The sequence below is a fragment of the Halomonas sp. DP8Y7-3 genome (assembly GCF_019801675.1).
GTDB lineage: Bacteria > Pseudomonadota > Gammaproteobacteria > Pseudomonadales > Halomonadaceae > Halomonas > Halomonas litopenaei_A.
In genome coordinates this window covers 340,674-398,344 of sequence record NZ_JAHVIO010000014.1, presented here as the reverse complement: position 1 = coordinate 398,344, position 57,671 = coordinate 340,674, and the positions used below count along the sequence as shown (strand labels likewise).

Annotated in this window: 48 protein-coding genes and 1 pseudogene (1 of these 49 only partly in view); 37 read left to right on the top strand and 12 right to left on the bottom strand. The window is 62.0% G+C overall.

Annotated elements, in window-relative coordinates; translation table 11 throughout:
- Window positions 1–86 precede the first annotated feature (86 nt).
- Window positions 87–329, top strand: a pseudogene (locus tag KUV86_RS20160) (DUF6538 domain-containing protein); the annotation flags it as partial.
- On the opposite strand, the gene KUV86_RS16315 reads toward KUV86_RS20160, so the two are convergent.
- A complete protein-coding gene (locus KUV86_RS16315; RefSeq protein WP_206936943.1) occupies window positions 286–1,248 on the bottom strand; it encodes a hypothetical protein in 963 nt (320 codons plus the stop codon). The pseudogene KUV86_RS20160 and the gene KUV86_RS16315 overlap by 44 nt on opposite strands.
- A 226-nt stretch (window positions 1,249–1,474) precedes the next feature.
- On the opposite strand from KUV86_RS16315, the gene KUV86_RS16310 reads away from it, so the two are divergent.
- From KUV86_RS16310 to KUV86_RS16295, 4 genes are all read left to right on the top strand, one after another.
- Window positions 1,475–2,485: an aldo/keto reductase gene (locus KUV86_RS16310; RefSeq protein ID WP_222485605.1), complete on the top strand. Its 1,011-nt coding sequence runs from the start codon at window positions 1,475–1,477 to the stop codon at window positions 2,483–2,485.
- 291 nt (window positions 2,486–2,776) lie between these two features.
- On the top strand, window positions 2,777–4,147 hold the full coding sequence (locus KUV86_RS16305; RefSeq protein ID WP_222238099.1) for an NAD-dependent succinate-semialdehyde dehydrogenase: 1,371 nt from the start codon (window positions 2,777–2,779) through the stop codon (window positions 4,145–4,147).
- Between the two features lie 408 nt (window positions 4,148–4,555).
- Window positions 4,556–5,281: a tellurite resistance TerB family protein gene (locus KUV86_RS16300; protein ID WP_222485603.1), complete on the top strand. Its 726-nt coding sequence runs from the start codon at window positions 4,556–4,558 to the stop codon at window positions 5,279–5,281.
- A 173-nt stretch (window positions 5,282–5,454) separates the two neighbouring features.
- Window positions 5,455–6,486 (top strand): histone deacetylase family protein, encoded by a 1,032-nt coding sequence (locus tag KUV86_RS16295; protein ID WP_222485601.1) that lies wholly within the window; start codon window positions 5,455–5,457, stop codon window positions 6,484–6,486.
- A gap of 92 nt (window positions 6,487–6,578) precedes the next feature.
- On the opposite strand, the gene gltS (KUV86_RS16290) is transcribed toward KUV86_RS16295, so the two are convergent.
- The 4 genes from gltS (KUV86_RS16290) to KUV86_RS16275 form a co-directional block, all read right to left on the bottom strand.
- The gene (gene gltS, locus KUV86_RS16290; RefSeq protein WP_222485599.1) at window positions 6,579–7,766 is read right to left on the bottom strand and encodes a sodium/glutamate symporter; all 1,188 of its coding nucleotides are present in this window, start codon (window positions 7,764–7,766) and stop codon (window positions 6,579–6,581) included.
- A gap of 136 nt (window positions 7,767–7,902) precedes the next feature.
- Entirely contained in the window at window positions 7,903–8,574 is a 672-nt protein-coding gene (locus KUV86_RS16285; RefSeq protein ID WP_222485597.1) for an RraA family protein, read from the bottom strand.
- A gap of 27 nt (window positions 8,575–8,601) precedes the next feature.
- Complete coding sequence (gltS, locus tag KUV86_RS16280) at window positions 8,602–9,789, bottom strand: sodium/glutamate symporter (RefSeq protein ID WP_222485595.1); 1,188 nt, start codon at window positions 9,787–9,789, stop codon at window positions 8,602–8,604.
- A gap of 654 nt (window positions 9,790–10,443) precedes the next feature.
- A complete protein-coding gene (locus KUV86_RS16275; RefSeq protein WP_222485593.1) occupies window positions 10,444–11,688 on the bottom strand; it encodes a hypothetical protein in 1,245 nt (414 codons plus the stop codon).
- Between the two features lie 255 nt (window positions 11,689–11,943).
- Here KUV86_RS16275 and dnaX point away from each other — a divergent pair, with 255 nt between their 5' ends.
- The 6 genes from dnaX (at window position 11,944) to KUV86_RS16245 (ending at window position 17,401) form a co-directional block, all read left to right on the top strand.
- A complete protein-coding gene (dnaX, locus tag KUV86_RS16270; protein WP_222485591.1) occupies window positions 11,944–14,166 on the top strand; it encodes a DNA polymerase III subunit gamma/tau in 2,223 nt (740 codons plus the stop codon).
- Window positions 14,167–14,287: 121 nt separating this feature from the next.
- Window positions 14,288–14,614, top strand: coding sequence for a YbaB/EbfC family nucleoid-associated protein (locus KUV86_RS16265; protein WP_045993209.1), 327 nt, complete (start codon window positions 14,288–14,290; stop codon window positions 14,612–14,614).
- 95 nt (window positions 14,615–14,709) lie between these two features.
- Window positions 14,710–15,315, top strand: a complete 606-nt coding sequence (recR, locus tag KUV86_RS16260; RefSeq protein WP_222162961.1) for a recombination mediator RecR — start codon at window positions 14,710–14,712, stop codon at window positions 15,313–15,315.
- A 36-nt stretch (window positions 15,316–15,351) separates the two neighbouring features.
- Window positions 15,352–16,485, top strand: coding sequence for a ribonuclease D (rnd, locus tag KUV86_RS16255; RefSeq protein WP_222485589.1), 1,134 nt, complete (start codon window positions 15,352–15,354; stop codon window positions 16,483–16,485).
- Window positions 16,486–16,600: 115 nt separating this feature from the next.
- Complete coding sequence (locus KUV86_RS16250; RefSeq protein ID WP_261397674.1) at window positions 16,601–16,903, top strand: YcgL domain-containing protein; 303 nt, start codon at window positions 16,601–16,603, stop codon at window positions 16,901–16,903.
- 36 nt (window positions 16,904–16,939) lie between these two features.
- Complete coding sequence (locus KUV86_RS16245; RefSeq protein ID WP_222485587.1) at window positions 16,940–17,401, top strand: YcgN family cysteine cluster protein; 462 nt, start codon at window positions 16,940–16,942, stop codon at window positions 17,399–17,401.
- A 24-nt stretch (window positions 17,402–17,425) separates the two neighbouring features.
- On the opposite strand, the gene KUV86_RS16240 is transcribed toward KUV86_RS16245, so the two are convergent.
- A complete protein-coding gene (locus KUV86_RS16240; protein ID WP_222485585.1) occupies window positions 17,426–18,226 on the bottom strand; it encodes a hypothetical protein in 801 nt (266 codons plus the stop codon).
- A gap of 76 nt (window positions 18,227–18,302) precedes the next feature.
- Entirely contained in the window at window positions 18,303–20,438 is a 2,136-nt protein-coding gene (locus tag KUV86_RS16235; RefSeq protein WP_222485583.1) for a S9 family peptidase, read from the bottom strand.
- Window positions 20,439–20,654: 216 nt separating this feature from the next.
- Between KUV86_RS16235 and KUV86_RS16230 the strand changes: the two genes are divergently transcribed.
- The 9 genes from KUV86_RS16230 to KUV86_RS16190 all read left to right on the top strand — a co-directional run bounded on the left by KUV86_RS16230 (window position 20,655) and on the right by KUV86_RS16190 (window position 33,937).
- Entirely contained in the window at window positions 20,655–21,092 is a 438-nt protein-coding gene (locus tag KUV86_RS16230; RefSeq protein ID WP_206936964.1) for a hypothetical protein, read from the top strand.
- 94 nt (window positions 21,093–21,186) lie between these two features.
- Window positions 21,187–23,040 (top strand): VWA domain-containing protein, encoded by a 1,854-nt coding sequence (locus tag KUV86_RS16225; protein ID WP_222485581.1) that lies wholly within the window; start codon window positions 21,187–21,189, stop codon window positions 23,038–23,040.
- Window positions 23,033–23,836, top strand: a complete 804-nt coding sequence (locus KUV86_RS16220) for a class II glutamine amidotransferase (RefSeq protein ID WP_222162973.1) — start codon at window positions 23,033–23,035, stop codon at window positions 23,834–23,836. Before KUV86_RS16225 ends, KUV86_RS16220 begins: the two co-directional genes overlap by 8 nt.
- A gap of 158 nt (window positions 23,837–23,994) precedes the next feature.
- Window positions 23,995–25,671, top strand: coding sequence for an AMP-binding protein (locus KUV86_RS16215; protein ID WP_222238110.1), 1,677 nt, complete (start codon window positions 23,995–23,997; stop codon window positions 25,669–25,671).
- 162 nt (window positions 25,672–25,833) lie between these two features.
- Entirely contained in the window at window positions 25,834–29,856 is a 4,023-nt protein-coding gene (gene hrpA, locus KUV86_RS16210; RefSeq protein WP_315900998.1) for an ATP-dependent RNA helicase HrpA, read from the top strand.
- Window positions 29,857–30,012: 156 nt separating this feature from the next.
- Window positions 30,013–31,140, top strand: a complete 1,128-nt coding sequence (locus tag KUV86_RS16205; protein ID WP_222485579.1) for a beta-ketoacyl-ACP synthase III — start codon at window positions 30,013–30,015, stop codon at window positions 31,138–31,140.
- A 324-nt stretch (window positions 31,141–31,464) separates the two neighbouring features.
- The gene (locus tag KUV86_RS16200) at window positions 31,465–32,235 is read left to right on the top strand and encodes a VacJ family lipoprotein (RefSeq protein ID WP_206937108.1); all 771 of its coding nucleotides are present in this window, start codon (window positions 31,465–31,467) and stop codon (window positions 32,233–32,235) included.
- A 12-nt stretch (window positions 32,236–32,247) separates the two neighbouring features.
- Window positions 32,248–33,441: a PP2C family protein-serine/threonine phosphatase gene (locus KUV86_RS16195; protein WP_222162976.1), complete on the top strand. Its 1,194-nt coding sequence runs from the start codon at window positions 32,248–32,250 to the stop codon at window positions 33,439–33,441.
- The gene (locus tag KUV86_RS16190) at window positions 33,428–33,937 is read left to right on the top strand and encodes an STAS domain-containing protein (RefSeq protein ID WP_206937113.1); all 510 of its coding nucleotides are present in this window, start codon (window positions 33,428–33,430) and stop codon (window positions 33,935–33,937) included. The genes KUV86_RS16195 and KUV86_RS16190 overlap by 14 nt, the downstream gene beginning before the upstream one ends.
- 264 nt (window positions 33,938–34,201) lie before the next feature.
- Here the strand turns inward: KUV86_RS16190 and tal are convergent, their stop codons facing one another.
- The gene (gene tal, locus KUV86_RS16185; RefSeq protein ID WP_206937116.1) at window positions 34,202–35,140 is read right to left on the bottom strand and encodes a transaldolase; all 939 of its coding nucleotides are present in this window, start codon (window positions 35,138–35,140) and stop codon (window positions 34,202–34,204) included.
- Between the two features lie 242 nt (window positions 35,141–35,382).
- On the opposite strand from tal, the gene KUV86_RS16180 reads away from it, so the two are divergent.
- The 6 genes from KUV86_RS16180 (at window position 35,383) to pstB (ending at window position 42,029) form a co-directional block, all read left to right on the top strand.
- Window positions 35,383–36,582, top strand: coding sequence for a Bcr/CflA family multidrug efflux MFS transporter (locus KUV86_RS16180; RefSeq protein ID WP_206937119.1), 1,200 nt, complete (start codon window positions 35,383–35,385; stop codon window positions 36,580–36,582).
- The gene (locus tag KUV86_RS16175) at window positions 36,579–37,337 is read left to right on the top strand and encodes a sulfite exporter TauE/SafE family protein (RefSeq protein ID WP_315899959.1); all 759 of its coding nucleotides are present in this window, start codon (window positions 36,579–36,581) and stop codon (window positions 37,335–37,337) included. Before KUV86_RS16180 ends, KUV86_RS16175 begins: the two co-directional genes overlap by 4 nt.
- 257 nt (window positions 37,338–37,594) lie before the next feature.
- On the top strand, window positions 37,595–38,608 hold the full coding sequence (locus KUV86_RS16170) for a PstS family phosphate ABC transporter substrate-binding protein (RefSeq protein WP_206937121.1): 1,014 nt from the start codon (window positions 37,595–37,597) through the stop codon (window positions 38,606–38,608).
- Between the two features lie 107 nt (window positions 38,609–38,715).
- Entirely contained in the window at window positions 38,716–39,972 is a 1,257-nt protein-coding gene (gene pstC, locus KUV86_RS16165) for a phosphate ABC transporter permease subunit PstC (RefSeq protein ID WP_206937123.1), read from the top strand.
- Window positions 39,973–39,989: 17 nt separating this feature from the next.
- Window positions 39,990–41,156: a phosphate ABC transporter permease PstA gene (gene pstA, locus KUV86_RS16160; protein ID WP_206937125.1), complete on the top strand. Its 1,167-nt coding sequence runs from the start codon at window positions 39,990–39,992 to the stop codon at window positions 41,154–41,156.
- Window positions 41,157–41,219: 63 nt separating this feature from the next.
- Entirely contained in the window at window positions 41,220–42,029 is an 810-nt protein-coding gene (pstB, locus tag KUV86_RS16155; protein ID WP_206939114.1) for a phosphate ABC transporter ATP-binding protein PstB, read from the top strand.
- Between the two features lie 314 nt (window positions 42,030–42,343).
- Here pstB and KUV86_RS16150 read toward each other — a convergent pair whose 3' ends face one another.
- Window positions 42,344–43,513, bottom strand: coding sequence for an MFS transporter (locus KUV86_RS16150; protein ID WP_206937128.1), 1,170 nt, complete (start codon window positions 43,511–43,513; stop codon window positions 42,344–42,346).
- A gap of 125 nt (window positions 43,514–43,638) precedes the next feature.
- Window positions 43,639–44,823 (bottom strand): acetyl-CoA C-acyltransferase, encoded by a 1,185-nt coding sequence (locus KUV86_RS16145; RefSeq protein WP_222238116.1) that lies wholly within the window; start codon window positions 44,821–44,823, stop codon window positions 43,639–43,641.
- Window positions 44,824–45,058: 235 nt separating this feature from the next.
- Between KUV86_RS16145 and KUV86_RS16140 the strand changes: the two genes are divergently transcribed.
- The 9 genes from KUV86_RS16140 to KUV86_RS16100 all read left to right on the top strand — a co-directional run bounded on the left by KUV86_RS16140 (window position 45,059) and on the right by KUV86_RS16100 (window position 55,324).
- Window positions 45,059–45,625 (top strand): TetR/AcrR family transcriptional regulator, encoded by a 567-nt coding sequence (locus tag KUV86_RS16140; protein ID WP_222485577.1) that lies wholly within the window; start codon window positions 45,059–45,061, stop codon window positions 45,623–45,625.
- Between the two features lie 403 nt (window positions 45,626–46,028).
- Complete coding sequence (locus KUV86_RS16135; protein WP_222485575.1) at window positions 46,029–47,681, top strand: AMP-binding protein; 1,653 nt, start codon at window positions 46,029–46,031, stop codon at window positions 47,679–47,681.
- An 84-nt stretch (window positions 47,682–47,765) separates the two neighbouring features.
- A complete protein-coding gene (locus tag KUV86_RS16130; RefSeq protein ID WP_222485573.1) occupies window positions 47,766–48,533 on the top strand; it encodes an SDR family NAD(P)-dependent oxidoreductase in 768 nt (255 codons plus the stop codon).
- Window positions 48,534–48,842: 309 nt separating this feature from the next.
- Complete coding sequence (locus tag KUV86_RS16125; RefSeq protein WP_222485571.1) at window positions 48,843–50,654, top strand: acyl-CoA dehydrogenase C-terminal domain-containing protein; 1,812 nt, start codon at window positions 48,843–48,845, stop codon at window positions 50,652–50,654.
- A gap of 311 nt (window positions 50,655–50,965) precedes the next feature.
- Entirely contained in the window at window positions 50,966–53,026 is a 2,061-nt protein-coding gene (gene siaA / locus KUV86_RS16120; protein ID WP_222485569.1) for a biofilm regulation protein phosphatase SiaA, read from the top strand.
- Window positions 53,014–53,544 (top strand): biofilm regulation protein kinase SiaB, encoded by a 531-nt coding sequence (gene siaB, locus KUV86_RS16115; protein WP_222162987.1) that lies wholly within the window; start codon window positions 53,014–53,016, stop codon window positions 53,542–53,544. Before siaA ends, siaB begins: the two co-directional genes overlap by 13 nt.
- 15 nt (window positions 53,545–53,559) lie before the next feature.
- Window positions 53,560–53,952 carry a biofilm regulation phosphoprotein SiaC gene (gene siaC, locus KUV86_RS16110; protein WP_261317430.1) on the top strand — a complete coding sequence of 131 codons (393 nt, stop codon included), beginning with the start codon at window positions 53,560–53,562 and terminating at the stop codon, window positions 53,950–53,952.
- A complete protein-coding gene (locus KUV86_RS16105) occupies window positions 53,949–54,734 on the top strand; it encodes a diguanylate cyclase (protein ID WP_222238121.1) in 786 nt (261 codons plus the stop codon). The genes siaC and KUV86_RS16105 overlap by 4 nt, the downstream gene beginning before the upstream one ends.
- Window positions 54,731–55,324, top strand: a complete 594-nt coding sequence (locus tag KUV86_RS16100; protein WP_222485567.1) for a GNAT family N-acetyltransferase — start codon at window positions 54,731–54,733, stop codon at window positions 55,322–55,324. The genes KUV86_RS16105 and KUV86_RS16100 overlap by 4 nt, the downstream gene beginning before the upstream one ends.
- Window positions 55,325–55,381: 57 nt before the next feature.
- Here KUV86_RS16100 and KUV86_RS16095 read toward each other — a convergent pair whose 3' ends face one another.
- Together KUV86_RS16095 and KUV86_RS16090 are read right to left on the bottom strand one after the other, a co-directional pair.
- A complete protein-coding gene (locus tag KUV86_RS16095) occupies window positions 55,382–56,287 on the bottom strand; it encodes a cation diffusion facilitator family transporter (protein ID WP_222162989.1) in 906 nt (301 codons plus the stop codon).
- A gap of 81 nt (window positions 56,288–56,368) precedes the next feature.
- Entirely contained in the window at window positions 56,369–56,674 is a 306-nt protein-coding gene (locus tag KUV86_RS16090; protein ID WP_206937177.1) for a helix-turn-helix domain-containing protein, read from the bottom strand.
- A gap of 201 nt (window positions 56,675–56,875) precedes the next feature.
- On the opposite strand from KUV86_RS16090, the gene KUV86_RS16085 reads away from it, so the two are divergent.
- Window positions 56,876–57,415 carry an iron transporter gene (locus KUV86_RS16085; RefSeq protein WP_222485565.1) on the top strand — a complete coding sequence of 180 codons (540 nt, stop codon included), beginning with the start codon at window positions 56,876–56,878 and terminating at the stop codon, window positions 57,413–57,415.
- Between the two features lie 16 nt (window positions 57,416–57,431).
- Window positions 57,432–57,671: the 5' portion of a cupredoxin domain-containing protein gene (locus KUV86_RS16080; RefSeq protein WP_224852041.1), read on the top strand. Its footprint extends 159 nt past the window's final position; only the first 240 of its 399 coding nucleotides appear in the window; its start codon is at window positions 57,432–57,434; the stop codon falls past the right edge of the window.

Genomic DNA, 57,671 nt, shown 5'->3' with positions numbered 1-57,671 from the left:
GCCCTGCCCATCAAAGCCTCGGCCATTTTCTCGGTAGCGCAAGAGCCCCAGCATGCTCTACCTGTTTAGATCCCCGTCATGGGGGCTGGTACTGTCGCGTTGTTGTGCCTCTACGGGCAAGGGCGGCCATCGGCAAGACCGAGATTCGACGTTCGCTGAGGACTACTGGCCAATGCTCATGCTCAGCGGTATGCATGGGGGCAAAGGCACCCCTCCTGACGCTGGCGATAGCCGGCGAGGCTCAGAAGGGGGCATGTCAGGTATGGCCCTGGTGGGGCGGGAGAATCAGCGAATCTCGCGGTCGAGGGCGAAGTAGTCGTCTGACTTGAGCTTTTGAATTTCTGCCGAGAGGGTAGTGCCCTCGTTACGGGCCAGCAGCACACTCGCCACGGCACTCAGCGAGCACAGGACTTCCTTGCACTCGGTACGAGTCCGCTGGATCGACTGACGCGCCAACAGCAGGCACATGGCCTGTGGTCGGGCGGGGTGTTTCAGCAAGCTCCCGTAGAGGTTGCCGATGACCTGGCCGCTTAGCTCGCGATCCTGAATTTCCCGATTGTCGTACTCCCGGTAAAAGGCCTCTTCCTGACCATCGGGAATAAAGTAGTGGGTGAAGTCCTTGTAGTCTGGGTCGTAGGCGATGCTACTGACGGCGTTGACCAGCTTTTTCTTGATCTCGGGGTGCTGAGCGTCGTCCTCATCGGTGGCCTGCAGCTCTGCCGCCAGGGCCACGGCGGTCTCGAGTTCACGCATCAGGTGAGCGTAGCCGGAGTTGATCTCGTCGTGGCAGCGGGCGATGTCATCAAAGTCCCGCTTGACGCTGGCTACCATCTCGTCTCCTTCGGGTAAGCTTCCGAGCACAGGAAACAGCAGATACTTGTGAACGTGGCAGCTCTCGTAGTAGCGAGACACCTCGCCCTTGAAGTCCTGGAGGTCGCTGCTGACATCCTGCAGGTAGCTGTCATTGTTCTCGATATGCCGTTGCACGGCATCGACGCCATCCTGCTTCCACAGCCGATTCAATCGACGCTCGATCTTGCCGGCGATGGTGATCATGCTGTTGAAGTCTTTTGACAGCTGAATGGTGGTTTCCTGAACCTTGGTGACCGCGATGGCGCGTGCCTGGTCATTGATGCCGACCTCTCTGGCCATGCGACGTTGGCGATGGTTATCCAGGGTCCAGGAGACAAAGGCACCGAGAATCGCCAGGCTGGTGGCGATGTCCACGCCGATCGAGAAGTTTTCCACTGCGTTGCTATCCTTTGGTGGGGGTTCGTTTTTTTTCTGATGGAGGCGCGCTATCTTCGTCGGGCACAGGACGTTGCCGATGCTTCGCTGGTCCTGGGGGCCTTGGGACGAGTCTGTTGCGCGACAGCTATATGGTAGGGGCGAAATGATTCGCCTAGAAGGATTAATATCAGCATCGTACGATGAGTGTTCTGTTACCTTTTCATGACCAATCCATGGAGCCGACATGTCTTACGTGGTTCAGCGCCTTGCCCGCTTGAGTGCACCAGCGATCGGTCTGGGCTGTATGAACGTCTCCCATGCCTACGGCAGTCCCTTGCCGGAGGCCCGTGCGGTAGGGGTGATTCGTGAGGCATTCGACGCCGGATATCGGCACTTCGATACCGCCACGCTTTACGGCAAGACACGCAATGAGCAGGTCGTGGGGCAGGCGCTGAAAGGACTGCGAGAGGAGGTCTTTCTTGCCAGCAAATGCGGCATGGCCTTCGATGCATCGATTGGCGCCAAGCGCATCGACGGACGTCCCGAGACTCTGCGACGCCAGTGCGAGCAGAGCCTCGCACGACTCGGTACTGATCATCTGGATCTCTACTACCTCCATCGGCTGGATCGCCAGGTGCCGGTGGAGGAGAGTGTCGGGGAGCTGGGGCGGCTTGAGCAGGAAGGCAAGATTGGCGGGGTAGGCTTGTCCGAGGTATCTGCCACGACGCTTCGGCGTGCCCAGGCGGAGCACCCGGTGGCGGCGGTCCAGTCCGAGTACTCGCTGTGGACGCGAAACCCCGAGATTGCACTGCTCGACGCCTGTCGCGAGGCTGGCACGGTGCTGGTGGCCTTCAGTCCGCTGGGACGTGCCTTTCTTACCGGTCGCCTACGCCACCCTGAGGACCTGGAAGAGGGCGATATGCGGCGTGGCATACCGCGCTTCTCCAGCGCCAACTATGCGCACAACCTGTCGCTGCTGGCGTCTTTTGAAGATATCGCCATGCAGCAGGGCTGCACTCCGGCGCAGCTTGCGCTGGCATGGTTGCGAGGGCAGGGGGCGGATGTCATCCCGATCCCGGGTTCCCGTGACCCGTCGCATCAGCGAGAAAATCTGGCCGCCGAGGCGCTGAGCCTGGATGCAGGCGTGCTCGCCTTGCTCAACGCCATGCTGACCCCCGACCAGGTAGCAGGGCGACGCTACAGTGACGTCCAGCAGGCCGATATCGATACTGAGGAATTCGATCCTGCCGGCTGACCCGAGCGTCATGATGGTGAAGGCCGGTGCCAGGTTCACAAGGTTCATGCCAGGTTCAGAAGGTCTATGCCAGGTTCAGAGGGTTTATACCAAGTTCAAGAGTATTGTCTGGCGGCGGCGTCGAACTCTGGTGGATTCGACCTGTCAACGCCACAAGGCCCCGGCTATGCTGTTGGGTTCTGATATCACCAGAGCGCTTCTGGTCTAGCGTCGGATAGCTCGGTTCACGGTTAACACAGATCTCTTTTACCCCAAGTCATTACAAACACCACGTTGAAAGGAGAAGCCTCAATGAGTCACTACAAGGTCACCAACCCCGCCACGGGAGAGGTAGAGGCGACCTATCCGGATGCCAGCGACGCCCAGATTGCTGAGGCTGTCGAACTGGCCCAGCAAGCCTATCTGGCATGGCGTGGCGTCACCCCGGCTGAGCGTGCAGCCCTGCTGCACCGTGTGGCTGACCTGCATGAGGAACGTCGTGATGCGCTGGCGGACATTATCGTGCGTGAGATGGGCAAGCCGAAGTCCCAGGCGTTGGGAGAGATGTCGGTCGTAGTCGATATCTACCGTTACTACGCCGACAACGGTCCAGCCTGGCTCGAGCCAGAGCCCATCGTGACGGCAGGCGCCAAGGCCGAAGTGCGCAAGCAGGGTCTGGGCGTGCTGTTGGGCATCATGCCCTGGAACTTCCCGTACTATCAGGTGGCGCGGTTTGCCGCTCCTAACGTGCTCAATGGCAATACCATCCTGCTGAAACATGCGCCCCAGTGCCCCGAGTCGGCCAAGGCCATCGAAGACATTTTCCACGAAGCCGGGGCGCCGAAAGGTCTCTACACCAATCTGTATGCCAGCAACGAGCAGGTTGGCGAGCTGATCGCGGACAGTCGCGTGCAGGGCGTGTCGCTGACCGGTTCGGAGCGAGCGGGTGCCGCAGTGGCCGAGCAAGCCGGTCGGCAGCTCAAGAAGGTCGTGCTGGAGCTAGGTGGCTCCGATCCCTTCCTGGTACTGCCCGATGCGGACCTGGATCAGGCGGTCAAGCAGGCGGTGCAGGGACGTTTCGGTAACTGCGGCCAGGCCTGCAACGCGGCCAAGCGGATCATCGTCGATGCCTCGGTGCATGACGAGTTTCTGGCGGCCTTCCGTCAGGCGGTCGAGAACATCAAGGTCGGTGATCCGATGGCGGATGACACCGTGATGGGACCGATGTCCTCCCAGCAGGCGCTGGAGAACCTTGATGCCCAGGTGCAGGATGCCGTCAGCCAAGGCGCCACCTTGGTGACCGGTGGCAAGCGCCTGGACAAGGCGGGCGCCTGGTACGCGCCCACCCTGCTGACCGGGGTGACCCGGGACATGCGTATCTTCCAGGAAGAGCTGTTCGGACCGGTCGCCGTGGTCTATCGCGCTGCTGACCTGGAAGAGGCCATCGACCTGGCCAACGACACGCCCTACGGACTGGGCGCGGTGATCCAGACCACCAATCCCGAGGCGGCGCTGGACCTGGCCAACCGCCTGGAAGTGGGCATGGTGCACATCAACGAGCCGCCCGGCAGCGAGGCTGAGCTTCCGTTCGGTGGGGTCAAGCGCTCTGGCTTCGGGCGTGAGCTTGGCAAGGATGGCATGGACGAGTTCGTCAACCGCCAGATGGTGAAGATGGCGCGTTGAGCGTTCTGTCCTGAACCATCCTGCGCTGTCACGCGCGAAGGAGCGTGAGGCAGCGTGAGGCAGCCGCCTCTCAGGCCCCGTCGAGCTAACTGGCTCGACGGGGCCTGTTTACTAAGAGCCTGCTGACAGGGGGCTGCTGACAGGGGGCTGCTGACAGGGACTGTTGATAAGGAGCGCATGTGCAGGATGTGTCGCTGGGGTGACGGGTGTAGGGTGCAAGGAAGGACCCGAGCTCCCCCTTGGTGCCAAGAGTGGGGCGCAGCGGTTGCCGGAGGCGGTTAGGGTGAACCTGGCAGCACCGGAGATTCAGGCTCCAGTGATGAGCCCGTTCACGCAGCTTGCGGGGAACCTCATCGCGCTGGAGTATTCCAACGAAGACACGGTTGTCTCACGACCAAGGAGAGCGTCATGAATGCCAAGTTCCTGCTGGACCAGCTGATGAAACAGGCGGGCGGAGGATCCTCATCGTCTGGGTCTTCGCGCGGTGGCTTCGATGTACAGGGGTTGATCAATAGCGTGTCGTCCCAGCTGTCGGTCGGATCGTCCTCCCGCGGGGGGATGGACATGAAAAGCCTGTTGGGGGGTGGTGCGCTGGGCATGCTGATGGGCTCCAAGCGGGGACGCAGCATGGGTGGCAAGGCGATCAAGTACGGTGCCATTGCAGGAGTCGGCATGCTGGCATGGAAGGCGTGGCAGGCATCCCGTTCCGGAAGTACCGATGCGACTCACACAGCGTCGGCTCAGGAAGGCGCCCCACTGGAGGAGCTCAATGGGGCGGCTCAAGAACAGCGTAGTCTCGAGGTGTTGCAGGCCGTGATCATGGCGGCGCGCGCCGATGGCCATATTGACGCCCAGGAGCGCGCCCTGATCAGCGAACAGATGCAGCAGCTAGGGGCGGATGACGAGCTGCATGCCTGGGTCGAGCAGCAGCTCACGGCTCCGCTGGATGCCGAGGCACTGGCTCGCCAGGCAGATTCTCCGCAGGCTGCCAGAGAAATGTACCTGGCCAGCGCCGCCGTGATCGATGAGCAGAATGCCATGGAGCGGGCCTGGCTGGAGGAGTTGGGTACGGCTCTGGGGCTGGACGAGTCGATGCGGCGTGAGCTGGAGCGGCAGCTGGAAAGCCTGAACTGACGGCCTGACCTGCTTCTGCGATCAGCGATTCGCGTTTGCTATCAGCGCCCGACCGCTTGCCACTGCAACGGGTCGGGCGTTGCTTTACCCTCCGATGTCTTGCCTTCCACGGTGTGCACTGGGCTCACACCGCAGAACAGTGAGCTCACCCGATCATAAGGATAAGGTTTTCCATGCAGGTGTTTCACAGCGAAGCGACCAAATTGCGTCGCGCCAAGACCGAGCTTCACGACGGTCAATTGATGACGCCGTTCGAGTGCCCCGAGCGGGTAGACCTGGTGCTGGAGCAAATACGTCAGCACGAGGTAGGGCAGGTGAGTGAGCCGCAAGCCTTCGGTCGCGATCCCGTTGATGCCGTTCACGACGCCGCCTATGTGGACTTTGTGGCCAACTGCTGGGATGACTGGCAGGCAGCGGGCTATCAGGGCGAGGCGATACCGACCACCTGGCCTACGCGAACCATGCGCGATGACCGTATCCCTGGCCATATTGGTGGCAAGCTTGGCTACTATGCACTCGGTGGGGACACCTCGATTTCCCAGGGCAGCTTCGAGGCGGCGATGGCGAGCAAGGACGTGGCGCTTGCTGCCTACCGGCACACGGCTGCCAGTGGCGAGCCCAGCTTTGGCCTGTGTCGGCCGCCTGGCCACCACGCCGCCACGGATCAGTTCGGCGGCTACTGCTTCTTCAACAATGCGGCCATCGTGGCACAGCATGCCTTGAGTGACGGCCATGGCCGGGTGGCGATCCTCGATGTGGACTTCCACCACGGCAACGGTACGCAGCAGATCTTCTACGCCCGTGACGACGTCCTGACCCAGTCGATCCACGGTGACCCGGACCAGTGCTTCCCCTACTTCCTTGGGCATGCCGACGAGCGAGGTGAGGGTCGGGGTCTCGGCTTCAACGTCAACTATCCCTTGCCGCCAGGCACCGACTACACCGCCTGGTGTGAGCAGCTGGAGCTGGCGCTGGGCGAGATTCGCCGTCACCAGGCTTCACTGCTGGTGGTGTCCCTGGGGGTCGACACCTTCGAAGGCGACCCGATCTCCAGCTTCCGCCTGAAGAGTGACGATTTCCACGATATGGGGCGGCGCCTGGCCAGCCTGGAGCTGCCCACCGTCATCCTGTTGGAGGGCGGTTACGCGGTGAAGGAGATCGGTATCAACGTGGTCAAGGTGCTGAAGGGCTTCGAGCAGCGCTGATGCGACACAATGATGCCCGCCACACCTCTTGCTCGGAGTGGCGGGCATCATCGTGTCTTGGATAGTGAAAGCTCGTTGTCAGGGCGCTGTCGTCACTTGAACAGATTGATGAACAGGGTGATGACGAGTGGGTTGAAGATGCTGATGAAGACGACGGTGATGATCGGCAGTACGAACCAGGCACGCGGGGCCGGTCCTCTCTCGCTGATGACGGCCGACATATTGGCTAGCGCATTGGGTGTCTGGCCCAGGCCAATACCACAGTGCCCTGCCGCCATGACGGCTGCATCGTAGTCCTTGCCCATGACGCGGAAGGTCACCAGGTAGGCGTAGGCCATCATGATGCACATCTGGGCCACGAGGATGGCCATCATGGGCAGCGCGAGATCGATGAGGGCACTGATATTGAGTGACATCAGCGTGATCGAGAGAAACAGATTGAGGGAAATCCCGCTGATGATGCCTAATTCGTTGTGGCGCAGCGTAAGGTGCCCCGAGTCGGACAGGTTTCTCAGCAGTGTGCCACCGAACAGGCAGCCGACGTAGTAGGGGAAGTTGATGCCGGTCGTATGCAGCAGGAGTGTAATCAGCGTGCCGATGGCGGCTGCGATCAACACCATCAGCGTCGAACCCAGCATGGAGCTGTTGGAAATAGCAGCAGCTGCGCTCCCCGCGTCGGCGGTTTGTGCAGTGTCGACGGTAGCGCTCGAGCTCAAGCGGTGACGGTCGATCAGCCGGCGAGCGACGGGGCCGCCAATCAGGCTACCCATCATCAGGCCGAAGGTCGCCGCGGCAATCCCGATGGCGCTGGCACCGGTGGCTCCCAGCTCTTCAAGCGTCGGCCCGAAGGCGGCAGCAGAGCCAACGCCACCGGACATCGAGATGGAGCCCATGGCAACGCCCAGCAACTCATTGATGCCAAGCAAGTGACTGATCGATACCCCGACCAGGTTCTGTACGACCAGAAAACTGACGGCGACCACCGCGAGTATCGCGCCCTGGCGGCCGCTTGATTTGATCAGCTTGCCGCTGACGGTGAAGCCAACGCAGGTGAAAAAGAGATTCATGAAGAAGGCCATCAGCGTTCGGTCAAAGCTGATGGAGACGATGTCAGCCTGGTGCAGTGCAAAGATGGCGAGGCTGACGATGATGCCGCCGACCACCGGGGCTGGGAAGAAGAACTGCTGAAGGAAGCTTGAGCGGCTCTTGATGAACTGGCCAAGCATGAAGACGGCACCTGCAATGCCCGCCGTCTGGATCAGATCGAAGTGAATGTCCATGGCACGTCCTGAAGTGAGGGTAGCCAAGACAAGTGGGGAAGCCGATATGGGCGCTGATATCCCACAGCCGTCAGCCCCTCATTGTCTTGTGCTGGCAGACGCTCGCCGCCAGCGGCGCCGAGCGTCCAGGGGGGAATCACTGCTGCTTCAGCGTTCCGTACTCGATGCCTTGAGCCAGCAATACAGCGTTCAGCCAACGCTGATGGTGCTCTCCGGTGGCGATTTCCTGCTTGATGGTCTCCTCCTTCTGCGCGCTTAGTCGGGCTGCGCGGACCAGCGGCTCCAGCTGTTCCGGGGCAAAACTCACCACCCCGTCTTCATCACCGACCAGGATGTCGCCAGGATGAATGACCTGGCCGCCCACGCTGACAGGCACATTGACCTCTCCTGGCCCATGTTTGTATGGGCCGCGATGGATATGGCTGCGCGCATAGCAGGGGAAGTCATGCTCCTTGAAGGCCGTGATATCGCGAATCGCTCCGTCGATCACAAAGCCCGCGCAGCCCCTTTGCTGTGCGTAGAGCATGATCAGCTCACCCACCAGGGCATTGTCCTCATGCCCGGCGCCGTCAACGACCAGGACCTGACCGGGTTCCAGCATGGTCAGTGCCTGATAGATGTAGAGGTTGTCCCCGGGGCGACAGCGCACTGTCAGGGCGGTGCCGATAAGTTTGCGATGGCGATGATAGTGGCGTAGCCCCTTTATGCCGGAAAGACGATCCAGATTATCGCTGAGATGAGGTGTGACGATGCTGTCGAGCGTACTGCGCTGTTGATCCGTAAGGCGAAACGATGTCGCTGTGCTCATGGATGTTGCTCCTTGAAATAACACCTATCACTGAAACAGGTTGATAAAGAAGGTAATGATCAGCGGGTTGAATATGTTGATGAAGACGACGGTGATGACCGGGAGGATGAACCACGCTTTAGGGGATGGCCCCTTTTCATTTATAACGGCCGACATGTTGGCCAAGGCGTTCGGTGTCTGTCCTAGTCCAACGCCACAGTGGCCGGCCGCCATGACCGCCGCATCGTAGTCCTTTCCCATCAGGCGAAAGGTGACAAAGTAGGCGTAGGTCATCATGGTCACCATCTGGGTGAGCAGGATGACCATCATGGGTAATGCCAGGTCGATAAGCGCCGATATGTTCAGCGACATCAGGCTGATAGAGAGGAATAGATTCAGCGAGGTTGTGCTCACCATATCGACTTCATCATGACAAAGATCAATGACGCCGTAGTCCGCAATGTTGCGCACCAGTGCGCCGCCGAAAAGGCATCCCACGTAATAGGGGAACTTGATGCCTGATAGGGTGAGAATCAGGGAAATCAGGGTGCCGATGGCCGCCGCTATAAGCACGAGGAGAGTGCTTCGCAAGAGCGTTGAGCTAGTGGTCGCTGCTGTAGCAGACGTTGGGCTGTCGTCTGCGCCATCAGTGGTGGCACCTGTCGGAGCCAGGCGGTGTCGATCAATCAGGCGCTTGGCAACAGGTCCGCCAATCAGACTTCCCATCATCAGGCCGAAGGTGGCGGCTGCGATGCCGATCGCGGTAGCGCCCTGAGCCCCCAGAGATTCCAGCGTTGGGCCGAAGGCTGCCCCCGAGCCTACGCCCCCAGACATCGAGATGGAGCCCATGGCGATGCCAAGCAGCTCGTCAATGCCCAGAAGGCGGCTCAGGCTGACGCCAATCACATTCTGGATGATCAAGAAGGTGACGGCGATAACGGCCAGAACAGCTCCCTGACGCCCACTGGATCGAATCAGCTTGGCACTGACGGTGAATCCGACACAGGTGAAGAAGATGTTCATGAAGAAGGACATCAGGGTCTTGTCGAAACTGATGTTCACGACGCCTGATTGATGAAGGAAGAAAACGAGCAGGCTGACAATGATTCCTCCGATGACAGGAGCAGGGAAGAAGAACTTTTGCAGGAAGGAAGATCGCGCTTTTATCCATTTACCCAGAAGGAAAACCCCTCCCGCCATACCCGCGGTCTGAATGATGTCAAAGTGAATATCCATCAGTAATATCCTGGTGAAGATGCATGGAGTTTTGGTGGAAAGATGTGTTGGTGAATCATACCTATGTGGTGGTGTTCGGGAATTCCTTTGGAGGTAGGATCGGTCGTGGTTTTGACGTGAAGCAGGATCGTCTTTCGCTCTGTGCAAGCGCCTGAAAGTGTCAATGATGGAAGTCAGCGAGCCGTGGTGGCGAAGATGACGGATATCACGGGGCGAAGCAGAGCAAAGATGGAGAAGGTGGGGGAGAGGTGGAGGTCAGACGTCCAGACGGGATGCCTGAGATGGAGTGCCGATAAACGTCAGATGTCAGTCATACGCTTCTTTGGTTGACGGTCACGACGGCGCTTTCTGAGGAGATATTGAGAGGTGGCTGCGGGGTAACGGCATTGCACGCTCGTCAATGCCAAGGCATAAGGGTCATGCTTTTGGCGGATGGTGTCTCAGGTGACTGGGCGACACCTTGCGTCAATGCCATGCATATATGGAGCATGCAGATATGGAGAGAACGCCCGCCACACCGAGCAAGGGGTGTGGCGGGCGTCGTTGTATCGGTAGAGGGCTATTTGAGACCGGCGCTTGAACTGCGTGCTTAAAAAACGCCCTAAATGGCGTGCGAAGTAGGGGTCGCGTTTTCCACGACCCCATGGCAGAGGTTCAGCGTCTGTCGTCTTGGTCGCGATCTGTCCCAGGGGCGGGCAGCATCGGCAAGGGTTGCGGGGGCCGAGCGTAAAGCGCGCGAAACAGCTTCATGCCGAGCCACAGGAACAGCAGGGGAATGACCAGGGTACGCAGTACGAACAGCGCCATCAGCTCTAGAATGGCATTGGTACCGGACTCCACGCGGCTTTGGATGGCCGCCAGACTGAGGCTGTCGGTCAAGGCGGAGAAGCGCTGACTGAGGCTAGCCAGCAGGCCTTGGTCTTCCCCTGCCAAGCGACTGCTCAAGGCGTCTCGCCGGCGGTCCAGTTCGGCGAGTTGTTCAAGCTGATGCTCGCGCTGTTCCGTCAGCGCTGCGAGTGAGTCGCGGCGCTCTGCCAGCTGCTGCTGCAGGCGGTCGATCTCGGGGTTGTCATGGAAGGGATTAAGGCGTTCCTTCAGGCTGAGGCGAGCAGTCAGCAGCGACAGGCGTCCACGGCTCTGCTCGACGCCTTGTTCTGCCAGGGCGATCCGACGGTTGAGCGTGATCAGCCCGCCACGCAGCTGGTCGCGCTGGTCCTCGGCGGACGCCAATTCGCCTTCGATCTGTTCGCGTTGCTCCGCAGGCAGGCCATCATCGGTGTGGGCTTCGCTGGTGGCCTGAACGTCCTCGGACAGGCGTTGGACCTCCTCCATGCTGTTCGTGGTGCGCTCGTCGAGGAAGGCGTGGTCGACCAGCGCGCTGGCGGCCAGGGTCAACAGCAGCAGGAAACGGCCCAGGCCGATGAGGGCGAAGGCGCGCCAGGCCATTGCTGTCGTCGGCCAGCCGCGCCAGAGACTGAGCAGCAGCCACAGGCCGGCAGCGGTGAAGGCCACCTTGAATGCCAGCGTGGCCGTGATCTCGAGCAGCAGGGTCTGGCCTATCAGCGAGCCGATGGCCAGCTTCATCACGCTGGCATAGTCCTCCACCAGGTCGTTGATCGGGTCCAGCACCTCGAAGGGATGGGTCGACGCTGCCACCACCCCCACTTCGGTGGACTGCAGGACGGATATCCCCGCGTTGAGGCCCCTCGCCGCAGCGAAGGCGAGCAAGGCTTGTGTGGTGGCGCCTTCTACCTGGCGCTGGGTGGCGCGGTCGAGTATCCCAAGCCATGACACGGTGATGATGGCCGCAATGGCGAGGGTCATGATCAACTTCAAGCGTGAACCCGTCAGCAGGAGCAAGGGGCGACCGGAGCGCGGGCCGGGGAGGTTGTCAGGCATAAGGTGTTCCGTCGGATGGCGAGGGCGGCAGTCGTGAGTGGCGTGTCATGGCGTGTCGATGATAGCCGCCTTGGCCTGTCGACCGGCGCCGGTGACGGTGTCATGGGTCACGGCCTTTGCGGCGTGAGTCCCACCCGGTAGAATGCCACGACCATCGAGCGGGAAATACTGTTGCGTGCCCGTCACGCCTTGCCCCCGCCTTGTTGACATAGCGGGTCGTCAGGCCCGAAGCCCAGCCGCAGGAAATGACGTTCAATGAGCTATCAGGTTCTGGCCCGCAAGTGGCGGCCTCGCACCTTCCATGAACTGGTGGGGCAGGAGCATGTCCAGCGAGCCTTGGTCAATGCCCTCGACCAAGGGCGGCTGCACCATGCCTACCTGTTCACGGGCACCCGTGGCGTGGGCAAGACCACACTGGCCAGGATTCTGGCAAAGTGTCTGAACTGCACCGACAAGGGCGAGGGTGACGACGGCGTGACGTCGACCCCCTGTGGGCGCTGTGATAGCTGTCAGTCCATCGATCAGGGGCGTTTTGTCGACCTGATCGAGGTCGACGCCGCTTCACGAACCAAGGTGGAAGACACCCGTGAGCTGCTCGACAATGTCCAGTACGCGCCGACTCAGGGCCGCTACAAGGTGTACCTCATCGACGAGGTGCACATGCTGTCGACCAGCAGTTTCAACGCCCTGCTGAAGACCCTTGAGGAGCCGCCGCCCCACGTCAAGTTCCTGCTGGCCACCACCGATCCGCAGAAGCTTCCGCCGACGGTGCTGTCACGCTGTCTGCAATTTACCCTGAAGCACATGCCTCCTGAGCGCATCGTTGGCCATCTGTCGAAGGTGCTGGAGGCGGAGCAGGTACCTTACGAGGAATCCGCGCTGTGGCTCTTGGGCAAGGCTGCCGCGGGCTCCATGCGTGACGCCATGAGCCTGACGGACCAGTCGATCGCCTTTGGCCAGGGCGAGGTGCGTCATGCTGACGTGGCGGCCATGCTCGGAACGCTGGATCATCGTCATGTGCTGGCGCTGATCGAAGCGCTGGCCGAGGTCGATGCGGCAAGGGTGCTGCGCGAGGTGGCGAGCCTGGCTGAGCAGGGCCCTGATTTTGGTGCCGTGCTCGATGACTTGACCTCGGTGATGCATCGCCTGGCGATCGGTCAGATGGTGCCGTCGGCGCTGGATAATGGCCACGGTGATCGCGAAGCGTTGCTGGCACTTGCCGCGCAGTTTGCGGCTGAAGATATCCAGCTGTACTACCAGATCGGCGTGCAGGGGCGGGCGGACATGGCTCATGCACCGGACGCCCGCACCGCACTGGAAATGACGCTGCTGCGGATGCTGGCCTTTCGTCCTCAGGGCGTGCCGCGACCTGCCAAGACACCGTTGCCGATGCGCGGGGAGCCCGAGCAGCCCCAGCCAGCAAGGGCCGAGCAGCCTCCACAGTCTGAACCCGAGCAGCCATCGTCTTACGAGGAGCCTTCGGCAGGCTCAGCGCAGGTCGCTGCTTCCATGGATGCTCCGCCCCCCGGTCCGAGTGAGCCGAGTGGGCCGAGCCAGCCGGTGGCCGATCATGAGCCGGCCACCGCTGCTGACAGCCTTCCGCCCTGGGAGGGCGGCGTTCCCGAGGACCCTACGTCGGGCGCTGATGCGCCCGCAGAAAGCCGAGAGCCCGCTGAGGCGCCCGCAGACAGCCGAGAGCCCACTGATGCGCCAGCAGATAGCGTAGCGATCGCAGAGGCGCTGCCTCAGGAGGGCATGGGTGCCGAGGGTCCCCACGAGCCCCAGGCGCCGATGCTAGACGTAAGCCCAGCCGCCCCCGCTGCCTCTGCCGAGGCGTTGGCAGTGTCCCAGGTCGATGCCGCGGCGGCGGAGGTCGTGGCAACGTCTGCTGGCGAGCTTGAGCAGGAAGGCGTGTCCGCCGCCGCCGCTGGCAGGCCGACGGACAGCAGTGGGGCCATCTCGGAGGTCGCTACAGAAGTCGCTAGCGAGTCGACGACAGAGGCCACTAATGAGGCCACGACAGAAGCCGAGGCTGAGGCGGTCACGACTGCGCCACTCGACGGGCAGCGACTGACCCACGCGCTGTGGCTGGAGCACTTCGACGATCTGGCCATTTCCGGGCTTACCAGGAACTTGGCGGCGCACTGCATCGTGGCCGGAGATGATGGCGAACGGCTGCACCTTCAGCTGGACCCGTCGCAATCTGCGATGAATGCCGACGTCCACCAGAATCGCATTCGTGATGCGCTGGAGGCCCTTGGCTATGCCCGTCGGCTGGAGGTCGACGTTGTCGAGCTGGATGGTCGCGTCGAGACTCCGCGCCAGATGGCCGAGCGCTTGGCTGCGGAACGCCATGCACAAGCGGTTGAGGCATTGAAGCGTGATCCCCATATTCAGCAGTTGCAGCAGACTTTTGGCGCCAGGCTGGTGGAGTCCACCGTGACTCCCGCTGGCGAGACGCGCAAGGCCCGGCGCTGATGACAGACATCGCCGCCGCATTGATCAGAATGTGTTCTTTGCTGGGCCCGGAATCTATTTCTGCCAGGTAACGTACCTGGCAAACGCTTTGCTAAACCGTGTCGTTTGAGAGGATCAGATCATGATGAAAGGTGGAATGGGCAACCTGATGAAGCAGGCCCAGGAAATGCAGGACAAGATGCAGCGTGTTCAGGAGGAGATCGCCAAGGCCGAGGTGCTGGGTGAAGCGGGTGCCGGCATGGTCAAGGTCACCATGAACGGCCGTCACGACGTCAGCAAGGTCGAGATTGACCCCTCCGTCATGGAAGAGGACAAGGAGCTGCTCGAGGACCTGCTGGCAGCGGCGGTCAATGACGCCGTTCGCAAGGTGGAAACCAGCTCCAAGGCCAAGATGGAAGAGGTGACATCTGGCCTCAACCTGCCGCCTGGTTTCAAGATGCCGTTCTGATTCGGCGTCCACCTGCGGCGTTCCGGGCCTTGGCGGGCCCGGACAATATCTGACTGGCGGGGGGCGCTTGCGGCCCCGCCCCGGACGAGACTGTCATGAGTTTTTCTCCCCTGGTCGAGCAACTGATGGACGCCCTGCGCGTGCTGCCCGGCGTCGGCCCCAAGACCGCCCAGCGCATGGCCATGCACCTGCTGGAACGCCAGCGTGAAGGCGGTAGACGCCTCGCTGAGGTGATGCTCGAGGCCGTGGAGCAGGTGGGCTACTGCCAGCGTTGTAGAACGCTGACGGAGGAGCCGCTTTGCGGTCTCTGCCAGAGCGCGCGGCGTGACGACAGCGTGCTGTGCGTGGTCGAGTCGCCCGCGGATATGCTCGCCATCGAGGAAGCTGGTGGCTTCCAGGGACGCTATTTCGTGCTGCACGGGCATCTGTCGCCGCTGGACGGGATCGGTCCGGAAGACATCGGTCTCGACCAGCTTGAGGCGCGCATGGATGAGGGGCTGGTCAAGGAAGTGGTGCTGGCAACCAACCCCACCGTGGAAGGCGAAGCAACGGCGCACTACATCGCCACTCAAATCAAGCGCCACGGTGCGCGCCTGTCTCGCCTGGCCTATGGTGTGCCCATGGGCGGCGAACTCGAGTACGTCGACGGGGGAACCCTGAGCCGTGCCTTTTCTGGCCGCCTGCCTTTCGATAGCGAATGACCTAGGCCCGTGCCGTTGACTGAAATGGAAGCCTGAATGCCTGTTACCCCCGATATTCGATGGATCGATAACGACGTCGCACTTGATGAGGCCTGCAAGGCCCTGTCCCAGGCGCCTGTACTGGCGCTGGATACAGAGTTCTTCAGGGAGAAGACCTTTCATCCGGTGCCAGCACTGATTCAGATCTATGGCGGCGAGGCCACCTACCTGATCGACCCGTTGGAAGTAGCCTGCAGCGACGCCTGTCGCGAGTTGCTGACCAATGACGCCTTGAAGCTGTTGCACGCCTGTAGCGAGGATCTTGAGGTGTTTGCCCATTGGGCGGGTGTGGCACCGACGCCACTGGTCGATACCCAGGTCGCTCAGGGCCTGCTGGGTGAAGACGCCGCCATGGGGTATCAACGTCTGGTGGAGTTCTGGGTGGGCGAGACCCTGCCCAAGGAAGAAACCCGTTCCAACTGGCTCGAACGCCCGCTGAGCGACGCACAGTTGAGCTATGCCGCCCTTGACGTGGTCTACCTGTTGATGGTCTGGCAACTGCAGCGAGAGTCTCTTGAACGGCACGGGCGTCTGGAGTGGGTGCTCGAAGACTGCGCCGATCTGGTAGCCCAGTCGGAGCGCTCCAGCGACAGCGATGGCCAGTGGTATCTGCGTCATCGCCAGCTGTGGCGCCTGGCGCCGCGCCAAGTGGAGGCGTATCGCCTGATGACCACCTGGCGCGAGGGGGAGGCGCGGGCGCGAAATCTGCCGCGCAACTGGATTGTGCAGGATCGCGTGCTCTACGCTATTGCAGAGAAACTGCCGGCCAACCGCCATGAGCTGTCCCGCGTCGAGGGCGTCAAGCCTCCACTGATCAAGCGCGAGGGCGATGTGTTGCTGGCGCTGGTCAAGCAAGCCGCCCACGCCGATGCGGCAGCGTTGGCGCCGGTGCCACTGGCGCCAACGCTGCCACCCTTCAAGGCACGCATGAAGGCGTTGAAGAAGGTGGTCAATGGCGAAGCGGAGTCCCTTGGGGTGGCCCCTGAGGTGCTGCTGCGGCGCCGAGAGCTTGAAGCGCTGGTGACGGCCAGCATGCGCAATGCGCCGTTACCGCTGGCTTCCGGCTGGCGCGGTGAGCGACTCAACCCAGGCCTGCAGGCCGCCCTGGGCGACCTGGCCCAGGCGGGGTGACATAAGCGGGCTGGCATACCCCGGCTGACGGGGGGCGCCGCCTGCTGCCCTCCTCTGACAGGGATGCCCCCAACCACACCCGTGACAGGGCCCATCAGGGCCCGATGAGACAGCCATGACGACAATGCAAGGCAAGCTGCTGTGCGAAGTGTTCAAGAGTTCGCGCAAGGAAGAGATGTATCTTTACGTGGACAAGCGCCAGGGGCTTGAGCGGATACCGGAACCGCTGCTGGAGCGCTTTGGTGCGCCGGTATCGGTGATGACGATGATCCTGACCCCTGAGAAGATGCTGGCACGTACCAGCGGCGCCGACGTGATGGCGGCGATCGAGGAGAAGGGGTTCTACCTGCAGATGCCGCCGGCCAAGGACGAGTATCTGCTGGACCTGTACCGCACGCCCACGGAAGCTCGCTATTAAACGATTACCTCCAGAGGGAGGAAGACAGAGGTCGGTTTGGAAACATCGCTGAGAGAGCGCTTCTGGGAGCGTTATTCATTGCATGAGCTCAACCCCCAGGAGTGGGAGGCGCTGTGCGATGGCTGTGGCCAATGCTGCCTGCGCAAGCTCGAGGATGAGGACACCGGTGACCTGGCGATACTGGGGCTCGCCTGCCGTCTGCTCGATGTCCACAGCTGTCGCTGCAGCGACTATGAAAACCGCTTCGCCAAGGTGCCAGACTGTACGCAGCTCACCCCGGAGCTGGCCCACCAGTTCACATGGCTGCCGCACTCATGTGCCTACCGGAGGCTGGCCGAAGGGCGCAAGCTGGCAGGCTGGCACCACCTGATCTGTGGAGATCGCGAACGGGTGCACCGCAAGGGCATCAGCGTGCGCAGCTTCGCCATTTCCGAGACCGAGGTCGACGAAGCCGACTTCGAGGATCACATTATCGCGGTGATCCCCGTGGACGGTTGATCGCCAGCCTGACGGGGCTGAGGGCTATGTGTTGGTCTCTGTGCTCTCGGCCTGGGTCTCATCAGTCCCGTTTTCTTCCGCCGCTGACGTGTCATCTGGGTCCGTATCCTCGTCGTCAGAGGTCGTCATGGCCTCCATCTCGCCTTCCATGGACCCCGTGATCTCGGCGTCGCCATCGAACAGTGGACGCGCGTCCTCGAGGCTACCGAAGTCTGCGATGAGGGTCTCGCCGGCAGGGTCAGCGGTCGCTTGTTCGTCTTGGGTCTCGACGTAGCTGTTGCCGTCAAAACGCAGGCGAACGGTCTGGGCAGGCTCATCGGCGGCGACATGGCGCCGGACCAGCAGGTCCTGCCAGCCTTCGTGGGCGGCGTCGCCCAGTTGAATGGGAGGTTGGGTGGTGGGCTGGGCGCTGATGACGCGATAGGTGTCCCCCTGGGCCTCAAGGATCAGCGTGTCACAGCCGCCGGTGCCACAGACCATGGGACCCACGACGTGGACGATGGCTTCTTCCCGGCCATCATCGTTGAGGTCGCTCCAGCCAATCAGGTAGCGCACCTCGCCGAGCTGCGGGTCGAAGTTGGCCTTGAGCGAGTCCTCGAGGGCGGCGCGACGCGCATCCCCTGACAGCGCCGGTTCAGCATCGTCAGCGCCTTGTTCCGCGGTGTCGTTGGCGGCAGAACTGGCGGCAGCGCCGTCGGCCGCAGCACTGTCGCTGTGCGTCGCCGCACTGTCCTGGCCGTCCGTGTCACTGTCATCGGAGCAACCGGTCAGTGCAGTGCCGAGCCAAAGGGCGGCGGTGAGGGCGAGCATGGGTTTGGCGTTCATGAAAATCCTTGTCATTTCAGTGGCCGCACGCGGCGGCCAGTGGGTATTCCGTCCTACTACCATATCAGCGCGCAGATCAGCGCGCAGGGGTGTCTGTCGTGGGCGCGGGTGAGTCGCCTTCGTCGGCCAGCCCCAACGCCCAGAGGATGAACGCATCCTGCTGCGCCCCATCGCGCCAAGCCTTGAAGCGGCCGGATGCGCCGCCATGTCCGGAGTCCATATCCGTCTTCAGTAGTGTCACCCGGTTCGACAGGGCGGAGCTGGCGATGTTCGCCAGGCTAAGCCGTGCGTACAGCTTGGCGGGCTCCCAGTAGGGCACCCGGCTATCGTGCCAGCTGCCTTGCAGGAACACCGGTGGCCAGGTGTCTTCCTGCAGGTTGTCGAGGGGCGAGTAACTGCCGATACGGCGGGCATCGGCGGCATGATTGGGGTTGCCCCACTCGGTATATTCGGCGGTGGTCAGCGGTAGGTCGGGGTTTTCCATGGTGCGTAGAACATCCACGAAAGGCACGTCGAGTACCGCTGCGCAGAAGGCCTGGGGCGATTGGTTGAGGCTGGCCCCGACCAGCAGGCCACCGGCGCTGGCGCCGTAGGCGACGATCCGGTCCGGGGCCGATTGGCCGGCGTCGACCAGGGCATCCCGAGCGGCCAGGAAATCCTCGAAGCTGTTGGGTTTGTGCTCCAGCTTTCCGGCCAGGTACCAGGGCTCCCCCCGCTCGCCGCCGCCACGCACATGGGCCACCGCAAAGGCGACACCGCGGGCCAGCAACTCAAGGCGAGCCACCGAGAACCAGGGATCCAGCGCTTCACCGTAGGCCCCATAGCCGTAAAGCAGAGTGGGTAGCGCCTGATCTGCCAAGTCCTTGCGACAGACCACGGATACCGGCACCTGCTCCCCATCATGGGAGACCGCCCATAGCCTTCGACAGCTCAGGTCTTCGGGCATCAGGTCACCGTGCAGCGGCTGACGCTTGAGCAGCTGTCGCTGGCCACTGTCCAGGTCCAGTGACCACCAGCTGGACGGGCTGCAAAAGGACTCTTCGCGCAGACGCAGCACGCGGTCATCGAAATGCGGGCTATCCCCCAGGTTGAGGCTGAGGGGACCTGGCGAGCAGGGCAGCGCTGCGTCCAGCGTCAACCGGTGGTCGCCATCGAACTCAAGGCGGCGCAGCCTGACTTGGGCCTCTCGGTGGTCACGTTCGGCCACGACCAGTCCCCAGGCGTAGGCGTCGATGCCTTCCAGCGTGCTGTTCTCGCGGTGACCGATCACCACCTGGCGCGACCCGGGGCGATGCTCTTCTTCTACTTCCAGCTGAAAATGCTTGGCGCCTTGGTTATGCAGGATATAGAAGTAGCCGGGTCGATGATCGATGGCATATTCGACCCCGGTTTCCCGCACCTGGTAGCAGCGGGGCGCAACATGGGGCGTGTGAGCGGGGACCACATGGGTCTCGCTGGTGTCCTTGGAGGCCGCTTCTATGGTCAGCCAGGCGCGGGAACGCGTCTTGCCAAGTCCGATCCAGAACTCGGGGTCGTCCTCGCGCAGCACGAGCTGCTCCTGCTCCACCGACGCTGTCGCGTCAGCGGTATTCAGCGCAAGGCGCAGCCGCCAGGCACTGTCGGGTCGCTGGGTGGCATCGTAGCGAGTGAACAGCAGAGTGCAGTGGTCTTCCGCCCAGCACAGCTCCGGACCGATATCGTCCAGCAAGGGGATGGCCTGCCCGTTCGGCAGGCGCTTGATGAACAGGCGATACGTCTCGTCACCCTGGGTGTCTTCGGTCCAAGCCAGCCACTCTTCATTCGGCGACAGAGCCATGTCACCCAGCTCCAGGAAGGACTGCTCCCGAGCGCGTGCTTCCAGATCAAAGAACGTCTCGCGCTGATCGGGCGCGTCGTTGGGGTGGCGCCACCACACCGGGTAGTCGGCATCAGCGGCGGTCTCGCTCCACAGCGTGTAGTGATCCAGGCGGCTGGGTAGCCCGGTCACGGCAAGTTCGCGCCGGGCCAGGTGACCCGCATAGAGGCGCTCTACCAGCGGATCCAGGGGCCTGAACCACTGGTCCGTCTGTGTATTGGCGGCATCCAGAAATCCGCGTACCGCGGGCTCGTCTCTCTCCTCAAGCCAATGCCAGGCCGCGTCATCTTGACGAAGATAGGTAGTGGCGGGGGCAGCCTGTGGGGCGGCTGTTGCATTTGGCGGCTGTGCTTTCATGGTGCGAGATGTACCATACTCGGAACGAGTGTCGTCATGTGCGTTGATGTCGGGAAAAACGGCAATGATGTGAACGGATGACGGGGCAGGGAACCGACCCACCTGCGTGGCTGTCCCAGCGGTCTGGCGATCGGCCTCTGGTGCCAGGCTACCGGCCACGCTGGCATCGCGGTGTCATCTATGCAGTCTTTCCTTAACAGTTGATGGGAGCAAGTAATGTTGATTTCGGATTCCATGTCCACGCTGTGGTTGATCTACGCAGCATTGTCGCTGGTCGTACTGCTGACTGGCTACCTCGGACTGGCATTTTTACCGCGCATGCCAAGGCTGGTAGTGACCTGGGCCGTGGCGGGTGTGATGTGGATGCCGTCGGCATTTGACCTGCCCCTGGTGGAAGAAGGGCAGGTCTACAACGGTCAGGCTCCTGCCATCATGGTGGCCGCAGTTGCGTTCATGGATGGGCGTCAGGGCGTGATGCTGCCGGCGGCCACACGAGTGATCATCGGTGCTGCCATCGGTGCGGTGTTTGGCCTGGCGCTGTGGTGGGCCGGACGTCGCCGTCGCGTGCGCAAGGCAGCAGAGGCCGCCTCTCGCCAGCAGCAGCAAGAGGGCGGTCAAGAACAGCACGAACGTCAGGAGCCTGTATTGAGGTGAGCGGTCGGCGGCGATGGGCGCCATCGCCGTCTAGCGAGACTCGCCTCTCATCGCAACACGCTACCACGCCATGCTGCCGACTCCAGGAGCTGCCATGAAGAAGCCGAACCCCTCGATGTCCGTGCTGGTCGCCGGCTTGGTGGCCGGCGCCATGGCGTTCACGCTGGCGTCTTCGGTCATGGCGCAGGACGTGGGTGATGACGCCTGGACGGAGCAGCCTCCCGATGTGCGCGTCATCGTGGACGTCTCCGGCAGCATGAAGACCAATGATCCGAACAAACTCGCCGGCAGCGCGCTGGACATGTTGGTGGCCCTGCTGCCAGGGGGCGTCAATGCCGGGATCTGGACGTTTGGCCAGAGCGTCGATAATCCATTGCCCCCGGCTCGCGTGGACGCCCAGTGGCGCGAGCGCGCGCTGGCCTTGCCGCCTGCGCTGGAGCAGTACCAGCAGTACACCGACATTGAAGCGGCGCTGAGCACCGCCGCGGCCGCCGAAGCAGAAGGCTGGCGTCATCTGGTGCTGCTGACGGATGGGGTGATTGATCTGGCGCCGGGCAATGGCAGCAAGCCAGAGATCGATCTTGCCTCGCGTGCCCGCCTTGTCGACAGCGTGGTGCCCGCGCTGGCGGATCAGGGAGTGGCGATCCACGCCATCGCCTTTTCCGACGGGGCGGATGTGGCATTGGTGGAACGGCTGGCGCAGCGAACCGGCGGCCTGGCAGCGGTGGCAGAGACGCCGAACGCGCTGCTGGGGGCCTTCCTCGACATCGTCGAGCGTATTTTCCCGGTGGACCAGGTACCGCTGCAGGATCAGCGCTTCACCGTGGATGCCAGCGTCGACGACTTCTCCGCCTTGGTGTTTCACGAGCCCGGACAGGGCGAGGTGACGCTGGTGGCGCCGGATGGACGTCGCTATACCCGCGATACTGCCCCAGCGGGGGTCCGCTGGCAGCGGGAGCCCCGTTTCGATCTGATTCAGGTGCCTCGGCCCGAGCAGGGGGAGTGGCGCATCGAGGGCCCTGTGGCGGACGATTCTCGGGTGACGGTGAACAGTGACCGGCAGCTGGTGACCGGGGCACTCCCCGCGACGCTGTATTCGGGCTTCTCGGTGCCGCTCAGCGTTAGGGTGGAGCAGGGCGATGACGTGATGGTGCCGGAGGGGCTGCAGGTCACGGCGGAACTGACCGGCGAGGCCGTGGAAGGCTCCCATGTCGTCTCCCTGGTCAATCAGCAAGGCGTATTTCGCGCAGACCTGGCCGCGCCGGCAGGTGTCGGAGCCGCCCGCTTGGTGATCACCGCCGAGGCAGATGACTTTCATCGCCAGCGGGTTCAGGCCGTCAACGTGTTGCCCGCCATCGGGGTCGCTCTGGATCGGCAGCAGCGCAGCGTGTCGCTGGTCGCCGAGCATCCTCGCCTGGAGCATGGGAACACTCGCTTTGAGGCCGAGCTCACCGGGCAGCCGTTGGAGGTAAAGCCCGCCGGTGATCGTCGCTGGACGCTGCAGCTGCCCGAGCTTGAGGATGACGTGCGCCGGCCAATGCGTATCGTGGCAGTGGCAGAACTCGACGGTGATGAGACCCGTTGGGAGCTGCCGACGGTGTGGATCAATGCCGACGGTGAGGTCGGTATCGATCGTGCTCTGGCGGGACCCACCTTGAGCGGAGAACGTTTCGCGTCGGCCAGTGACGACACCGCCGCGCCTGCCCAGCAGGCCCCCCTGGCAGATCGCTTCGTGGCGTTGGTCAATGAAGGGCCGGAGCGACTGGTCCAGTGGTGGCGCGATGGGCGTCCTGGACTGGCCCCGGCGATGGAACAGGCCCGCAGCGATCCGCGCGTGCTGGCGTCGCTGGTCGTGGTGTTGGTGGTCTGCGTTGTACTGTATCTATGGCGACGCCGCAGGCAGCGTCAGCCCGAACGTGAATCAACAAGAGAAGAGCCGCATGTGTGAGCTTCTGGGCATGAGCGCCAATGTGCCCACCGACATCTGTTTCAGCTTTACCGGGTTTCTCCATCGCGGCGGTGGTACCGGGCCACATCGTGATGGTTGGGGCATCGCATTCTATGAAGAAGGCGGTTATCGCGAATTTCGCGATCCCCACCCCTCCGTGCATTCACGTATTGCCCGATTGATCTGCGAATACCCGATCAAGTCGCATATTGTGATCAGCCATATTCGTCAGGCCAACGTGGGGCAGGTAAAGCTCGCCAATACCCATCCCTTTGTGCGCGAAATGTGGGGGCAGCCTTGGTGCTATGCCCATAACGGGCAGTTGACGGACTGGCAGCAACTGGAGCTCGCCAGCTATCGACCGGTGGGCTCCACCGACAGCGAACATGCCTTCTGTCATTTATTGGGTGAGCTGCGTCGACACTACCCGGACCCACCCGAGGATCGCCGTGGGCTGTGGCAGACGCTTCATCAGCTTTGCGAGAAACTGCGTGGCCTTGGTGTGTTCAACCTGCTGCTGGCAGATGGGGAGTATCTGTATACCTTCTGCTCAACCAAGCTGGCGCACATTACCCGGCGCGCCCCGTTCGGCGAGGCGAATCTCTCCGATGCGGATATGGTGGTGAACTTCATTGAACATACGACCCCGAATGACGTGGTGTCGGTGCTGGCCACCGAGCCGCTGACCGACAATGAAAAGTGGACACGCATGCTGCCGGGCGAGCTGCTGGTGTGGCGTGACGGCGAAATCGTGGCGCGCTTTCTCAGCGAGCAGGACTCCGCAGAGCAAGGATAAACGTCGTTAATCTGCCTGGTTTTAAACGAAAGTTTGAATCGGTTGTATTACAGTTTGTTGCGATCCTGGGCTATGGTAGCCATAGTCAAGCAAGCGCTGAATCAGGCGCTGAAGTTCGATAATAAGCAGGAGGCCATGTCCTCCAGTGGAGAACGCCCATGAGTGAGAACGCCGCTGCATCTATCGTCCGGGGGGAGGCTCTGGAAGGGCTTGATGATTACCACTCGGTGATGGACATCTTCCATCGCTCCGTCAAGCGGTATGCCGACAAGGTGGCATTCTCATGCATGGGCAAGTCATTGACCTATGCGGAGCTGGATCGATTGTCCGGTGACTTTGCCGCCTGGTTGCAGAACGAGACCCAGCTGCAGCCCGGTGATCGCGTCGCCATTCAGCTGCCCAACCTGCTGCAGTTTCCGGTTGCCGTATTTGGTGCCATTCGCGCTGGCATGGTGGTGGTCAATACCAACCCGCTCTACACCGAGCGGGAGATGGCGCACCAGTTCAAGGATTCCGGCGCCAAGGCCATCCTGATCCTGGCGAACATGGCCGACAAGCTGGAAAAGGTGCTCGACAAGACCGATATCGAGCATGTTGTGATCACCGAGATTGGTGATCTGCACGACTTTCCCAAGCGACCTCTGATCAATTTCGTGGTCAAGTACGTCAAAAAGATGGTGCCTCGTTATTCGTTGCCCAAGGCGATCGGCCTGCGGCAGGTGCTCAAGCGCGGCGCAGCGCTCGAGCACGCGGAGGCGGACGGCAAGCTCGATGATATTGCCGCCCTGCAATACACCGGCGGCACGACGGGACTGGCGAAGGGGACCATGCTCACCCATCGCAATCTTGTGGCCAATATGCTGCAGGCCAAGCAGATCATCGGGACAGGGCTTGGGGAAGGTTGTGAGGTGGTCGTGGCGCCGTTGCCCGTCTATCACATCTACACCTTCACGGTGAACTGCCTGTTCATGCTGGAAGGGGGGAACCATTCCCTGCTGATCACCAATCCGCGTGACCTGGATAACTTCGTCAAGGAGCTCAAGAACACCCGCTTCACCGGGTTCGTGGGGCTCAATACCTTGTTCAACGCGCTGTGCAACCGCGACGACTTCAAGGCGCTGGACTTTTCCGACCTGCGCCTCACCATTTCCGGTGGCATGGCGCTGACCAAGGCGGTGGCCAAGCGCTGGGAAGAGGTGACCGGCTGCCCGGTGGCCGAAGGCTACGGCTTGACCGAGACATCGCCGATTGTCAGCTTCAATCCGGTCGAGGCGATTCAGCTGGGGACGATTGGCCGTCCTGTCGCGGGTACCGAGCTCAAGCTGTGCAACCCCGATGGGGGTGAGCCACAGCCGGGTGAACCGGGAGAGCTGTGCGTGCGAGGGCCTCAGGTGATGAAGGGGTACTGGCAACGTGACGACGAGACCGCCAAGGTGATCGATGCCGACGGCTTCTTTCACACCGGCGATATCGCGGTGATTCAAGATGATGGCTACGTGCGTATCGTCGACCGCAAGAAAGACATGATCCTGGTGTCAGGCTTTAACGTGTACCCCAACGAGATCGAAGACGTGGTGGCGGCGCACCCCAAGGTGGTAGAGTCCTGCGCCGTCGGGGTGCCCGACGAGACCAACGGCGAGGTGATCAAGCTGTTCGTGGTGGCCAAGGACAGCTCGCTGACCACCGAGGAGCTGCGTAGCTGGTGCAAGAAGGAGCTGACCGCCTACAAGGTGCCCAAGCTGGTGGAGTTCCGTGATGAGCTGCCCAAGACCAACGTCGGCAAGGTGTTGAGGCGCCAGCTGCGCGATGAAGGAAGGGGTGGCGAAGCCGCGTGACCCTCGCTGCGGGGTTGGCAGCGGCCGCTTGAGCGTTACAATAGTGTGTTTTGCGCGCCCTTTGCGGCGACGCCTCCTCCAAGGGATGGCGTTGTCTCGCGAAGGGCGCCGTCGTCCTGACCGGAGCGACGCTCACGCCCACCTGGAGCCTGCGACCCTATCGTGTGTAGTTCGACGTCCACTTCCCCGCAAGATACCACTGCCGCCGCGCGACTCGAACGCCTGAACTCAGGCCTCGATGAGGTGATGCTGCGCGACCGGCCCGTGTTGACCAAGCGACTGTCTGGCCTGGCGCGTCGCCTGCGCGACGACAAACCCATTGACCGCGGCCTAGGGGAGCTGGAAGCCCAATGGCAGCGCTCCAACCGCACCCTGCAGCAGCGCCGCGAGCGTCCAGTGACGCTGGAGTATCCCGAAGCACTTCCCGTCGCCGAGCGTCGGCAGGACATTCTGGAGGCGCTGGCCTCGCATCAGGTAGTGGTAGTGGCGGGCGAGACCGGCTCTGGCAAGACGACCCAGCTGCCCAAGCTGTGTCTTGAGCTGGGCCTCGGTCGTCGAGGTTTGATTGGACACACGCAGCCAAGGCGTCTGGCGGCGCGCTCCGTCGCCACGCGCCTGGCGGAAGAGCTCCAGGTGCCCGTCGGCGAGCAGGTAGGGTATCAGGTCCGCTTCACCGATCAGACCAACGATGACACCCTGGTCAAATTGATGACAGACGGGATTCTGCTGGCGGAAACCCGGCAGGATCCTGACCTGCTGCGCTACGACACGCTGATCATCGACGAGGCTCACGAACGTAGTCTCAACATCGACTTTCTGCTGGGGTATCTGAAGCGACTGCTGTCTCGCCGCAAGGACCTCAAGGTTATCATCACGTCGGCCACCATCGACGTGGAGCGTTTCAGCCAGCATTTTGCGACTCGTCACGCCGACGGCTCTGTCCAGCCTGCCCCTGTGGTGGAAGTATCGGGGCGTACCTACCCGGTGGAAGTCCGCTATCGCCCCTTGATCAGGGACGCCGAGGACGAAGAAGACCGGTCTCTCAGCGAAGGCATACTCCACGCGGTGGAGGAGATTGAAGCCATCGAGCGGGAAAAGCGCTGGTTTCATGGACCGCGAGATATTCTGGTGTTTCTGCCGGGAGAGCGTGAGATCCGCGAAACCGCCGATGTGCTCAGGCGTGCCGACCTCAAGAGCACCGAGGTCTTGCCGCTTTACGCCCGCCTTTCCAATGCTGAACAGAATCGCGTATTTGCGCCCCACGGTGGACGCCGCATCGTGCTGGCCACCAACGTGGCAGAGACGTCGCTGACGGTGCCAGGCATTCGCTACGTCGTTGATCCGGGCCTTGTGCGAATCAGCCGCTACAGCTACCGCGCCAAGATTCAGCGCCTGCCGGTAGAGGCCGTCAGCCAGGCCAGTGCCAATCAGCGAATGGGGCGTTGCGGGCGCGTCGCGGAAGGCGTCTGTATTCGGCTGTATGACGAAGAAGATTTTCTGGCGCGCCCGGAATTCACGGACCCTGAGATTCGCCGTACCAATCTGGCGTCGGTCATCCTGTCGATGCTGTCGCTCAAGCTGGGTGACATCCAGGCGTTTCCGTTCGTCGATCCGCCCGATTCACGTTTTGTCACCGATGGCTTCAAGTTGCTGTTCGAACTGGGCGCGGTCGATGACAAGGGGCGGCTGACGCCGATCGGTCGGCGCCTGGCGCGACTCCCCATCGACCCCCGCCTTGCACGGATGGTGCTGGCAGGCGACGAGCATGGCAGCCTGCGGGAGGTGCTGGTGGTGGTCTCCGCGCTGGCGGTGCAGGACCCGCGTGACCGGCCCGCGGACAAGCGTGAAGCGGCGGACCAGGCACATCGGCGCTGGCAGGATCCGGAGTCGGACTTTGTGGCTCTGCTCAACCTCTGGCAAGGGTTCGAGGCCGCTCGGGACGAGCTGTCCGGGAATCGCCTGCGCCGGTGGTGTCGCGATCATTACTTGAATTACCTGCGCCTGCGGGAATGGCATGACACCTTCCGTCAGCTGCGCCAACTTCTGCGTGACATGGATATTCAGGTGCCACCGCCGCGACAGCAGCTACCGGCCGAGTCCGATGAGGCAGACCAGCGCGAGCATGAAGCTCAACGCGCGCAGACCGTTGCCATGCACAAGGCGCTGTTGACGGGACTGCTCAGTCACCTGGGGACGCTGAACGAAAACCGGGAATACCTGGGCGCGCGTAATCGCAAGTTCATGATCCATCCCGCATCGGGGCTTTCCAAGAAGACCCCGAAATGGGTCATGGCGGTGGAATTGGTGGAAACCTCCAGGCTGTTTGCCAGAACCGTGGCCAAGGTGGATCCCCAGTGGATAGAGCCGCTGGCAGGTCATCTGGTCAAGCGCAGCTACAGCGAGCCTCACTGGGAAATGAAACGTGCTCAGGTGGTCGCCTTTGAGCAGGTCACACTGTTTGGCCTGCCCATCGTCAGTCGTCGCAAGGTGCACTACGGCCCCATCGCCCCGGCCGAGAGTCGCGAGCTGTTCATTCGCCGCGCGCTGGTCGAAGGTGAGTTTCGCACCAAGGGCAGTTTCTTTGCGCATAACCGTGCCTTGATCGACGAGGTCGAGGATCTGGAAGATCGCGCCCGGCGGCGAGACATTCTGGTCGACGAAGAGCAGCTGTTTGACTTCTACGACGCGCGTCTGCCCGAGGATATCGTCAACGGCAAGGGGTTCGAGGCCTGGCGACGCAAGGCGGAGCGTGATGACCCGCAGCTGTTGAAGTTCGACCGACAGGCGTTGCTGGCCAGGGACGCCTTGGATGTGACCGGCGAGGCCTATCCGGATGAGCTGGTCATCGAGGGCGTGCGCTATCCCTTGAGCTACCATTTTGCTCCTGGTGCCAAGGACGACGGCGTGACCATGACCGTGCCTGCGGCGATGCTGTCCCAACTGGATCCGGCGCGACTGGAATGGCTCGTGCCAGGCCTGTTGCGCGACAAGTGCATTGCGTTGCTGAAGTCGCTGCCCAAGTCGATTCGCCGTCAGGTCGTGCCGATTCCGGATTGGGTCGACGCTGCCCTGGAGGCGCTGGTACCCGGTCAGGGGAGTCTGACCGAGGCGCTTGCGGAGTTCTTGCGGGTCAAGACAGGGGTGCGCCTGACCCCGGATGATTGGCGCTGGGACCAGCTTGAGGATCATCTGGTCATGAATCTCAAGGTGGTGGACCACGCTGGCAAGGAACTGGGGCAGGGCAGAGACCTGCGCGCGCTGGAGCGCCGTTTTGAGCAAGCTGCCAGCGAGGGCGCCAGGGCATTGGCCAAGAGTGTAGAAGAACAGGTCGAACTCACGACCTTTCCCCGCGATGCACTCAGTGAGTCACGGGTGACCCAGCAGGCGGGTATTCGGGTTGAGGCCTTTCCGGCGCTGGTGCCTGGGGCAGAGGGCCTGAGGCTTGAGCTGTTCGACCATCCTGACAAGGCGCGAGCAGCCCATCGCCTCGGCGTGGTCAAGGCCGCCATGGACCTGTGCCCATCGCTGGTCAGGGCCATCGAGCGGACTCAAGGGCTTTCAACTTGTGCTCTACTGTTCGCCAAGGTAGGCAGCAAGCGCGCACTGACGGAAGATGTGGTGACGGCGGTGTTTGCCCAGGTGGTGGCGGTAGATCCACTGCCTCGCAGTGCGGCCGCGCTGGAACAGCGCATCGCCGCTGTCGAGCAGGACATGCTACCCCGTGCCGAGAGCATGGTGGCGGTGCTGGAGCGAGCGCTCAAGGGCCATCTGGCAGTGACCAAGGCGTTGAAGGGCAATCTCAGCCTCTCGCTGGCACTGGTATACAGTGATCTCAAGGCACAGATGCAGCGCCTGGTGCATCCTGGGTTCGTCACGGCGGCAGGACCATGGCTGGAGGCGTATCCGCGCTATATGGAGGCGGCTCTGGTACGTCTGGAGAAGGCCCCAAGGGAGCGTTCTCGGGATCAGATGCTGATGCAGGTGGTGCAGGACTTCGAAGCGAAACTGGACGCCAGGCGTCAGGCGGACAAGCGCGGCGATGTCGAAGATCCTGCGTTGGTGGAATTCCGCTGGTGGATCGAGGAACTGAGGGTGTCGCTGTTTGCCCAGCAACTCGGTACCGCCATGCCAGTCTCAGAAAAACGCCTGGCGAAGCGCTGGGCAGAGCTGACAGGTCGGGCCTGATTCGGTCCGACATGAGCGCCAGCTCGAGTAGTGAGCCAATGACGTTGCTTCGTGCAGGCGTTGGCCGCAACGAGGGAGCGTGACGTGAATCTAAGCGGTCGTTGATAGGCCGCGACAGCAAGGTGGCATGCAAGCTGCCCGATGAAGGAGAAAGGCATGACCCCAGCGAAGGTGCTGATTACCGGCAGCGGACTCTATACGCCGCCAAATGCCATCGATAACGATGCGCTGGTGGCGTCGTACAACGCCTGGGTGGATGCCGAGAATGCGCGCCAGCAAGCCGCTATCGACGCCGGAGAGCGGGAGCCGCTTGCCCATTCAAGCAGCGAGTTCATCGTCAAGGCGTCCGGTATCCAAAGCCGCTATGTGCTCGATGCCGAGGGCATCCTGAATCCCGAACGGATGCGTCCCCAGCTGGACGAGCGTGCCAATGACGCCCCGGGTATCCAGTGCGAGATGGCCCTTGCGGCGTCCCGTCAGGCGCTGGATAGCGCGGGTGTCGCAGCGGCGGATATCGATCTGGTGATTGTGGCCTGTTCGAACCTTGAGCGCGCTTACCCCGCGGTGGCGGTGGAGCTGCAGCAGGCGCTAGGTGCAGGAGGGTACGCGTTCGACATGAACGTTGCCTGTTCGTCAGCGACCTTCGCCATCGACAATGCCGTCAATGCCATCCGCGGCGGGGGCGTACGGCGCGCACTGGTCGTCAACCCCGAGGTGTGCTCCGCCCATCTCAACTTCCGCGATCGCGACAGCCACTTCATCTTTGGCGATGCCTGCACCGCGCTGGTCCTGGAGAGTGAGGACGTGGCAACCGCTGCGTCCTCCTTCGAGGTGGTCGGTACCCGGCTGCTGACGCGGTTCTCCAATGCGATTCGCAACAATGCGGGTTTCCTCAATCGGGTGACCGACAGCGATCCGCTGGCGGTGGACAAGCTGTTCGTGCAGGAGGGGCGTCGAGTGTTCAAGGACGTCTGCCCGATGGTCGCCGAACTGATTCGAGATCACCTGTCCAGCCTGCAGATCACGCCCTCGTCGGTGTCACGGCTATGGCTGCATCAGGCCAACCGCCATATGAATGATCTCATCGCACGGCGTGTCCTTGGCCACGAGCCTGAGTTGGATCAAGCGCCGATCATCCTTGATCGTTACGCTAATACAAGCTCTGCTGGTTCGGTCATCGCTTTCCATTTGCATCATCAGGATCTCGAACCGGGTGCCTTCGGGGTGGTGTGTTCCTTCGGCGCGGGCTACAGTGCGGGCTGCGTCGTGATTCGACGACGCTGAGACAAGCCCTTGCCAGGACGGCAACGGTGGAGTGCCGCGGCGACCACCTAGCCCCGATGGCGGTCGCCAACCCCTGGATCCGATGGCGGACGCCGGTAGCGGTCCAGGTGGCTGGTCACAGGGCCCGTAGCGCGACAGTAGAAGACGCAGGGAAACAATAATCGGTAGTGTGCCTCGACGACACGGCATGCTACGGGTGAATGGCAAGCCTGTCTGGCGATGCCACATGCTGTAGGAGGGTTCGCCAGGTCAGGCGGTGATGTCGAGCGCTGGCGCCCTCAAAGTGATGATGGTGACATGGACAGGCAATGGAGGCAGTCGAAAATGAACGCTAATGAATGCGGTGTCCTGAGTAAAAGTGCGCCGAAGGGCGTTGTGGTACTGGCAGCCGCACTGGCGGTCAGTGGATGCGCCAGCAGCGGTGTGAATAGTGAGCCTAACCCGGCGGATCCCTGGGAAGGCTTCAACCGCCGCGTGTTTGCCTTCAATGATGTTCTGGATCGGTATGCGCTGAAGCCGGCTGCTCAGGGCTATCGCTATATCACCCCGGACCCGCTGGAGCGGGGGGTGAGCAACTTCTTCGACAACCTCGGTGAAGTGCGCACGGTGCTCAACAGCCTGCTGCAAGGCAAGCCCGCCAATGCCGGCAATTCCAGCATGCGGTTCTTGATGAACACCACCTTTGGCCTCGGTGGCCTGCTCGACCCCGCCAGCCATGCCGGCTTTACGGCCGATACCGAAGACTTCGGCCAGACACTGGCGGCCTGGGGTGTCGGCGAGGGGCCTTACGTGGTGCTGCCGTTCCTTGGACCAAGCACGGTGCGTGACACGGCAGCGCTGCCGGTGGACTGGTATTCGTATCCGCTGACCTATGTGGAAGACGACACCGTGCGCTATTCGCTGCGCGGGCTCGAGCTACTGGACGCCAGGGCGCAGCTGCTTGACCAGGAAGACCTGATTCGTGGCGACCGGTACAGCTTCATTCGAGATGCCTGGCTGCAGCGCCGCATGTTCGAGGTCAATGATGGCCAGCTGGGTGAGGACAACTTCATCAACGATGATTTTGACTACGACGAAGATGCGTTCGCCGAGTAAGGCCGCGTGACCATGCTAGCTGCCAAGCCCCTGATCGGTGTCATCGACCATCCGGGCCGTCATCGCGACGCCCTGGTGGATGCCATTGCACGAGATGGCCTGGCGGTGTTCGCCGCGGCGAGTGCAGCAGAGCTGCCTGAGACGACGGCACTGGTGGTGGCCCACTCGCTGGCGGTGCCGAGTCGCGAGTGGATGACCCTGGCCGAGCGCTGGCCGACTCTGGTGGTGAGCGAAGATCGTCGCGACGACGATCTGCTGAAGGCGGTGGATGCCGGACTGATCGATTACGTGATCGAGCCCCTGCGTCACGCTCACTTGCTGCGGCGCATGATACGTCGGGTGGTCGATGTCAATCGCCTGGCCCGAGAGCGCGAGCAGGACCGGCTGCGTCTGGAAGAGCTCAATGAAAGCCTGGAGACGCACCTGGCCATGCTGCGGCTGGATCAGCAGGCGGGGGGGCAGATTCAGCGGCGAATGCTGCCCGTGCGTCCACAGCAGCTCGGCAGGGTGGGGTGTGACTACTGGTTGGCACCATCGCTTTATCTGTCCGGCGACTTTCTGGATATCCAGGCGTACAATGAGCGGTATACGTTATTCTACTTTGCCGACGTGTCGGGTCACGGTGCTTCTTCCGCCTTTGTCACGGTGTTGCTCAAGTACCTGTTCAACCGATGGCAAGGCGAGTGGAACGGAGAGGCCCCAGAGGCCTTGCCGCCGAGGTGGCTGGCGCAACTGAATCGGGAACTGCTGGATACCGGGATCGGCAAGCATGCCACCCTGTTTGTCGGCGTTATCGACCAGCAGAAGCGTTATCTACACTATTCATTGGGGGCCCAGCTGCCGATGCCATTGCTGAAAACGAGCGAAGGTGTGGTGACGCTGGAAGGAGAAGGCATGCCAGTCGGGCTGTTTCCTGACGTGTGCTACCCGACGCTTGGCTGTGACCTGCCGAGCGATTTTTCTCTATGGTTGTGTTCTGACGGCGTGCTGGAGTGTTTGCCGGGGGCTAGCCTGGAGGCGAGATTGGACGAATTGCAGCAGCGGGTCGCCAGCAGCGATTCATTGGATACGCTGCGACGAGGCTTGGCCTTGGGCACCTTGTCCAGTGATGAAGAAGCGCTCGCCGACCCCACCTCGGGTCGCGAAGAGCTGCCTGACGACTTGACGATCATGTTGGTGAGCGGGTTTGGCGATGAAAGTGCATGAAGGCCGCCTGAAGGCAGCATTTGATTCTGGTGTGTTCGTGCTCAAGCTGTGTGGCGATGTCCGCCTCACGCTGTGCGCAACACTGGACCATCAAGCCCAGCAACTGGCACAGACGCCGGGGCTGACGGCTGTCATGATTGATCTGCGGGATGCGAGCAATGTGGACTCCACGGCGCTGGGCTTTCTCGCCAAGGTCGCCATGGCCCTGCGGGGCAAGCTCGAACAGTCTCCGACCATCGTGGCCGACAACCCTGACGTCAAGCGCATGTTGGAGGTGATGGGGTTCGGCAGCTTCTTTACCCTGGTCGAACGGCCCATTGCCGAAGTCGACGAATTGCAGGAATTGCCCGAGGTAGCGGCTGATGAAGAAGGGTTACGTCAGCGCATTCTCGAGGCCCATCGTATTCTGATGCGCATGAACGAACACAATCAGGAGCAATTTCAGCCCCTGGTGGAAATGCTCGAAGCGCAGAGCGAGAGCGCGCACAAGGCCTGATGTCGGCGCGTCAAAGGGTCGCCTGTTATTCGCAGGGCTGGTGTCACAGCCCCAGTGTCTAAACGTGAGTCTGGGGTGGTGTGTTGCCAATTGGCGTGCCCAGGGCGTCACGCAGCCCGGTTTGGTACCAGAACCAGAGCCAGAACCACAAGCGTTTCAGCGTTGACCTCGCGAGGGCGTAGCTCGACCTGCCGTGGGCCAACGCCCCGGACTATCGCTCATGTCCTTGAACGACCTCCGGAGCGTTGGCCACATACTGCCGGATCAGCTGCTGCGCAGGTCAGCAAGCAGGGTTTCCAGCTTGCGCTGATCGGCCATGAACTTGCGAATGCCCTCTGCCAGTTTTTCGGTGGCCATGGCGTCCTCGTTCATTGCCCAGCGGAAGTCGGCCTCGGACTGAGGTTCCGGCGGGCGGGTCTCGGCGTCACTGGCGGTCAGTCGACGAGGCAGGTCGCCTGATGCACTCTGCAGTTCTTCCAGCAGGTTGGGCGAGATCGTGAGGCGGTCACAGCCTGCCAGCGCCTTGACCTCATCGGTATTGCGGAAGCTGGCACCCATCACGATGGTGGAGTAGCCGTGCCCCTTGTAGTGGTCATAGATGCGCTTCACCGACTGAACGCCAGGATCGTTGTCGCCGGAGAAGTCGGCGTCGGGCTGCTGCGCCTTGTGCCAGTCCAGAATGCGGCCGACGAAGGGGGATATCAGGGTGACACCGGCGTCGGCGCAGGCTTGAGCCTGAGCGAAGCTGAACAGCAGGGTCAGGTTGGTTCGAATGCCTTCGCGCTCGAGTACCTTGGCGGCACGAATGCCTTCCCAGGTCGATGCTACCTTGATCAAGATGCGCTCGGCGCCGACACCGTGGCGGCCATAGCGTTCGATCAGAGAGTGAGCGCGCGCCAGGGTCGCATCGGTGTCGAACGACAGCCGTGCGCTGACCTCGGTAGACACATAACCGGGTACCAGCTCACTGATTTCACTGCCGATTTCGACCGCCACCGCATCCAGGGCGTCGTCAATGTCGTTGGCTTCCTTGGCAATCGCGGCCAGACGTGCGCGTCGGTCGTCGTGGCCGGCGGCCTGCAGGATGAGCGAAGGGTTGGTGGTGGCGTCGGTGGGCTGGAAGCGACGGATGGCGTCCAGGTCCCCGGTGTCAGCGACCACGGTGGTCATCGCTTTCAGTTGATCGAGCAGATTATCTGCCATGCAGCTCTTCTCCAATGTCAGAAGGTGTCGGTGGGCTGGGGTTACTGTATCAAGCGGAGGAGATTGACAACAGCCGCGAGCGCTGCCGAGCGCGAGGGAGTGAGGCCGTCGGCACATGGCCTGGCCCTGGTGCGACCCACCGGTCGTCGCTGCGGCATATGGGTTGTCCTGTCATCTATCATCGTCTGGCGACGGCGAAACGCCTCGTCGTCTAGACGTCTTTCTATTGTCATGGAGTGTCCGTGTCTTTGAATGCTCGACGAGTGGCGCTGCTGGTCGCCGCCAATACTGCACTTGCCCCCTTTGCGATCGATGCGTATCTGCCCGCCATGCCGGCGCTTGCAGAGACGGTCGGGGCCAGCGTTCACCATACCGAGCTGTCACTCAGCGTTTTCATGGTGGGCTTTGCCGTAGGTCAGCTGACCTGTGGGCCCCTGTCGGATCGGATCGGGCGAAAGCCGGTCTTGCTGGCAGGGCAGATCCTGTTTCTTATTGCCAGTCTGGTGATTGTCAGCGTCGATTCGCTGACCGAACTGCTGGTGTGGCGGTTCGTCCAGGCGCTGGGGGGAGGGGCGTGTGTGGTCAATTCCGCGGCGATCGTGCGGGATTGCTTCAGTGGCCGCGAAGCCGCCAAGGTGATGTCGACCATGGCCATGATTCTGATGCTGGCGCCTCTGGTAGCGCCCATGGTCGGCAGTCTGCTGTTGTATGTGGCGGACTGGTGGCTGATCTTTGTCTTCCTGGCCGTCTATGCCGCCTTCCTGATGTGGCTGTTGGGTGCCTTTCTGCCAGAGACTCGCCCAGTGGACGCGCCGGTGGCATCGCCACGGCAGGTGCTGCGCAACTATCTCAGTGTGCTGATCGATCGTCGGGCCATGGGCTACATCCTTGCTGTCGCGGCATCCTTTGCGGGAATCTTCGCCTTTGTGACGTCGTCGCCCTTCCTGTACATGGAACACTATGGGCTGTCGCCGGCAGCCTACCCCTTTGTGTTTGGAGCGAATGTCGTGATCATGGCGCTGTCGAATCGCGTCAATATCCGGCTGCTGCGCAGGCGCACCCCACAGCAGAATCTACGGCTGGGCCTGGCGATTCAGCTGGTCGCGGCCTGCGGCTTGATGGCCTTGGTCGCCACCGGGCTGGATTCGATCTACACGGTCGTGCCGCTGGTGATGACCTTTCTTGGGGTGGTCGGCCTTATTTCCCCCAACGCCATCTCCTCGCTGCTGGAGCGTTTCAGTCATATGAGTGCCACGGCCACGGCGCTGCTGGGCAGCATCCAGTTCAGCAGCGCCGCACTGTCCGGTGCCTTGGTCACGGCCTTTGAAATCGACTCGGCCTGGCCGATGGTCATCGCCATGGTCACGGTCGCCTTGATCGGGAATGTGGGGCTGCGTGTGCTGGCGGGACGGCCCCCCAAGCTCGATGAGGTGGTGTCGTGATCGATGCAGCATGGAGCTGCCTGCTGCAGTGGTGGGCGCTCAGTGAACTGACCTTTGGTACCTGGCTGTGGGTCGGCGGGGTGCTGGCACTCGGGTGTTTCGTACAGCGCACCACCGGGTTTGGCATGGCGGTGGTCGGGGCGCCACTGATACTGCTGAAGGCTCCCGCCATGGTGCCGGTGGTGCTGGTGGTCTACGGCTTTCTGGTGTCGTGCCTGGTGGTCAGGCGCTATCGTCGCGAAGTGGCGATGGGCGACATCTCCATGGCGCTGGTCGGCAAGGTGCCGGGCACCTTGCTGGGGGTGTGGTTGCTGTTGATCGCTCCCATGGCAACCCTTGAAGTCATGATCGCCGCCATCGTGCTGTTCGCCGTGCTGGTCACCCTGTTCAAGCTACGCCTGCCGGTCAACCGCAGCTCGCTGTTCGGTGCGGGATTTCTCTCGGGAATCTTTGGCGCCGTCGCGGCGATCGGAGGTCCTCCCATCGTCCTTTTGATGCATGGCATGCCGATGGATCGGTTGAGGGGCAACTTGGCGGCCTTCTTCCTGATATCGTCGCTGATGACGCTGGCAAGCCTTGCCGCCGTGGGCAAGGTGCCGCTGTGGTTGCTGGCGGTCAGCCTGAGCTTTCTGCCGATGGTGTTGGTGGGCCATGGGCTGGGGGCCGCGCTGGCGCCACGACTGCCGAGACGGCTGTTGCAAGGGGCATCCTTGACCCTATGCGCTGCGGCGGCGATTGGACTGCTGCTGAGCTGACCCCCTCTGTTCGCGCCGGCGACAACGCCGCCCGCTGCCGCAAGGCAGCGGGCGGCGTTTTTGTGGGGGAGGGCGGGGAAGTGTGGCGACCGGTGTCTCGGGAGTCGAAGGGAAATGTCAGCCGTTGGGACACGCCTGTCAGGTATTGCGTGGTAGGGCATATTGCGTTTCGAGGTGAGCTGTCATGAAGCTGTCATTTTTCTGCGGCATTGTGTGCATCGCGAAGGTTGACCATCTCATCATCAGGAGACTTCTCCATGAATCGCATCCTCAAGACCACCGCTATCGCTGCTGCCGTCATGGGCGTGGTGGGTGTCGCTCAGGCACGTGACCAGGTCCGCATCGTGGGCTCCAGCACTGTCTATCCGTTCGCCAGCTACGTGGCGGAAGAGTTCGGCGCGACTACCGACTTCCCGACGCCGGTCATCGAATCCACCGGTTCCGGTGGTGGTCTGAAGCTGTTCTGCTCCGGCGTGGGTGACGATACCCCGGATATCACCAACGCCTCGCGTCGCATGAAGACCTCCGAGTTCGAGACCTGTGAAGCCAACGGTGTGACCGACATCACCGAAGCCTTCATCGGCTATGACGGCATCGCCTTCGCCCAGTCCGCCCAGAATGACGCCATGGACGTGACTCGTGAGCAGATGTTCCTGGCCCTGGCCGCCAAGGTGCCGGTCGACGGTGAGCTGGTCGACAACCCCTATACCAAGTGGAGCGAGATCGACCCGTCCCTGCCGGATCGCGAGATCGCCGTCTACGGTCCGCCCACCACCTCCGGTACTCGCGATGCCTTCGCTGAGCTGGTAATGGAAGCGGTCTCCGAGGAAATGGACGCTTACGGTGGTGAGGGCTACACCGACATCCGTGCTGATGGCGCCTTCATCGACGCCGGCGAGAACGACAACCTGATCGTTCAGCGCCTGGCCGAGAACACAGCGGCCTTCGGCATCTTCGGCTACTCCTTCCTGGAAGAGAACGCCGACACCCTGATCGGCTCCAACATCGACGGTGTCGCACCGACCCCCGATGCCATCGGCAGCGGTGAGTACCCGGTGTCGCGCTCGCTGTTCTTCTACATCAAGAACCAGCACGCCGATGACGTGCCGGCCATGTACGAATACGCCAACACCTTCATGAGCGAGCAGATGGTCGGTGACATCGGCTACCTCAAGGGTATTGGCTTGATTCCGGCCCCTGAGGCGGATCGTGCAGAGGCTCGCAGCGTCGTCGAGAGCCAGACTAGCCTCGAGCTGGCCGACCTGAAGTAAGGGACCCGGGTCCCGATCACGCCGGCCGGCATCCTCGACAGGGTGTCGGCCGGTACACGTTCCAGCGAGTATGCGCTCGTTTTGGCACATAACTCCGAGAGACACCCATGCAGACCAATCAACTCCTGGCGATGTTCAGCGGCTCGCTGCTTCTGCTCGGTCTGATCGCCTACTTCCTGGCCCGCGGCAAGGCGGCCAGGGTCCGAGCCTCAGGCACCTCCATGTACGCCCAGCCGGATCAGTACGGCTGGTTCACCGTCATGTCCACGGCGGGTCCGGCTCTGGCGGTAGGCGCTGTCGGTAGCTTTGTCATGCTGCTCGTGGGCGCCGAGATTCCGCCGCTGCTGTTGCTGGCAGGTAGTCTGGTCGTTGCCTGCGCCGGTCTGGTGATCGGTGTCGCCATGGTGCGTCCCGACTTTCACGCGCGTCAGGCGATCGAGCGGGTGATCCGCTTCTTTCTGGCCGGCGCCGCACTGATCTCCATTTTCACGACCCTGGGGATCCTCTTGTCGATCGTCTTCGAGGCGATCCGTTTCTTCCAGATGCAGAGCTTCTGGGACTTCATTACCGGTACGACCTGGAATCCGGGCGCCAGCTTCCTGGCGGCGGCAGGTCGTGCAGAAGAAGGCGCCAGCGCCGCGCAGTTTGGTTCCGTGCCGCTGTTTGCCGGCACCTTCATGATTACCTTCATCGCCATGCTGGTGGCGATTCCCATCGGCCTGCTGGCTGCCATCTACATGGCCGAATATGCGCCGCCCAAGGTGCGTACCTTCGCCAAGCCGGTGCTGGAAGTCCTGGCCGGTATCCCCACGGTGGTGTACGGCTTCTTCGCTGCCATTACGGTGGCGCCGATCATCGTCGGGATCGCTGGCTTCTTCGGTGTAGAGGCGTCGTTCAACAACGCCCTGGCCCCGGGGATCGTCATGGGCATCATGATCATTCCGTTCATTTCCTCGCTGTCGGATGACGTCATCAACTCGGTCCCCAACAGCATGCGCGAAGGATCGCTGGCACTTGGCCTGACCAAGGGCGAAATGATCCGCGATATCGTCGTCCCGGCAGCACTCCCCGGGATCATCTCGGCGTCGTTGCTGGCGGTGTCCCGCGCCCTGGGCGAAACCATGATCGTGGTCATGGCAGCCGGCATGCGCCCGAACCTGACGGCCAACCCCCTCGAGGACATGACGACCGTGACCGTGCGCATCGTGGCCGCGCTGACCGGTGACCAGGAATTCGCCAGTGCCGAGACGCTGTCTGCCTTTGCCCTTGGCCTGGTGCTGTTCGTCGTGACGCTGAGCCTTAACCTGGTGTCGGTGATCATGATTCGTCGCTTCCGCGAAAAGTATCGCGTCAACAACCTGTAAGCCGTGGAGCCCAAGCAATGAGACAATCCTTCGACGACATCAGCGCCCAGCTCCGCGCACGCCACCGCAAGTCGGCTCGGCTGAAGTGGATTTCCATGGGGGCACTTGGCCTGGCGGCACTGTTCCTGGTGCTGTTCTTCGCCGACATGCTGGTCAAGGGGCTGCCCGCCTTCCAGCAGGCCAAGATCCAGGTGGAAGTGGACTATTCCGAGCAGGCGAGCCAGATTCCGCTGGCGGCGGTCAATGAGGACGTTCGACCGCTGGTCAGCCGTGGATACCTGCGCCTGATCCCTGGGCGCATGCGTGACAATCCGGACCTGCTGGGAACGACCCGCATGGAGTGGGTGCTGGCAGATGGCCAGGTGGACCAGTATCTCAAGGGACACCACGCCAGGCTCAGCGACAAGGAGAAGGCGGTGGTCGATCGCTTGAAGGAAGAGGGCCGAGCGGAGCTTCCGTTCAACACGACCTTCTTCACCAGCGGTGACTCCAAGATGCCTGAACTGGCGGGTATCGCCTCTGCGGCCATGGGCACGGTGTTGACCTTGCTGGTCACCCTGGCGGTGGCATTCCCCATCGGCGTCATGACCGCGGTGTACCTGGAAGAATTCGCCCCGGACAACCGCTTTACCCAGTTGATCGAGATCAACATCAACAACCTGGCGGCCATTCCGTCCATCCTGTTTGGCCTGCTGGGCCTGGCCATCTTCATCAACTTCTTTGGCGTGCCACGCTCGTCTCCGGTGATTGGTGGCCTGACCCTGGCATTGATGACACTGCCGGTGATCATCATCGCCACCCGTACCGCTCTGCGCAGCGTGCCAGACTCGATCCGCCACGCCGCCTTTGGCGTGGGATGCTCTCGCTGGCAGATGGTGCGTGACCATGTGCTGCCGCTGGCACTGCCCGGCATCATGACCGGTTCGATCATCGGCCTGGCCCAGGCCATGGGGGAAACGGCGCCGCTGATCATTGTCGGCATGGTGGCGTTCATTCCAGATGTGACCACTTCGTTTACCGACGCAGCGACCGTGCTGCCGGCGCAGATCTTCACCTGGGCGGGTGAGCCGGATCGTGCCTTTATCGAGAAGACGTCGGGCGGCATTCTGGTGCTGCTGGCTGTTCTCATCACGCTCAACGCCACCGCTGTGGTGCTGCGCAAGAAATTCGAGCGGCGCTGGTAAAGCGGCCCCCAAACAGGATACGTTGCCATGAACATGAAAGTTGCCCAGCGCGGAGAGAACGTGATGAAGCAGGATCAGCCCGGCCAGCCGGTCACTCGCAACGACGACGCCAATCATGAGTTGAGCGTTCGGGTGAGAGACCTGGACCTGTGGTACGGCGACTTCCACGCGCTGAAGTCGATCAACATGGATCTCTACCAGAAGAACGTGACGGCGCTGATCGGGCCGTCGGGTTGCGGCAAGTCGACTTTTCTGCGCTGCTTGAACCGCATGAACGACCTGATCCCCAGTGTAAGCATCAAGGGGCTGATCGAAATGGATGGTCGCGACGTGAACGAGTCGAAGATGGACGAAGTCGCCTTGCGTCGCAGGGTCGGCATGGTCTTTCAGAAGCCCAATCCGTTCCCCAAGTCGATCTACGACAACATTGTCTATGCCCCCAAGATGCATGACCTGGTAAGCCGCAAGGCCGATCAGGATGAGCTTGTCGAGCGTGCGCTGCGTGACGCGGGCCTGTGGGAAGAGGTCAAGGACAAGCTGCATCAGCCGGGGACATCGCTGTCCGGTGGACAGCAGCAGCGTCTGTGTATTGCACGGGCGATTGCCGTGCAGCCTGACGTGATTCTTATGGATGAGCCGACGTCGGCACTGGATCCGATCTCTACTGCCACCATCGAAGACTTGATGGATAAGCTGAAGCAGCAGTTCACCATCATCACCGTGACCCATAACATGCAGCAGGCGGCACGCGTGGCGGACTACACCGCGTTCTTCCATCTGGGTGAAGTAGTTGAGTACAACGACACCAAGACCATGTTCTCGACGCCGCATACCAAGAAGGCCGAGGACTACATCACAGGCCGGTACGGCTAGACCAGTGATGATGGCAGCTCTGGCGCACTGACCGATCCCGCGTGAACCCGGGGAGACGTCATCAAGCACAGACAAGCGTCAGCAGACCATGACATCCGTGAGGGAGGCCCAGGGGCCTCCCTCATTGTTTTAGGCGATCATGCCGCAGTGACGCTCTACGCTGTCGTTCTGCGCGGTGATGTCGGTCGGAAGGCATGCACGGTGATGCTCAAGCCATGCGCTACAAGTGAGGCGAGACAGCCACGCCGGTAGAGAAGAGCCTCGCCAGTAGACAGCCATTCCTGTAACCAGCCATGCCCGTCAGGCACCGCCAGTCAGGCAGGTCTGGCGACCCCTCGCATGCACAGCAGACCCAGTAGCGGGCCAGGTAGCAACAGCCACAGCACGGCCACATCCAGGGTCTGCCACAGGCTGGCGCCAAGCCAGATGCCTGGCAGTGTCAGACTGAAGCCGATGGCATTCATCACAGACAGGGTGGCACCAATACGTTCTTTGGGCGCTGCACTCGAGGCCAGTGAAGAAAATTGCGCCGAGTCCGCAATGACGCTGAAGCCCCACAGCATCAGCAGCAGCATGAGCAGGGCCGGGTTGACGTTGGCCAGCAGGGGGTAGAGTAAGCACAGGCTGCCAGAGGTGGCCAAGGCGAGATTGGCCGCCCTGGCACTGCCGTAATGCCGGCTGTAGGCACCGGCGGCAATACAGCCCAGGGCACCCACCGCGATCACCGCAAAGCTGAGCCAGGGGGTCCAGTGGCTGGCCACCGCAAGTCGTGTTACCTCGCGGCTCACCAGCAGTGGCACCAGCATCCAGAAGGCGTAGAGCTCCCAGCAATGACCAAAGTAGCCCCCGGCCACACGCAGGAAGTGGCGGTCACGAAAGGCCGCCAGCCCGTCGCGTAGAGACGCCCGTCCAGAGGTGTGCGGCAGGTGGGGGCCATCCCCCAGCAGGCCGACAGCAAGCCCGCCAAGGACCGCCAGCAAAGACGCCAGCGCCAGGGTCCAGGCCCAGGGAAGGTCAAGGGTCGCACCTCGCAGTAGATGCGGCATGGCCGTGCCCAGGGTCAACATGCCGACCAGCCAGGCCAGCGCTGCGCCGGTGTGCTTTGGGGTCCAGCCGATGACCAGCTTCATGCCCAGCGGGTAGATGCCGGCGAGGCAAAGTCCGGTGGCAAAGCGCAAGGCGACGGCGAGGGCAGGGCTCGAGGCCGCGAGGACGAACGCCAGGTTGATGGCGGCCCCCGCCAGGCTCGAACAGAGAAAGATACGGCTGGCTCGGTGGCGGTCCGCCAGACCAGAGCCAGCGATGACCAAGGTGCCCACGATGAAGCCGAGTTGGACGGCGAGAGTGAGCAGACCGATGTCGGCTTCCTGCAAGCCCAGGTCATCGCGAAGGGATGCGGCAACGCCGTTGACGCTGAACCAGAGCGAGGTGCCACACCACTGGGCCAGTACGATCAGTGGCAGGGCGAGTCGAGAGCGGTCCATCCATGGTTCCTGTGAGGGGAGGCATAGGCCGAAAGCACTTGCGGCGCCTTGGGCCTATGTCGATGAATGACGGGTCACACACATGGGTACGCATGACCGCCTCGTTCTCAGTGAGTGAGGCGGTATCAGTCGATCAGCTCTACCGCGACGGCCGTCGCTTCGCCGCCGCCGATGCACAGGCTGGCGATACCGCGTTTGCCGCCCTTGGTGCGCAGGGCATGGATCAGGGTAGCAATAATCCGCGAGCCGGTAGAGCCCACCGGGTGGCCCTGGGCGCAGGCGCCACCGAAGACGTTGACCTTGTCGTGGGGCAGTCCGAGATCATCCATGGCCATCAGCGTGACCACCGCAAAGGCTTCGTTGATCTCGAACAGGTCAACATCGTCGACCTTCCAGTCAAGCTTCTTCATCAGGCTGTCGATGGCCCCGACCGGGGCGATGGTGAACTCGCTCGGATGACGTGAGTGGGTGCTGTGTCCCACCATGCGAGCCAACGGCACAGCGCCGAGTCGATCGGCCGCTGCCCGAGTCGACAGGATCAGCGCAGAGGCGCCATCGGAGATGGAGCTGGCATTGGCGGCGGTAATGGTGCCGTCCTTGGCAAAGGCCGGTCGCAGGGAGCGGATCTTGTCGAGGCGAGCTTGGAAGGGTTGTTCGTCCTGCTCGACCAGACTATCGCCCTGGCGGCTGGTGATGGTCACCGGAGCCATCTCGGCGATCAGGTGTCCAGCCTTGGTGGCCTGCATGGCGCGCTCAAGGGAGGCGATCGCGAAATCGTCCATGCGTTCCCGGTCATAGCCGCGCTCATTGGCCACGTCCTGGGCAAACCCGCCCATCAGGCGACCGGTCTCGGCGTCCTCGAGCCCATCCAGGAACATGTGATCCTTGAGTTCGCCATGGCCAAGGCGATAGCCGCTGCGCGCCTTCGTCAAGACATGAGGTGCGTTGGACATGGACTCCATGCCTCCGGCCAGCATCACCTCGGCCGTGCCGGCCTTGATCAGGTCGTGGGCCAGCATGGTGGCCTTCATGCCGGAACCACATAGCTTGTTGATCGTGGTGGCGCCGCGCTGATCGGGAATGCCTGCCTGACGCATGGCCTGACGCGCTGGCCCTTGCTTGACGCCCGCCGGCAGAACGCAGCCAAAGATGCCTTCTTCAATGGCGTCGGGGGGAATGGCGGCTCGTTCGATAGCCGCGGCGATCGCGCAGGCGGCCAGTTCTGGTGCGGTCTTGCTGGAAAGAGAACCGAGCATGCCGCCCATGGGCGTGCGGGCGGCGGCAAGAAAGACGATGTCGGTCGGGTGCATGGCGTGCCTCCTGTGACCTTGATGGCCTGGCCCGTTAAGGACCGGCCATGACGGTATTGTGGTTGTTGGCTATCGCGAGCTGGCGCCTGCGGAAGACCTTCAGTGTGGCCCAGCCCGGCGAGATGCGCTTGCAGGTCCCTGGCGTTGACAGGATCAGTCGGCGTTGACCCTGAGGGTGCGCTATGCTTCCCTCATCAAAACCAAGCAAGCGCTAGTGTAACTGTCGATGAATGTAATGAATGACTCGCCTCGCCGCAAGGAGCTGATCCGCCTCGCTGCCCAGCTGTTTGTCCAGGAAGGCTTTGATCGCACGACCGTGCGCATGCTGGCTCAGGAAATGGGTATCAAGTCGGGTAGCCTGTTCCATCACTTCAGGGACAAGCAGGAAATTCTGGCCGCTGTCATCGAAGAGGGGACGCAGAATGCCTTGACGCTGGCTCGCGCGGCCCTCGACGACGCAGGCTCAGACCCCTTGTCTCGGCTGCATGTCATGGCGCGTGCCCATCTGGATACGCTGTTGACCGATCGCAACGCCCACGTCGTCGCGCTCTACGAATGGCGACGTCTGGACGACGCTGCGCGGGATCATCTGACCCACTTGAGGGACGCCTACGAGGGGCTGTGGAACGACGTCATCGACGAGGCCATCGAAGCCGGTCTGGTGGCCGGTGATCGAGCGCTGGTCGCGCGTTTTGTGCTGGGGGCACTGAACTGGACCGTGCGCTGGTACGACCCGGACGGTCCGCGCAGCCCAGAGCAACTGGCCGATGAATTGGTCAATATGCTGACCCGCCGGACCTGAGCGTCACCTTTCCAGCGTCCTGGGGGCGCTATCCCGGGGTAGGGGGCTCAGGCGAAAGGCTCCCCTTCCAGTGATCCCCACTCAATGAGTTCATCTCATTGGTCCTCACTCCGTGAGCTCCTCTCAATGAGCGCCTCTGGGTGACTCCCTTCTGTTCACTCGCATTGCCTTTGCTCATCTCCCCTCTTTCGTTGGCATGAGTTTCCCCCTGAATCCTGTCTGCAGCGGCGCTGATATCCTGGCGGCGGTGTCAGGCTAGACGATGGTCTATCCCGGTTGTGCTTGTCACTCCTGTACGAAGGATCTAGTTTTCACCCTAGCGCTTGCTAGGTTTACGCTTACGTCAACGGAATGCTTGGGCCAGGGCAGCGCTCCCCAACAATCACAATGTAAGAGGCACGTCATGAGCCATGCCACACTCCCATCGGCCGAGTCCTATCGCGAGACGTTTGATATACAGCAGGTGATTGACCGCTTGGACGATCATGGTGACGGCTGCCTCAACGCTTACTATGCCTGCTGTGGGCGTCATGTAGCGCAGGGCCGTGGCGAGGTGCTGGCGTTGGTGCACGAAGCACCGGATGGGGCCGTTACACGCCTGAGCTATCGCGAACTGGATAGCCTGAGCGCACGTCTCGCCGCGTGGATGTCGGCCCAGGGGCTGGCAGCAGGGGACCGTATCGCCTGCATGCTGCCGCGCTCGCCCCAGCTGTTGATCGCAGTATTGGCGAGCTGGCGGCTGGGGGCCGTGTATCAGCCATTGTTTACGGCATTTGGCCCGGATGCCGTCGACTACCGTCTTGGGCGAGCCGATACCAAGCTGGTCATCACCGATGGCGCCAATCGTCACAAGTTTGACGGTCTGGCGTCCTGTCCCTCGGTGCTGGCGCTGGGTGGCGCCAGCGAGGCGCATCCGCAGGATCTCGACTGGGATCACGCCCTGTCCAGTGAGCCATCGTCGGCTACGCCACCGCGCCTTGGCCCTGAGCAGCCGTTCCTGCAGATGTTTACGTCAGGCACGGTCGGCAAGCCCAAGGGGGTTGCCGTGCCGCTCTCCGCGATGCCCGCCTTTGCGCTATATATGGAGCTGGCCGTCGACCTGCGTGGGGAGGATCGCTTCTGGAATATGGCAGATCCCGGCTGGGCCTATGGCCTCTATTACGCGATCACCGGACCCTTGCTGTTGGGCGTGACCACGCATTTTTGCGAGGCCGGCTTCAGTGCCGAAGGCGCACTGGCCTTCATGCAGCGCCATGACATCACCAACTTTGCCGCCGCTCCTACCGCCTATCGTTTGATGAAAGCGTCCGGGCTCTTTGATCAGGCACACGAGACACTGTCGTTGCGGGCGGCAAGTTCCGCTGGGGAGCCGCTGAATACCGAAGTGGTCAACTGGGTTGAAAGGGCGCTGGGCTGCGCGGTGATGGATCACTATGGCCAGACCGAAACGGGCATGACCTGCAACAACCATCATCGTCTCGACCATCCCAAGCATGTCGGCGGCATGGGCGTGCCAATGCCGGGCTACCGCCTGGTGATTCTTGATGCGGAATATAACGAGCTGCCGCCGGGTGAGCCCGGTGTGCTTGCCGTCGACGTGGCGAGGTCGCCGGCGCATTTCTTTCCCGGCTATACCTGGCAGGAAAAGCATCCGTTTGCCGAGGGCTACTATTTGACGGGAGATGTGGTCATCCGCAATGACGACGGCAGTTTTCAGTTTGCCGGCAGAGATGACGACATCATCACTACCGCAGGTTATCGGGTAGGCCCGACCGATGTGGAAAACTCGGTATTGACCCATCCTGCCGTGGCGGAGTCGGCTGCGGTGGGGCAACCCGATGACATTCGTGGGGAAATTATCAAGTCCTACGTGGTGCTACGGGAGGGCTTCGAGGCCAGTGATGAGCTTGCCGAGGATATCCGCCAGCAGGTCAGAGAGCGCCTGTCGACCCACGCCTTTCCAAGGGTGATCGAGTTTGTCGATGAACTACCCAAGACCCCCAGCGGCAAGATTCAGCGCTTCAAGTTGAGGGCCGATGCTGCCGCCAAGGCGTGACGCCTGGCGCCATCTTCTGACGCCCCGAGGGAGCCCTCGGGGCGTGTGTTGTCAAGCACGTCTGGTAAAGAGAGAGAACACTTCATGGATATCAACGATGCCACCTTTGTGATCACTGGCGCTGGCTCCGGGCTTGGTGCTGCCTGTGCCAAGAGACTGGTGGCAGCCGGAGCCCAGGTGGTGCTGTGCGACCTCAGTGACAAGATCGACCAGCAGGCCAAGGACCTGGGTGAGGGTGCTATCGCCATGCACGCCGACGTCACCTCAGCAGACGACATGCAGGCGGTGTTCGATGCGGCACGTCAGCATGGCGAGCGCGAGGGGGTCGACGGCGTGATCCACTGCGCCGGCGTGGTCAGCGTGGCCAAGCTGGTGGATCGCCATGGCCATCCTGCCGACCTGGAGGCCTATGCCCGGACCATCCAGATCAATCTTGTGGGGACCTTCAACGTGATGCGCCTGGCCGCGGCGACGATGGTACACAACAGCCCGGGTCAGGACGGTGAGCGGGGTGTCATTATCAATACCGCGTCCGTGGCCGCTTTTGACGGCCAGGTAGGGCAGTGTGCCTACAGTGCGTCCAAGGCAGGGGTGGTCGGCATGAGTCTGCCCGCCGCCAGGGAATTGTCACGCCATGGGGTGCGGGTAATGGCGATTGCCCCAGGGGTATTCGAGACGCCGATGATGGCCGATATCCCTGAGGACGCCGTCGCAGCGCTGTCGCAAGCCGTGCCCTTTCCCAAGCGGCTGGGCAAGCCGGATGAGTTCGCCCGGCTGGCCGAGCAGATCATTACCAACAGCATGCTCAATGGCGAGGTCATTCGCCTGGATGGCGGTATTCGCATGCAGTAATGCGCAGTGTGCCGGCGAGGCGCACGCGACGGCCGTCTCGTCGGCTGTCACCCACAGGGTGATGGCATAGCGTCAGTGACCAAGATGCCTGTGGTGCCAGTACGACTGACGACAGGACGGGTGATCAAGGCATGGCTGACCATGGTGCCAGGGACGATCGTGCCATCGACACTCAGTGTCTCTGGGACGCCATGAGTTCAAACGAACGCTTGACTTGTGGTCGGCTGCGCCGCTATTTTCAAACACATGTTTGAAAGCCCGCTGAGCCATGGTGGCACGGGCATCGCCTCGGATCGACAGGAGTGACCCATGCCAGATTATCAGGCACCGCTGCGCGACATGCGCTTCGTGATGGATGAGCTGTTTGACTACCCGGCTCATTACGCCCGCTTGCCCGCTGGCGACGACGTTTCGCCAGACGTGGTGTCTGCCATCCTGGACGAGGGGGCGCGCTTTGCGCGTGAGGTGTTGCTGCCGTTGAACCAGAGCGGAGACAAGCAAGGCTGCCGTCTGCAAGACGGCGATGTAAAGGCCCCCGACGGCTTTCGTGACGCCTATCGTCAGTACGTCGATGGCGGCTGGCCCGGGTTGGCCGCAGAGCCCGAGCATGGTGGCCAGGGCTTGCCGCCGTCACTATCGATGCTGTTGTCGGAAATGATCTGTGCAGCCAACCTCTCCTGGGGCATGTATCCCGGCTTGTCTCACGGTGCAGCAGATGCGCTGCGCCATCACGGCACGCCGGAGCAACAGCGGGTCTATCTGACCAAACTGGTGGAGGGCAGCTGGACGGGCACCATGTGCCTGACAGAGCCCCATTGCGGCACAGACCTTGGCCTGATCAAGACCAAGGCCACGCCGGACGAGCAGGGTGGCTACCGCATCAGTGGCACCAAGATCTTCATTTCTGCGGGCGACCACGATCTTTCCGACAACATCGTGCACCTGGTGCTGGCCAAGTTGCCGGATGCGCCGGAGGGTTCCAAAGGCATCTCGCTGTTCCTCGTCCCCAAGTTTCTGCCCGATGCCGCGGGTGAGCCCGGTCAGCGCAATGGCGTGACCTGCGGTTCGTTGGAACACAAGATGGGGATTCACGGCAATGCCACCTGCGTCATGAATTTCGATGGCGCCACGGGTTACCTGATCGGAGCTCCCAACAAGGGACTCGCCTGCATGTTCACGATGATGAATGCGGCCCGGATCGGGGTGGGCATTCAGGGGCTGGGCCTGGCCGAGGCCAGCTTCCAGAACGCGCTGAGCTATGCCCGTGACCGGCTGCAGATGCGCGCGCTATCGGGGCCCAAGGCGCCGGAGAAGGCCGCGGATCCTATCATTGTGCATCCCGACGTGCGGCGCATGCTGTTGACCCAGAAAGCCATCGCAGAAGGCGGTCGGATGCTGGTGCTGTATACCGCTCAGCTGATCGATGTGGTCGAACAGACGTCGGCTGGGGAAGAGCGGGAGCGCGCCGAAACGCTGTTGGGGTTACTGACGCCCATCGTCAAGGCATTTCTGACCGAGCTGGGCTTCGAGGCAACCAATGAAGGCGTACAGGTCTTCGGTGGACACGGTTTCATTCACGAGTGGGGGATGGAGCAACTGGTGCGTGACGCCAGGATTACCCGTCTCTACGAGGGCACCACTGGCATCCAGGCCCTCGATCTGCTTGGACGCAAGGTGCTGATGAACCAGGGCGAAAGCCTGAAGGTGTTCACCAAGGAGATCTATCTGTTCTGCAAGGCGGAAGCAGACAACGAGGACATGGCCGCCTTTGTTGCTCCTCTGGCTAAGTTGAACAGTCAGTGGGGCGAACTGACCATGGCGATCGGGATGAAGGCGATCAATGATCGGGAGGAAGTCGGCGCGGCGTCGGTGGACTACCTGATGTATTCCGGCTACGTCACCCTGGCCTATCTGTTCGCCAAAGCGGTGAAGGCATCCCGCCAGGCGCTGGCACAGTCGCCAACCGATGCGGCCTTCTACGAGGCCAAGATCCATACCGCCCGTTTCTACTTCGAGCGCCTGTTGCCGCGCACCAGAGCCCACGCCGCGCAGATGCAGTCAGGTGCAGAGAGCCTGATGGGATTGGATGAAGGGGCCTTTGGCCTGGGCTTCGAGCGGTAGTCGTGAACCGTACCGGCCTCTGCGTGTCGTCGCTGCGGTCGGTCAATCGAGCTCTCTCGGTCAGGTGACTGATCGTTGGCGGCGAGCCTGGCTCGCCGCTTTTTTTATCTGTTGTCGATCGACTGGCCAGCGCCTGCATCGGTCTGTGAGTTATCTGATACCAGTAAAGTCATAAATATCAGACTACACTGATGAGCGCGTTCATTAGCGGACATAGGGGTTTCATGGCATGATGCGCAGCAAGTGAATGTTACCTCCAGTGAAGCCCCGGGCTCACGCTGTTGTCTTCTTTGCCCCTCCAAGGAGTTCTGATGAGTCGTCATCTGGGCTTGCGCGTCAAGTCTCTGCTGGTGCCGCTGTTGTCGTTTCTCATGGCGTTGGTGCCCATGGTCTGGATTGGCATGTACGCGCTGCAGGATCTGGAACGTCACTTCGTTCAACGTTATGCCGAACAGTACAGCCGCTTGCACCTGCAGCGCATGCTCACGCCGCTGTCCCGCGAGCTGGCGTTGGCCAAGCGCTTTGGCGACATGGCGGTCACCCGCGAGTGGCTGGCAGATATCGATGACCAGGAACTGAAGGCTCGCTTTTTCCGTGAGGCCGAGGGGTTTCGCCAGCAGTTTGATGGGGATGACTACTACGTCGTGCACCATCAGACAGGGCAGCTCTACTACAACGACGGCAGGCTCGAGGAGAGTCGCGACCCGCGCTATAGCCTCGACGCCGACAGCGACGAAGATGCCTGGTACTTCCGTGCCATGGACAGCGGCGCGCCATTTGGTGTCCAGGTGGCCTACAGTCGAGCGCTGAATACCACCCGGGTGTGGGTCAACGTCCGCGTGGATGGTGTTGACCAGCCGCTCGGTATGGTGGGTGGAGGCCTGAATTTCCAGCACCTGCTGGCCAGCAGCTTCGACGACCAGTCACAGGGTGTGTCTTCCTACGTGCTTGACCAGCAGGGGCAGGTGATGGCGACCGCCGAGGGAGGCGACTTCCAGGCCACGGACCTTAGCCGTGATGCGGGTGAAATGAAGACGTTGTCACCCTTGGTAGAAGACGCCGATGCGTTGCAGCAGATGCTTACCCAAGCTCGAGACGGTGATGAGGATGTCATCAACAGCACCCTGGTCTGGGGCGGTGATGAAAGGGAAGTGGCGGTCAGCTACCTGCCGGAACTGGACTGGTGGCTGGTCTCGGCGATAGACCCCTACGCCATGCAACTGCTGGAAAAGCGTTGGCTAATGCCGTTGCTGGTGGCGCTGCTGTCGGGTCTTGCCATCATGCTGGTGGCGGTCGTGTTCACCCTGCAGCGTCTGATCGTGGGTCCGGTGCAGCGCCTCAGCCGCTCTGCTCAGGCGCTGGCGAGAGGCCAGTACGATGTCGAGCTGGACAGCGACAGGGGCGACGAGATCGGCGATCTGTCCCGGGACTTCCAGCGCATGGCGGATCAGGTCATGGCGCATACCGATGAGCTTGAGGAGCGAATCCGACACCGCACGGCGGCATTGGAGAGCGCCAATCATCAGATGAGCGAGGCCAAGCGCCAGATCGATGATTCGCTGGAGTGCGCCAGAGCCCTGCAGCAAGCGATACTTCCCCGCCGTGACCTGACCCAGTGCGCCGGACTCCATCATGGCGTGCTGTGGAATCCACGGGATGCCGTGGGCGGCGATATCTTCGTCTTCCGCAATGCGGGCCACGGCTACCTGCTGGGCGTCATCGACTGCGCGGGTCACGGGGTTCCTGGGGCGTTGATGACCATGCTGGCACGTGCGGCCTTCGACAACTCCGTGAATCAGGTGGGGCCAGAGGACCCGGCGGCGATCCTGACAGAGATGGACCGTCGTATACGGCGTACCTTGCTTGGCGAGACCGAGTCCGAGGCCGTTACCCCCCATATGGATGTGGGTCTGGTATGGGTAGAGGCCGATGAGCGACGGTTGACCTATGCCGGTGCCAAGTTGGATCTCTATGTCACCGACGGCAGCCAGCTTCAGGTATTGGCGGGAGGGCGCCGCGCACTGGCTTACAAGCGTCCAGGTGAATATCGTAATCAAACGTTGGAAGTTGCCCCTGGCTGGTCCTGTACCCTGTGCAGTGACGGTTTTCTGGATCAGGCGGGGGGCAAGGATGGCTTCGGCTTTGGCAAGCGTCGCTTCGAGGCCATGCTGATGACTCACGCTGCGCTGACGCCAAGCGCTCAGGTGGCGGCATTCCTGCAAGAGCTCGAGCACTTCCAGGGCGACCAGCGCCAGCGTGACGACATCACATTGCTGTGCTTCCAGCCTGTTGCTGCCACATCAGAGCCGTCAGCTGAGGCGACCACCCACATCTCCCATGGTCTTGATGAGGACACCCCATGGACCTCTTGACGCTACGTGAGCAGTTCGACCAGCAGCGCGTCCTGCTTAGCTTCAATGGCCCGATTTCTCATAGTCTGATCGAAGAAATCGGCAAGGCCATTCGCAATTATCTGAACAGTGAGTCGGCAGAGCCGTCGGCGGCGATGGACGTCTTCTCGACCTACATCGAGATGACGCAGAATATCAGCCACTACGCTACCGCCATGGGCTACGACGACCACCGGGCGACGGCCACGGTGGCCGTTGCGCGCAGTCCAGAAGGGCATTATCAGGTGTCCGCGGGCAACGTGGTCGAGCATGCCGATGGTGAGCGCTTGATGGCTACCGTCGGCGAGCTGAGCGGCCTGGACGCGAGTGAGTTGAAGCGGGTCTACAAGCAGCAGCTGAGGAAGCCTCGGGAAGAGGGCTCCCGGGGTGCAGGCCTGGGGCTGATCGACATGGCGCGCAAGTCCTGTCAGCCGCTGCGGTCCACGCTCAAGCCGATGTCGGACCAGCAAAGTTTCTTCTGCATTACCGCTACCATTTGACGGAAAGTCATCACCATGATTAACGACCTCGCGATTGACGGAACCCAGTCGACACCAGACATCCGCTCTGACTGGGAAGCCGGGCGCCTGACGATGCGCGGCGACTCGTATCCGGAAAACACCTTCGAGCTCTACAGCAGCGTCTTGAGCTGGGTGGATGCCTACCTGCGTTCCGGCGATAAACCGCTGTGCGTGCAGCTCGACCTGGTGTATCTCAACACCAGTTCGGTCAAGGCCATGATGGATATCTTTGACCTGATGGAAGAAGCGCATCAGGAGGGCACCGAGTGCAGCGTCGACTGGCGCTACGATGTGCGAAATGAACGCATCGCCGAACTTGCCGAAGAGTTCAAGGAAGATTGCAGTTTTCCGTTCGCGATCACCCCGATCGAGGAAGTGACTCCATGACGGAAAGGGATCGTCAGCTGCTTCGCGACATCGAGGAAATGCTGGCGTCACCGGAGTACGCAGAAAACCCTCTGCGCGCGCCGCTTGAGGCGCTGTACCTGCGGCACACCGATCAGCTCGAGCGGCTGGAGCGTATGGCCGCTATCTCAGATGGCTTTCAGCGGGGTGTGAAGTCGGATCTTACCACCGCCGAGCGGCGGCTCGAGCGCCAGCAGCGGCGCCAGCGCAAGCTGTCGCGCATCGCCGATGGCTATCAGGAGCTACTGTTCGAGCGTAACCAGACCCTGGAAAGTGAGGTGATGCTGGACCCACTGACCAAGATTCCCAATCGTCGTGGTCTGCATACTGAGCTGCGACGGTTGATGGCGGCCAATCGGCGTCAGCAGAGGCCGTTCACCTTGGCCATGGTCGATATCGATCATTTCAAACGTTTCAATGATGACCACGGCCATGATGTGGGGGACCAGGCCCTGCTGACGGTGGCGCGGGTGCTGAGCGACACCCTGCGCGGCGGCGACATTGTCGGTCGCTGGGGCGGGGAGGAGTTTCTGCTGGCCCTGCCTGGTGCTTCCTTGTGGGCGGCAGAACCTCTGTTTGAGCGGCTGCGCGGCAACCTCAAGGAAACCCGCCTGATCGAGGGCAGCGATCTGACCGTGACGGTGAGTATCGGTGCCGCCGAGCACCGGGGTGACGAAACCTACGAGCAGACCATGAACCGCGCGGATCAGGCGCTGCTGGAGGCAAAGCGCAGCGGTCGCGACCGCTGGCAGGCGGCACCATGAGCCGTCCGTCGCTGGCATCTCTGCCCGTCTCCAGCCAGCTGTGGCTAGAGCCGCTGGCGGCGGTCCACGGTGACGGTATCTGGCAGGCGGTGGAACACAGCCGTGACTCGCTTGGCCCATGGCTGCCCTGGGTGGATACGACCGTATCCCCCGCGGATTGTGAGGTCTTTGTCACTGCAGCCATGGCCGAGCGACGACTGGGCATCGCCCGTCATTTCGCCCTGATGGAAGGCACTGAAGGTGGCGGCAGCGAACTGATCGGGGTGGTCGGCTTCAATCGGATTGTCGAAGGTCACCGCTGGGCGTCGATGGGGTACTGGCTGCGGCACGACAGGCAAGGCGCCGGGCGCATGGCAGCGAGTGTGTCTGCGTTGGTGGCCTACGGCTTCAATGAACTGGCGCTGCATCGCCTCGAAATACGCTGTGCCGAATATAACAGCCGCAGCCGTGCCATCCCCGAGCGACTCGGGTTCAGGCAAGAAGGTGTCTTGCGTGACTGCGAATGGGTTCGAGGCCGCCCCCTTTGCCACGTGGTCTACGCCATGCTGGCCGTCGATAGGATCCCCGAGGGTCTTACCCTGGCGAGGTAGGAGGGTGGTATGGGCATGCCACCCAGCTTTCACGCTGGCTCAGAGTATGATGAAGCGCTATGCCCAGCGCTCCTCAGCGGTAAAGGCCACGATAAACCAGCGTCGCTCCGGCGGAATGCTGAGTCGGCGCGAGATATCCTCGCGAATCTCGTCCATCTCGACCATACCGCGCCCGCTAGCAAAGTGGGGCGCGGTGACAATATGGATTTCAATGCGGTGGCCTCGGCCACTCTTCGCCACATGGCTGTAGTAGTGGCTAAGCCCTTCTCGCTGCATGACCTCGGCCATGGCGGCGTGGACTTCACGATCGATCGCGCTGGGTGCCATCAGGAAAATGTCCTTGGCGGCACGACGGATGATACCGATCGGCACCGGGATGAAGACCAGGGTCAGCACCACAAGTAATGCGGAGTCGACGTAGGGCGTCCAGTGGTCCAGCGCGCTGCCCTCCAGCAACAACGCGATTACGAAGGCGACCAGCAGCGCCCCGGTAATCAGTGCCGCCATCAGCCAGTTCTTTTGATCAATACGCAGAAATTCCGATCTCGCCCGGCGATTGATCCTCTTCAGGTAGATGGCCATGGTGCTGCAGATGACCAGTACCGCCACGGCGTAAAGCGTCGCCGCGCCGAAGGCCAGGGCGTGTCCCCCGCTGAGCAGCTCGCGTAGGGCGTTGAGAAACGCATAAAAACAAAGTAGCAGCAGAATCGCGCCATTCAGCGCAGCGACCATGGGCTCAAAGTGCCAGAAGCCATGCTGGAAGCGCTGTGTCGCTTCACGCATGACCAGCCGTGACACCGCCAGGGCCAAGGTCGACATGGCGGCGTCGATGGTCGAGAAGACCCCGTCGAACAAGATCGCTTGTGAGCCGGCCAGAAGGCCAAAGATGACCCCAAGCAGGGCCACACCGAGGGTCGTGATGATCGAGAGGGTCAGCGCCCGCTGCTCAAGTCTGGCATCCATGATGTGAAGTACCGTCAAGTAAGACTGGGTCAAGAACGTAAGAGGAGTGCCAGGATGACGCCGGCTACAGAGTGGGGTGGGTCAGCTCATTGCCGGGTAGCCGAGCGTCTGGCGCAGCCGCTCGGCGTGTGAGGCCAGCCAGGTCGCGTCGATGGGGCCCCAGTCGACGATGCGGTAATGGCCGATATTGTGGGGTTTGCCTTGTTCATGCTCGAAGTGGCATTCGATGTCCAGCTCTTCCAGTGCGGACAGGGTGTCCTGAGCGGTGCGACGTGGCATGCCGGTCGCTGTCGTGATGGCGGGAACCGTATCGACGCCGCTGGCGATGAGGTGGGCGACATATAGCCGACGGTAGAAGCTGGTGCGGGTCTTGCTCAGAGTCGCCATGGAGTGTCTGCCTGATATCACTTAAAGGTGAGTAAGCGTTACCCAATCGTAGGTGTGGTGCAAGTCGTCACGTCTAGTTTGACGCACGTCAGTAGTTGACGACAGGGCCCGACGTACAGTGGCACGGCGCCAAGGGATAATCATTCGTAAATGAAGGTCCCGAGGCGAGCCATCCCTGTCATCTACGCCTTGAGGTTCGTCATGTCCCCACTTGCGCTTCCTGCCCGAGCCTGTTCCCTCGTCGCGGCTGTCGCTTTCGCTGCCGTCTGTTCGTCCGCCTCAGCGCTCGAGTATCCCATCGGAGAGCCAGCCCTGATCAACGGCATGGAGGTGGCGGCGGTGTATCTGCAGCCAGTCGTCATGGAGCCGGCCGGTGCGCGGGTTGCCGGGGATGCCGATATTCACCTCGAAGCGGATATTCACGCCCTGGAAGATAACGCTAATGGCTTTGCTCCCGGGGCATGGATCCCTTTTCTGCACATCGATTATCGCCTGCAGAAGGAAGGTAGCGACAGCGTGATGGAGGGATCACTGATGCCGATGATTGCCAGTGACGGCACTCATTATGGCAGCAATGTGGCACTTGATGGCGCGGGAGCCTATCACCTGACCTTTCACGTGGAAGCCCCGGAGTTGATGCGGCACGTGGACAAGGAGACCGGGGTCGCGCCCTGGTATGCGCCCTTCGACGTCGAGTATGACTTCGTCTATGCCGGCGTCGGCAAGAAGGGCGGATACTGAGAAGGGAACTCACATCATGCTGTTGTTACGTCGTTCACCGTTGGGGGAAGCCCTCGTCAGAGGGCCGTTGGTGGCCCTGTCGCTGATGTCGCTGTGGGCCGTTGCGGGAGAGGGCCTGGCCGAGGGCCTGCCCAGCTATCGATTGACGCTTGATGACGGGCGTCTCGAGCCTACCCCGTTGCTGGTCAGGGCAGGGGAGCGGTTCAAGCTGGAGTTGCACAACAGCGGGGCCACCCCGGTCGAGTTCGAAAGTCGT

What these genes read in the sequence shown, in the direction of transcription:
- KUV86_RS16170 (WP_206937121.1), top strand. Translation starts at nt 37,595, where the DNA reads ATGAATCGCATCCTCAAGACCACCGCTATCGCTGCTGCCGTCATGGGC.
- KUV86_RS16135 (WP_222485575.1), top strand. Translation starts at nt 46,029, where the DNA reads ATGAGCCATGCCACACTCCCATCGGCCGAGTCCTATCGCGAGACGTTT.
- KUV86_RS16265 (WP_045993209.1), top strand. Translation starts at nt 14,288, where the DNA reads ATGATGAAAGGTGGAATGGGCAACCTGATGAAGCAGGCCCAGGAAATG.
- tal (WP_206937116.1), bottom strand. Translation starts at nt 35,140, where the DNA reads ATGGCAGATAATCTGCTCGATCAACTGAAAGCGATGACCACCGTGGTC.
- KUV86_RS16145 (WP_222238116.1), bottom strand. Translation starts at nt 44,823, where the DNA reads ATGCACCCGACCGACATCGTCTTTCTTGCCGCCGCCCGCACGCCCATG.
- KUV86_RS16095 (WP_222162989.1), bottom strand. Translation starts at nt 56,287, where the DNA reads ATGGATGCCAGACTTGAGCAGCGGGCGCTGACCCTCTCGATCATCACG.
- recR (WP_222162961.1), top strand. Translation starts at nt 14,710, where the DNA reads ATGAGTTTTTCTCCCCTGGTCGAGCAACTGATGGACGCCCTGCGCGTG.
- gltS (WP_222485599.1), bottom strand. Translation starts at nt 7,766, where the DNA reads ATGGACATTCACTTCGATCTGATCCAGACGGCGGGCATTGCAGGTGCC.
- KUV86_RS16105 (WP_222238121.1), top strand. Translation starts at nt 53,949, where the DNA reads ATGACGGAAAGGGATCGTCAGCTGCTTCGCGACATCGAGGAAATGCTG.
- KUV86_RS16240 (WP_222485585.1), bottom strand. Translation starts at nt 18,226, where the DNA reads ATGAACGCCAAACCCATGCTCGCCCTCACCGCCGCCCTTTGGCTCGGC.
- rnd (WP_222485589.1), top strand. Translation starts at nt 15,352, where the DNA reads ATGCCTGTTACCCCCGATATTCGATGGATCGATAACGACGTCGCACTT.
- KUV86_RS16250 (WP_261397674.1), top strand. Translation starts at nt 16,601, where the DNA reads ATGACGACAATGCAAGGCAAGCTGCTGTGCGAAGTGTTCAAGAGTTCG.
- siaA (WP_222485569.1), top strand. Translation starts at nt 50,966, where the DNA reads ATGAGTCGTCATCTGGGCTTGCGCGTCAAGTCTCTGCTGGTGCCGCTG.
- gltS (WP_222485595.1), bottom strand. Translation starts at nt 9,789, where the DNA reads ATGGATATTCACTTTGACATCATTCAGACCGCGGGTATGGCGGGAGGG.
- pstA (WP_206937125.1), top strand. Translation starts at nt 39,990, where the DNA reads ATGAGACAATCCTTCGACGACATCAGCGCCCAGCTCCGCGCACGCCAC.
- KUV86_RS16310 (WP_222485605.1), top strand. Translation starts at nt 1,475, where the DNA reads ATGTCTTACGTGGTTCAGCGCCTTGCCCGCTTGAGTGCACCAGCGATC.
- KUV86_RS16090 (WP_206937177.1), bottom strand. Translation starts at nt 56,674, where the DNA reads ATGGCGACTCTGAGCAAGACCCGCACCAGCTTCTACCGTCGGCTATAT.
- KUV86_RS16125 (WP_222485571.1), top strand. Translation starts at nt 48,843, where the DNA reads ATGCCAGATTATCAGGCACCGCTGCGCGACATGCGCTTCGTGATGGAT.
- KUV86_RS16150 (WP_206937128.1), bottom strand. Translation starts at nt 43,513, where the DNA reads ATGGACCGCTCTCGACTCGCCCTGCCACTGATCGTACTGGCCCAGTGG.
- siaC (WP_261317430.1), top strand. Translation starts at nt 53,560, where the DNA reads ATGATTAACGACCTCGCGATTGACGGAACCCAGTCGACACCAGACATC.
- pstC (WP_206937123.1), top strand. Translation starts at nt 38,716, where the DNA reads ATGCAGACCAATCAACTCCTGGCGATGTTCAGCGGCTCGCTGCTTCTG.
- KUV86_RS16085 (WP_222485565.1), top strand. Translation starts at nt 56,876, where the DNA reads ATGTCCCCACTTGCGCTTCCTGCCCGAGCCTGTTCCCTCGTCGCGGCT.
- dnaX (WP_222485591.1), top strand. Translation starts at nt 11,944, where the DNA reads ATGAGCTATCAGGTTCTGGCCCGCAAGTGGCGGCCTCGCACCTTCCAT.
- KUV86_RS16205 (WP_222485579.1), top strand. Translation starts at nt 30,013, where the DNA reads ATGACCCCAGCGAAGGTGCTGATTACCGGCAGCGGACTCTATACGCCG.
- KUV86_RS16130 (WP_222485573.1), top strand. Translation starts at nt 47,766, where the DNA reads ATGGATATCAACGATGCCACCTTTGTGATCACTGGCGCTGGCTCCGGG.
- KUV86_RS16190 (WP_206937113.1), top strand. Translation starts at nt 33,428, where the DNA reads ATGAAAGTGCATGAAGGCCGCCTGAAGGCAGCATTTGATTCTGGTGTG.
- KUV86_RS16100 (WP_222485567.1), top strand. Translation starts at nt 54,731, where the DNA reads ATGAGCCGTCCGTCGCTGGCATCTCTGCCCGTCTCCAGCCAGCTGTGG.
- KUV86_RS16225 (WP_222485581.1), top strand. Translation starts at nt 21,187, where the DNA reads ATGAAGAAGCCGAACCCCTCGATGTCCGTGCTGGTCGCCGGCTTGGTG.
- KUV86_RS16215 (WP_222238110.1), top strand. Translation starts at nt 23,995, where the DNA reads ATGAGTGAGAACGCCGCTGCATCTATCGTCCGGGGGGAGGCTCTGGAA.
- KUV86_RS16220 (WP_222162973.1), top strand. Translation starts at nt 23,033, where the DNA reads ATGTGTGAGCTTCTGGGCATGAGCGCCAATGTGCCCACCGACATCTGT.
- KUV86_RS16235 (WP_222485583.1), bottom strand. Translation starts at nt 20,438, where the DNA reads ATGAAAGCACAGCCGCCAAATGCAACAGCCGCCCCACAGGCTGCCCCC.
- pstB (WP_206939114.1), top strand. Translation starts at nt 41,220, where the DNA reads ATGAAGCAGGATCAGCCCGGCCAGCCGGTCACTCGCAACGACGACGCC.
- KUV86_RS16140 (WP_222485577.1), top strand. Translation starts at nt 45,059, where the DNA reads ATGAATGACTCGCCTCGCCGCAAGGAGCTGATCCGCCTCGCTGCCCAG.
- siaB (WP_222162987.1), top strand. Translation starts at nt 53,014, where the DNA reads ATGGACCTCTTGACGCTACGTGAGCAGTTCGACCAGCAGCGCGTCCTG.
- KUV86_RS16195 (WP_222162976.1), top strand. Translation starts at nt 32,248, where the DNA reads ATGCTAGCTGCCAAGCCCCTGATCGGTGTCATCGACCATCCGGGCCGT.
- KUV86_RS16285 (WP_222485597.1), bottom strand. Translation starts at nt 8,574, where the DNA reads ATGAGCACAGCGACATCGTTTCGCCTTACGGATCAACAGCGCAGTACG.
- KUV86_RS16200 (WP_206937108.1), top strand. Translation starts at nt 31,465, where the DNA reads ATGAACGCTAATGAATGCGGTGTCCTGAGTAAAAGTGCGCCGAAGGGC.
- KUV86_RS16230 (WP_206936964.1), top strand. Translation starts at nt 20,655, where the DNA reads ATGTTGATTTCGGATTCCATGTCCACGCTGTGGTTGATCTACGCAGCA.
- KUV86_RS16275 (WP_222485593.1), bottom strand. Translation starts at nt 11,688, where the DNA reads ATGCCTGACAACCTCCCCGGCCCGCGCTCCGGTCGCCCCTTGCTCCTG.
- KUV86_RS16305 (WP_222238099.1), top strand. Translation starts at nt 2,777, where the DNA reads ATGAGTCACTACAAGGTCACCAACCCCGCCACGGGAGAGGTAGAGGCG.
- KUV86_RS16300 (WP_222485603.1), top strand. Translation starts at nt 4,556, where the DNA reads ATGAATGCCAAGTTCCTGCTGGACCAGCTGATGAAACAGGCGGGCGGA.
- KUV86_RS16295 (WP_222485601.1), top strand. Translation starts at nt 5,455, where the DNA reads ATGCAGGTGTTTCACAGCGAAGCGACCAAATTGCGTCGCGCCAAGACC.